This window comes from Sphingomonas sp. T1 (assembly GCF_902506585.1).
GTDB lineage: Bacteria > Pseudomonadota > Alphaproteobacteria > Sphingomonadales > Sphingomonadaceae > Sphingomonas > Sphingomonas aerolata.
Genome location: NZ_LR733875.1, coordinates 344,454 through 402,124 on the forward strand (window position 1 = coordinate 344,454; position 57,671 = coordinate 402,124).

At 66.9% G+C, this 57,671-nt stretch carries 48 protein-coding genes, 1 tRNA gene and 1 riboswitch (2 of these 50 cut by a window edge); of the genes, 21 read left to right on the forward strand and 28 right to left on the reverse strand.

The window, feature by feature from the left end; translation table 11 throughout:
- Both GV027_RS01475 and GV027_RS01480 read left to right on the forward strand, forming a co-directional pair.
- On the forward strand, positions 1-773 hold the 3' end of the coding sequence (locus GV027_RS01475; protein WP_031439245.1) for a TonB-dependent receptor domain-containing protein. Its footprint begins 2,296 nt before the window's first position; the window shows 773 of its 3,069 coding nt (coding positions 2,297-3,069); its start codon lies beyond the left edge, outside the window; the stop codon is at positions 771-773.
- Between the two features lie 156 nt (positions 774-929).
- Positions 930-1,014 (forward strand) — tRNA-Leu (locus tag GV027_RS01480).
- 53 nt (positions 1,015-1,067) lie between these two features.
- On the opposite strand, the gene GV027_RS01485 is transcribed toward GV027_RS01480, so the two are convergent.
- From GV027_RS01485 to GV027_RS01540, 12 genes are all read right to left on the reverse strand, one after another.
- Positions 1,068-2,099, reverse strand: a complete 1,032-nt coding sequence (locus GV027_RS01485; protein WP_236558996.1) for a sulfate/molybdate ABC transporter ATP-binding protein — start codon at positions 2,097-2,099, stop codon at positions 1,068-1,070.
- On the reverse strand, positions 2,096-2,935 hold the full coding sequence (gene cysW / locus GV027_RS01490) for a sulfate ABC transporter permease subunit CysW (protein ID WP_159510731.1): 840 nt from the start codon (positions 2,933-2,935) through the stop codon (positions 2,096-2,098). Before cysW ends, GV027_RS01485 begins: the two co-directional genes overlap by 4 nt.
- Positions 2,932-3,798 (reverse strand): sulfate ABC transporter permease subunit CysT, encoded by an 867-nt coding sequence (gene cysT / locus GV027_RS01495; RefSeq protein ID WP_159510732.1) that lies wholly within the window; start codon positions 3,796-3,798, stop codon positions 2,932-2,934. The genes cysW and cysT overlap by 4 nt, the downstream gene beginning before the upstream one ends.
- Positions 3,799-3,828: 30 nt before the next feature.
- Positions 3,829-4,854: a sulfate ABC transporter substrate-binding protein gene (locus GV027_RS01500; protein ID WP_159510733.1), complete on the reverse strand. Its 1,026-nt coding sequence runs from the start codon at positions 4,852-4,854 to the stop codon at positions 3,829-3,831.
- 96 nt (positions 4,855-4,950) lie between these two features.
- On the reverse strand, positions 4,951-6,012 hold the full coding sequence (locus GV027_RS01505) for a lipocalin-like domain-containing protein (RefSeq protein ID WP_159510734.1): 1,062 nt from the start codon (positions 6,010-6,012) through the stop codon (positions 4,951-4,953).
- Complete coding sequence (locus tag GV027_RS01510; RefSeq protein WP_159510735.1) at positions 6,012-8,522, reverse strand: FtsX-like permease family protein; 2,511 nt, start codon at positions 8,520-8,522, stop codon at positions 6,012-6,014. Before GV027_RS01510 ends, GV027_RS01505 begins: the two co-directional genes overlap by 1 nt.
- The gene (locus GV027_RS01515) at positions 8,519-9,196 is read right to left on the reverse strand and encodes an ABC transporter ATP-binding protein (protein WP_159510736.1); all 678 of its coding nucleotides are present in this window, start codon (positions 9,194-9,196) and stop codon (positions 8,519-8,521) included. Before GV027_RS01515 ends, GV027_RS01510 begins: the two co-directional genes overlap by 4 nt.
- A gap of 399 nt (positions 9,197-9,595) precedes the next feature.
- Positions 9,596-11,191 carry an isocitrate lyase gene (locus tag GV027_RS01520; protein ID WP_159510737.1) on the reverse strand — a complete coding sequence of 532 codons (1,596 nt, stop codon included), beginning with the start codon at positions 11,189-11,191 and terminating at the stop codon, positions 9,596-9,598.
- Between the two features lie 144 nt (positions 11,192-11,335).
- On the reverse strand, positions 11,336-12,628 hold the full coding sequence (locus GV027_RS01525) for a dicarboxylate/amino acid:cation symporter (RefSeq protein WP_159510738.1): 1,293 nt from the start codon (positions 12,626-12,628) through the stop codon (positions 11,336-11,338).
- Positions 12,629-12,738: 110 nt separating this feature from the next.
- Entirely contained in the window at positions 12,739-12,966 is a 228-nt protein-coding gene (locus tag GV027_RS01530; RefSeq protein WP_051916613.1) for a hypothetical protein, read from the reverse strand.
- A gap of 94 nt (positions 12,967-13,060) precedes the next feature.
- Complete coding sequence (locus tag GV027_RS01535; protein WP_159510739.1) at positions 13,061-14,050, reverse strand: cell wall hydrolase; 990 nt, start codon at positions 14,048-14,050, stop codon at positions 13,061-13,063.
- A 60-nt stretch (positions 14,051-14,110) separates the two neighbouring features.
- Positions 14,111-15,745, reverse strand: coding sequence for an NAD(P)/FAD-dependent oxidoreductase (locus tag GV027_RS01540; protein ID WP_159510740.1), 1,635 nt, complete (start codon positions 15,743-15,745; stop codon positions 14,111-14,113).
- 155 nt (positions 15,746-15,900) lie between these two features.
- On the opposite strand from GV027_RS01540, the gene GV027_RS01545 reads away from it, so the two are divergent.
- Complete coding sequence (locus tag GV027_RS01545) at positions 15,901-19,224, forward strand: hybrid sensor histidine kinase/response regulator (RefSeq protein WP_159510741.1); 3,324 nt, start codon at positions 15,901-15,903, stop codon at positions 19,222-19,224.
- A gap of 18 nt (positions 19,225-19,242) precedes the next feature.
- Here GV027_RS01545 and GV027_RS01550 read toward each other — a convergent pair whose 3' ends face one another.
- From GV027_RS01550 to acs, 3 genes are all read right to left on the reverse strand, one after another.
- On the reverse strand, positions 19,243-20,031 hold the full coding sequence (locus GV027_RS01550) for a hypothetical protein (protein ID WP_107045886.1): 789 nt from the start codon (positions 20,029-20,031) through the stop codon (positions 19,243-19,245).
- Between the two features lie 82 nt (positions 20,032-20,113).
- Entirely contained in the window at positions 20,114-20,740 is a 627-nt protein-coding gene (locus GV027_RS01555; RefSeq protein WP_107933169.1) for a response regulator transcription factor, read from the reverse strand.
- The gene (acs, locus tag GV027_RS01560; protein ID WP_107933171.1) at positions 20,737-22,692 is read right to left on the reverse strand and encodes an acetate--CoA ligase; all 1,956 of its coding nucleotides are present in this window, start codon (positions 22,690-22,692) and stop codon (positions 20,737-20,739) included. The genes GV027_RS01555 and acs overlap by 4 nt, the downstream gene beginning before the upstream one ends.
- 147 nt (positions 22,693-22,839) lie before the next feature.
- Between acs and GV027_RS01565 the strand changes: the two genes are divergently transcribed.
- Both GV027_RS01565 and GV027_RS01570 read left to right on the forward strand, forming a co-directional pair.
- Positions 22,840-24,267, forward strand: a complete 1,428-nt coding sequence (locus GV027_RS01565; protein ID WP_159510742.1) for a DcaP family trimeric outer membrane transporter — start codon at positions 22,840-22,842, stop codon at positions 24,265-24,267.
- Between the two features lie 49 nt (positions 24,268-24,316).
- The gene (locus GV027_RS01570) at positions 24,317-25,984 is read left to right on the forward strand and encodes an MFS transporter (RefSeq protein WP_159510743.1); all 1,668 of its coding nucleotides are present in this window, start codon (positions 24,317-24,319) and stop codon (positions 25,982-25,984) included.
- Between the two features lie 54 nt (positions 25,985-26,038).
- On the opposite strand, the gene poxB is transcribed toward GV027_RS01570, so the two are convergent.
- Positions 26,039-27,787 carry a ubiquinone-dependent pyruvate dehydrogenase gene (gene poxB, locus GV027_RS01575; protein WP_159510744.1) on the reverse strand — a complete coding sequence of 583 codons (1,749 nt, stop codon included), beginning with the start codon at positions 27,785-27,787 and terminating at the stop codon, positions 26,039-26,041.
- Positions 27,788-28,143: 356 nt separating this feature from the next.
- Between poxB and GV027_RS01580 the strand changes: the two genes are divergently transcribed.
- Positions 28,144-30,705, forward strand: a complete 2,562-nt coding sequence (locus GV027_RS01580) for a TonB-dependent receptor plug domain-containing protein (RefSeq protein WP_159510745.1) — start codon at positions 28,144-28,146, stop codon at positions 30,703-30,705.
- 48 nt (positions 30,706-30,753) lie between these two features.
- On the opposite strand, the gene GV027_RS01585 is transcribed toward GV027_RS01580, so the two are convergent.
- Complete coding sequence (locus GV027_RS01585) at positions 30,754-32,040, reverse strand: glycoside hydrolase family 130 protein (RefSeq protein ID WP_159512671.1); 1,287 nt, start codon at positions 32,038-32,040, stop codon at positions 30,754-30,756.
- 272 nt (positions 32,041-32,312) lie between these two features.
- Between GV027_RS01585 and GV027_RS01590 the strand changes: the two genes are divergently transcribed.
- The 3 genes from GV027_RS01590 to GV027_RS01600 are packed head-to-tail and all read left to right on the forward strand — an operon-like array spanning position 32,313 to position 34,454.
- The gene (locus GV027_RS01590; RefSeq protein ID WP_159510746.1) at positions 32,313-32,573 is read left to right on the forward strand and encodes an iron transporter; all 261 of its coding nucleotides are present in this window, start codon (positions 32,313-32,315) and stop codon (positions 32,571-32,573) included.
- Positions 32,570-34,123, forward strand: coding sequence for a PepSY-associated TM helix domain-containing protein (locus tag GV027_RS01595; protein WP_159510747.1), 1,554 nt, complete (start codon positions 32,570-32,572; stop codon positions 34,121-34,123). The genes GV027_RS01590 and GV027_RS01595 overlap by 4 nt, the downstream gene beginning before the upstream one ends.
- On the forward strand, positions 34,116-34,454 hold the full coding sequence (locus GV027_RS01600; protein WP_159510748.1) for a hypothetical protein: 339 nt from the start codon (positions 34,116-34,118) through the stop codon (positions 34,452-34,454). The genes GV027_RS01595 and GV027_RS01600 overlap by 8 nt, the downstream gene beginning before the upstream one ends.
- 85 nt (positions 34,455-34,539) lie before the next feature.
- Here GV027_RS01600 and GV027_RS01605 read toward each other — a convergent pair whose 3' ends face one another.
- Positions 34,540-35,160, reverse strand: coding sequence for a hypothetical protein (locus GV027_RS01605; RefSeq protein ID WP_159510749.1), 621 nt, complete (start codon positions 35,158-35,160; stop codon positions 34,540-34,542).
- 110 nt (positions 35,161-35,270) lie between these two features.
- On the opposite strand from GV027_RS01605, the gene GV027_RS01610 reads away from it, so the two are divergent.
- On the forward strand, positions 35,271-35,939 hold the full coding sequence (locus tag GV027_RS01610; RefSeq protein WP_159510750.1) for a response regulator: 669 nt from the start codon (positions 35,271-35,273) through the stop codon (positions 35,937-35,939).
- Positions 35,936-37,252 carry a sensor histidine kinase gene (locus GV027_RS01615; protein WP_236558997.1) on the forward strand — a complete coding sequence of 439 codons (1,317 nt, stop codon included), beginning with the start codon at positions 35,936-35,938 and terminating at the stop codon, positions 37,250-37,252. The genes GV027_RS01610 and GV027_RS01615 overlap by 4 nt, the downstream gene beginning before the upstream one ends.
- Here the strand turns inward: GV027_RS01615 and GV027_RS01620 are convergent.
- The 9 genes from GV027_RS01620 to GV027_RS01660 form a co-directional block, all read right to left on the reverse strand.
- A complete protein-coding gene (locus GV027_RS01620) occupies positions 37,249-38,091 on the reverse strand; it encodes a glycosyltransferase family 2 protein (RefSeq protein WP_159510751.1) in 843 nt (280 codons plus the stop codon). The genes GV027_RS01615 and GV027_RS01620 overlap by 4 nt on opposite strands.
- Positions 38,088-38,666 (reverse strand): SAM-dependent methyltransferase, encoded by a 579-nt coding sequence (locus GV027_RS01625; protein WP_159510752.1) that lies wholly within the window; start codon positions 38,664-38,666, stop codon positions 38,088-38,090. Before GV027_RS01625 ends, GV027_RS01620 begins: the two co-directional genes overlap by 4 nt.
- Positions 38,650-39,342, reverse strand: a complete 693-nt coding sequence (locus tag GV027_RS01630) for a PIG-L deacetylase family protein (protein ID WP_236558998.1) — start codon at positions 39,340-39,342, stop codon at positions 38,650-38,652. The genes GV027_RS01625 and GV027_RS01630 overlap by 17 nt, the downstream gene beginning before the upstream one ends.
- The gene (locus GV027_RS01635) at positions 39,339-40,442 is read right to left on the reverse strand and encodes an acyl-CoA dehydrogenase family protein (protein WP_159510754.1); all 1,104 of its coding nucleotides are present in this window, start codon (positions 40,440-40,442) and stop codon (positions 39,339-39,341) included. The genes GV027_RS01630 and GV027_RS01635 overlap by 4 nt, the downstream gene beginning before the upstream one ends.
- Positions 40,439-41,362 (reverse strand): glycosyltransferase, encoded by a 924-nt coding sequence (locus tag GV027_RS01640; RefSeq protein WP_159510755.1) that lies wholly within the window; start codon positions 41,360-41,362, stop codon positions 40,439-40,441. Before GV027_RS01640 ends, GV027_RS01635 begins: the two co-directional genes overlap by 4 nt.
- A complete protein-coding gene (locus GV027_RS01645) occupies positions 41,359-42,471 on the reverse strand; it encodes a glycosyltransferase family 4 protein (protein ID WP_159510756.1) in 1,113 nt (370 codons plus the stop codon). Before GV027_RS01645 ends, GV027_RS01640 begins: the two co-directional genes overlap by 4 nt.
- Before the next feature lie 114 nt (positions 42,472-42,585).
- Positions 42,586-43,227: a maleylacetoacetate isomerase gene (gene maiA / locus GV027_RS01650; RefSeq protein ID WP_159510757.1), complete on the reverse strand. Its 642-nt coding sequence runs from the start codon at positions 43,225-43,227 to the stop codon at positions 42,586-42,588.
- A complete protein-coding gene (gene hmgA / locus GV027_RS01655) occupies positions 43,224-44,522 on the reverse strand; it encodes a homogentisate 1,2-dioxygenase (protein WP_159510758.1) in 1,299 nt (432 codons plus the stop codon). The genes maiA and hmgA overlap by 4 nt, the downstream gene beginning before the upstream one ends.
- A gap of 87 nt (positions 44,523-44,609) precedes the next feature.
- Positions 44,610-46,736, reverse strand: a complete 2,127-nt coding sequence (locus tag GV027_RS01660; protein ID WP_236558999.1) for a malate synthase G — start codon at positions 46,734-46,736, stop codon at positions 44,610-44,612.
- 92 nt (positions 46,737-46,828) lie between these two features.
- Here GV027_RS01660 and GV027_RS01665 point away from each other — a divergent pair, with 92 nt between their 5' ends.
- Positions 46,829-47,716, forward strand: coding sequence for a LysR family transcriptional regulator (locus GV027_RS01665; RefSeq protein WP_159510759.1), 888 nt, complete (start codon positions 46,829-46,831; stop codon positions 47,714-47,716).
- On the opposite strand, the gene GV027_RS01670 is transcribed toward GV027_RS01665, so the two are convergent.
- A complete protein-coding gene (locus GV027_RS01670) occupies positions 47,671-48,168 on the reverse strand; it encodes a MarR family winged helix-turn-helix transcriptional regulator (RefSeq protein WP_159510760.1) in 498 nt (165 codons plus the stop codon). The two genes, GV027_RS01665 and GV027_RS01670, sit on opposite strands and share 46 nt — an antisense overlap.
- Positions 48,169-48,256: 88 nt before the next feature.
- Between GV027_RS01670 and hppD the strand changes: the two genes are divergently transcribed.
- From hppD to GV027_RS01715, 9 genes are all read left to right on the forward strand, one after another.
- Positions 48,257-49,327: a 4-hydroxyphenylpyruvate dioxygenase gene (hppD, locus tag GV027_RS01675; RefSeq protein WP_159510761.1), complete on the forward strand. Its 1,071-nt coding sequence runs from the start codon at positions 48,257-48,259 to the stop codon at positions 49,325-49,327.
- 16 nt (positions 49,328-49,343) lie between these two features.
- Positions 49,344-49,832, forward strand: a complete 489-nt coding sequence (locus tag GV027_RS01680) for a Rieske (2Fe-2S) protein (protein ID WP_159512674.1) — start codon at positions 49,344-49,346, stop codon at positions 49,830-49,832.
- A gap of 10 nt (positions 49,833-49,842) precedes the next feature.
- Entirely contained in the window at positions 49,843-51,009 is a 1,167-nt protein-coding gene (locus GV027_RS01685) for an isovaleryl-CoA dehydrogenase (protein WP_159510762.1), read from the forward strand.
- Between the two features lie 31 nt (positions 51,010-51,040).
- The gene (locus tag GV027_RS01690) at positions 51,041-52,642 is read left to right on the forward strand and encodes a carboxyl transferase domain-containing protein (RefSeq protein ID WP_159510763.1); all 1,602 of its coding nucleotides are present in this window, start codon (positions 51,041-51,043) and stop codon (positions 52,640-52,642) included.
- 4 nt (positions 52,643-52,646) lie between these two features.
- Complete coding sequence (locus tag GV027_RS01695) at positions 52,647-53,132, forward strand: nuclear transport factor 2 family protein (RefSeq protein WP_159510764.1); 486 nt, start codon at positions 52,647-52,649, stop codon at positions 53,130-53,132.
- On the forward strand, positions 53,129-54,964 hold the full coding sequence (locus tag GV027_RS01700; RefSeq protein WP_159510765.1) for an acetyl/propionyl/methylcrotonyl-CoA carboxylase subunit alpha: 1,836 nt from the start codon (positions 53,129-53,131) through the stop codon (positions 54,962-54,964). The genes GV027_RS01695 and GV027_RS01700 overlap by 4 nt, the downstream gene beginning before the upstream one ends.
- Entirely contained in the window at positions 54,964-55,416 is a 453-nt protein-coding gene (locus GV027_RS01705; protein WP_159510766.1) for a MaoC family dehydratase, read from the forward strand. The genes GV027_RS01700 and GV027_RS01705 overlap by 1 nt, the downstream gene beginning before the upstream one ends.
- Positions 55,413-56,237 (forward strand): HpcH/HpaI aldolase/citrate lyase family protein, encoded by an 825-nt coding sequence (locus GV027_RS01710; protein ID WP_159510767.1) that lies wholly within the window; start codon positions 55,413-55,415, stop codon positions 56,235-56,237. Before GV027_RS01705 ends, GV027_RS01710 begins: the two co-directional genes overlap by 4 nt.
- Positions 56,238-56,295: 58 nt before the next feature.
- Positions 56,296-56,528, forward strand: a riboswitch (cobalamin riboswitch).
- A gap of 182 nt (positions 56,529-56,710) precedes the next feature.
- Positions 56,711-57,671: the 5' end (the start) of a TonB-dependent receptor plug domain-containing protein gene (locus GV027_RS01715; protein ID WP_159510768.1), read on the forward strand. Its footprint extends 998 nt past the window's final position; 961 of the gene's 1,959 nt are visible here — the first part of the coding sequence; the start codon lies at positions 56,711-56,713; its stop codon lies off the right edge, out of view.

Here is a 57,671-nt window from a genome sequence, read left to right on the forward strand (position 1 = left end):
TTCCCGGGCTGGTCTTCTCGGTCGATCGCTACAAGATCAAGATCGACGACTCGCTCGGCTATAACGACTTCAGCTATTACACCGATGGCTGTCAGCGTTCGAACGGCGACGCGTTCTTCTGTCAGGGCATCGTCCGCAATCCCGGCACTGGCACGCTCTACTCGAACGCGGCCAGCAACCCGACGACCGGCTTCATCCGCCAGGGCACGACCAACTTCTACAAGTCGATCGCCCGCGGCTATGACTTCCAAGCGCAGTACACGCTCGATCTTGCCAGCGTCGGCAAGATCGACTGGAACTTCAACGGCTCGCTGACGACTTTTGCTGGTGGTCAGGACTCGCCGGTCCAGCCGACCCGCAACTGCGCAGGCTATTACGGCAATGGCTGCGGTCAGCTGATCCCGAAATGGTCGCACGGCCTGCGCGCGACCTATACGACGGTCGACAAGGGGTTCAGCGCGTCGTTCAACTGGCGCTATGTCGGTTCGCTGACGAATGCGGACAATTCGGGTGATCCGGCGATCGGCGGCACGCCCGAGCGTGAGCGGACCAGCTATTTCCGCGTCTCGCCGAAAAGCTATTTCGATCTCGCGCTCAACTTCGCGATCGATAAGGCGTTCTCGCTGCGCCTGATCGCGAACAACCTGCTCGACAAGAGCGCGCCGATCGTCCCCGATTCCTACAATGTCGCGCTGGCACGGACCAACACCATCCCGCAGCGCTACGACTCGCTTGGTCGCAACCTGGCGGTTGGTGCTACCGTCCGGTTCTGATCCCGTACCCCCCCACCTCAAGGCCCGCCGGAAACGGTGGGCCTTTTTTTATGCGCGCGTTCGGCGATGGAGAGGCGGGTTCGTGCTTGCGGGCGTGGATCGCATGGTCTAGCGAAACCGCCGCTGCCCGGGGCTTGAAGCCTGCAGGGTGGCCGTGCGGGTGTGGTGGAATTGGTAGACGCGCTGGACTCAAAATCCTGTTCCGAAAGGAGTGCCGGTTCGACCCCGGCCACCCGCACCACCTTTACTGTTTAAGAGCCCGGGCGACCGAAACCAGTCGGCCCGGCTCCACGGCTACGAAGCCGGAAAAATCTGAACATCGTCGAAGCGAAGCCCCGCACGAGCGCCACGCTCGGGCAAGGGACCGCTCGTGTCGATCTCGACGGCGATGTCGTCGACACGCGCCTCGACGCGCCACGTACCACCCCGCTTGTGCACGGCGCCGACGACGATTGGCAGTGCACCGGGAGTGTCATCCCCCAATAGCGCCTCGTGCGGGCGGAAATGCAGTTCGGCCGGGCCGTTGGCGAGCGCCTTCGGAGAAACGTCGAGCGCCTGCCCTCGATGCAGGACGCGGCCATCGGCGACCGTCACCGGGATGCGGTTGGTCTCGCCGACGAATTCGGAGACGAACGGCGTGGCAGGCATGTCATAGACTTCGCGCGGGGTCCCGATCTGTTCGATGACACCGCGGTTCATGATGACGACGCGGTCGGCAAGCTCGAGCGCCTCCTCCTGATCATGCGTGACGAACACCGAGGTCAGGCCGAGCCGGTCGTGCAGTTCGCGCAGCCACCGGCGCAGGTCCTTGCGGACCTTGGCATCGAGCGCGCCAAAGGGTTCGTCGAGCAGCAGCAGGCGGGGCTCGACCGCGAGCGCCCGCGCCAGCGCGACACGCTGGCGCTGACCGCCCGAGAGCTGTGCAGGATAGCGATGGCCCAGATCGGGCAGCTGGATCAGGTCGAGCAGCTCGGCGACGCGCGCACGGATGTCTGCCTTGGCCGGACGATCGCGGCGGGCACGCACGGTCAGGCCGAACGCGATGTTGTCGGCGACCGTCATGTGACGGAACAGCGCGTAGTTCTGGAACACGAAGCCGATCTGGCGTTCGGCCGCAGGCGTCCCGGTCATGTCGGCACCGTCGAACAGGACATGGCCGCTATCGGGGAAGTCGAGCCCCGCGATCATGCGGAGCAGCGTCGTCTTGCCCGAGCCGGACGGCCCCAGCAGCGCGAGGAACTCGCCGGGACGCGCTTCCAGGCTGACGTCGTTCAGCGCGGCGAACTGGCCGAACCGCTTCGATACGGCGTCGATGACGATACTCAATGCGCACTCCTTGCCTGATGATAGCCGAACCGCCATTCGAGCAGGCTCTTCAACACGAGCGTGACGAGCGCGAGCGATGCGAGCAGCGATGCCACCGCAAACGCACCGACGAAGTCATATTCGTTGTACAGGATCTCGACGTGGAGCGGCATGGTGTTGGTCAGGCCGCGGATATGGCCCGACACCACCGACACCGCGCCGAATTCGCCCATCGCACGCGCGTTGCAGAGCAGCACGCCGTAAAGCAGGCCCCAGCGGATATTGGGCAGGGTGACATGCCAGAAGGTCTGCCACCCCGACGCGCCGAGCGACACTGCGGCCTCTTCGTCGTCGCGACCCTGCTCGGCCATCAGCGGGATGATCTCGCGCGCGACGAACGGAAAGGTGACGAACACGGTGGCGAGCACGATGCCCGGCACCGCGAAGATGACCTTCCAGTTGTGCGCGATCAGCCACGGCCCGAACCAGCCCTGAGCGCCGAACATCAGCACGAAGATCAGGCCGGCGACGACGGGCGACACCGAGAAGGGCAGGTCGATGAGCGAGATCAGCAGGCTTTTCCCACGGAAGTCGAACTTGGTGATCGCCCAGGACGCGACGACGCCGAACACGCAGTTGAGCGGCACCGAAATCGCCGCGACCAGCAGGGTCAGCCGGATCGCCGCACGCGCGTCGGGCTGGCCGATTGCGTCGACGAACATCGGCCAGCCCTTGGCAAAGGCCTGAACGAACACGACGACGAGCGGCAGCGCGAGGAAAAGCGCGAGGAAGATGAGACCGACGCCGATCAGGATACGCCGGGCGACGGGGCTTTCGCTGGACGCGGCGCGGGTCATTTCGCGCTCCGCTTCGCACGCCACGCCTGGAGCAGATTGACCAGCAGCAGCATCGAGAAGGAGGCGACCAGCATGACGCACGCGATCGCGGTCGCGCCGGGATAGTCGAACTGTTCGAGCTGGGTGACGATCAGCAACGGGGCGATCTCCGACTTGTACGGCATGTTGCCCGCGATGAAGATGACCGAGCCATATTCGCCGACGCCGCGCGCAAAGGCGAGCGCGAAGCCGGTCAGGAGCGCGGGTGCAATGGCGGGCAGGATGACCCGGCTGAACGTCTGCCACCGGGTTGCCCCGAGCGTCGCTGCTGCTTCCTCGACATCGGCGCCGAGATCGGCGAGGACGGGCTGGACCGAGCGCACGATGAACGGCAGGCCGATGAAGATGAGCGCGACGACGACGCCGAGCGGGGTGTAGGCGACGCGGATGCCGAGCGGTGCCAGCAGCGACCCGATCCAGCCGTTTTCGGCATAGAGCGACACCAGCGCGATGCCCGCGACCGCGGTCGGCAGCGCGAAGGGCAGGTCGACCGCGGCGTCGACGAATTTCTTGCCCGGAAATTCGTAGCGCGCGAGGATCCAGGCGATCAGCAGGCCGAACACCGCGTTGACCGACGCGGCGAGCAGCGCGGTACCGAAGCTGAGCTTGTAGGCCGACAGCGCGCGCGCCGAGAGCCCGACTGCGACGAACCCGTCCCAGCCAAGCCCCGCCGCGCGCAGGAAGATCGTCGACAGCGGGATGAGCACGATCAGGCAGAGCCAGACGATTGTCAGCCCCATCGTCAGCCCGAACCCGGGAATGACCGACCGTCGCGCGCGGCGAACGCGGTCGGGCCTGGCGCCGAGGCGCGCGACGTCAGCCATTGGTGGGGATCCGGACGATCGCATTCCCGATCAGCGCTTCGGACCCGAATAGATCCGGTCGAACACGCCGCCGTCTGCAAAGAAGCGGGCCTGCGCGACCTTCCACCCGCCGAAATCGCGGATGGTGCGCATCTCGATCTTCGGGAACAGCGTCGCATAGCGCGCCAGCACCGCAGGATCGCGGGGGCGATAATAGTTCTTGGCGACGATGTCTTGGCCCTCGGGCGTGTAGAGGAACCGGAGATAGGCCTCAGCGACCTTCTCGGTACCGTGCGCCTTGGCATTGGCGTCGACGACCGCGACCGATGGCTCGGCGAGCACCGAGATCGACGGCACGACGATGTCGAACTTGCCGCTGCCGAGTTCCTTTTCGGACAGGAACGCCTCGTTCTCCCAGGCGATCAGCACGTCGCCGAGCCCGCGCTCGACGAAGGTCGTGGTGGCGCCGCGTGCGCCCGAATCGAGGACCGGGACATGGCCGTAGAGCTGCGAGACATAGTCCTGCGCGGCGGCGTCGGATCCGCCTCCAGCCTTCTTCCCATAGGCCCAGGCCGCGAGGAAGTTCCAGCGTGCGCCGCCGCTGGTCTTGGGGTTGGGCGTGATCACCTGGACGCCGGGTTTGACCAGATCGCTCCAGTCGCGAATCTGCTTGGGATTGCCCTTGCGGACCAGGAACACGATCGTCGACGTATAGGGCGCGCTGTTGCCGGGCAGCCGCGTTTCCCAATTGGCCGGCAGCAGCTTCGCACGCTCGGCGATCGCATCGACGTCATAGGCGAGCGCCAGCGTGACGACGTCGGCGCCCAGGCCGTCGATCACCGCGCGCGACTGCTTGCCCGATCCGCCATGGCTCATGTTGAACCGCACCGTCTGGCCGGTGTCCTGCTTCCACTTGGCGGCGAACGCGGTGTTCACGGCTTTGTAGAGTTCGCGGGTCGGATCGTAGCTGACGTTGAGCAACTCGACCGATCCGTCCTTGCTTGTGCTCGAGGGCGACGAGCAGCCCGCGACGATCGCAGCAAGCGCCAGGCCGATATGCGTGCGGTTCAGTCTCATCCAGTCCCTCCGGTTCGCGTAATCCCTATCGCGTCGGTAGTGGTGGGGAATAGCCGCAAAGCTTGGCCATGCCAAAGCCTGGGTATCCGGCAGGCGTCACATCTGCAGCGGATCGGCATAGCCGGTGAGCTCGAGATAGCCGCTGCCGCCCGCGGTGCGGACCGCACCTTCCCAGTAGACGGGCATGCCGCTGCGCCGCGCGTCGAGCTCCTGATCGGCGAACAACGGATCGAGGCGGAAGCGGCGGACCCCTTCGGGGAGGCGGACGGTGAGGCGTTGCGTCACGGGGTAGAGCGCCCCCGTGCGCGGCGAGCGCCACTGGCGGAGCGGATCGAACCGGACGTCGGCGGGCGCGAACCGGACGACTCGGCCATCCGCGCGGCGCAGCGACCCACCCGCCCAGAGCGGCTTCCCGTCGCGGCCACGTATGCGGAACGCCATCAGCGCCCCCCCGTCGTCGAGATTGAGCCCGGTCCAGTCCCAGCCGACCGCGCCGCCGCCCAGATAGTCGGACGACCATTCCCGGTCGAGCCACGCCTGTCCGGTGACGCGTTGCGGTGTGCCGTGCCGCACCAGCTGCCCCGCCACCGCGAGATGCGGGATCGAGTAGTAATAGCTCGCCTGTTCGGGCTTCGGGCCCTTCTGGCTGTAACCCGCCTTGCCCTGGAGCAGGGGCGGCTGGCGCGGTGTCAGCGTCAGCGTCAGCGCGAAATCGCCGGTGGTGACGGTGGTTGTGAACCGGCCGTCGGGTCGCCTGCGGATTTGCCAGTCCTTGAGCGTGACGTCGGTATCGCCGATGCGCGCCTGGGCCAGGCCGAACCCCGCCCGTGCCGCCCGCTCCCCGTGCAGCAGATGGCCGAGCTTCGGGTCGGAGAGCGCTGCGTGCGCGAACAGGATCTGCTTGGGGGCGAAGCGGCTGGGGTTCGCCGCGTCGGTGCCGGGGGTGGTTCTAAAGAAGGTGATCTGGAACCCGAGATTGCGTCCGTCCTGCGTCTTCAGCAGACCGGTGACATACCACCATTCGGTGCGGAATGCCGGATGCGCGCCGTGTTCGCGCGGGAAGGTGAAGGAGCCGCCGGGACGGACCACGGGATAGCCGGTCGCGGCCGGCGTTGCGGCGGTCAGCGCCAGCGCCGCGAACGTCAACACGGGGCGCATCACCAGTCCTCCCTGACCATGCGGACCGCATCGGCGGCGATCGCGCGCCGGCCGGCGAGCACCGCGGTACCCGCCGCCGCAACGATCAGCGCAAGTGCTACTCCGCCGACGCTGCCCCAGGGGATGCGCGTCGCCATGGTCCAGTTGAACGACTGCGGATTGATCACATGGACGAGCACCTGCGCCATCACCCCGCCGAGCGTGATCCCGGCGATACCCCCGACGAGACCGAGCAACGCCCCCTCGGTCGCCAGCATCGCGACGATCTGCCGCTTTGCGACGCCGATATGGCGGAGCATGCCGAATTCACGCGTGCGGGCGATCGTCTGCGCGGACATGGTCGCGGCGACGCCCGCCAGCCCGACGAGGATCGCGACCCCCTCGAGCAGATAGGTGACGGCGAAGCTGCGATCGAAGAGTTCGAGCGCATAACGGCGCAGGGTGGCCGGGCGCGCGATCGCGACGAGGCTGGTCAGCGCCGGGGGCGCCGCCGCGGTCAGCGCGCGCTCGACAGTGCGCGGATCCGCGCCGCGGGCAAGCGTGATCGCCGCCTCGGTCCGCGTGCGGTCGCCGGTTGCGCGCGTATAGTCGGTGTCGCGGACGATGATCGCGCCCTGCTGGCGGGCATAGTCGCGCCAGATCCCTGCGACGACGTACCGGCCGGCGATCGGCAGCGTGACGCTGTCTCCGACCGTCCAGCCATAGAGCCGCGCGGCGGGCTCCGAGATCCAGATCGGAGCGGTGCCGGCGGGGCGGGCGCGTCCGCTTTCGAGCAGCACGAGGCTCGGGTCTGGGCCATCGGTCTCAACCGGGCGCGCGATCAGCGAGACGGGCGGCCGGTCCGGCGCGAGCGTCAGCGGGATCTGCCGGCTATAGGCGATCGCTGCGATGCCGGGTACGGCGCGCAACCGGGCCTGCGCCGTGGGATCGAGCCCGGTGCCACCCTCGACCCGGAGATAGAGATCGTCCGAGAGGACCTGACTCAGCCATTCGTCGACCGCGCCGCGAAAGCTGGTGACCATCACCGCCATCGCGATCATCAGCGCGGTGCTCGCGACGATCCCGCACAGCGCGGTGGCGGCCTGGGCGGGGGCACCGTGGAGGTGACGGATGGCAAGGTCGACGGGGACGGACCGCCCGGCACCGCGACTGAGCGGCGCGAGCAGCGTGCGAGCGAGCCAGGGCATGCCGGCGATGCCGCCTGCGAGAATCAGCGCCATGCTCGCAAACCCGAACAGGGGCAGGCCGCCGATCGCCGGGAGCAGCGCCGCGCCACCGCCGAGCAGGATCAGGATGGCGGCAGGGCGGACGGGCATGGGGGTCCGGGGGTCGATGACGTCGCCGGCGTTGCGCAGCGCGGCGGCGGGGGCGGCACGGGCGGCGATCCGCGCCGGCAGCACGCTGCCCGCGACCGCGGCCAGCAGGCCGAGCGCGAAGAAGCCGATCGCGGCGGCGGGCGCGAAGGCCAGCCGGACGCGGCCATCGGCGAAATAGCCTGCGCCAAGGTCAGCGCCGAACCGGGCGAGCGCGGCATAGGCCAGCGCATAGCCGAGCAGCAGACCGAGCGCGGCGCCGATCACGCCGATCGCCAGCCCCTCCAGCGCGACGGTCGCGACGATCCCGTTGCGCGGCAGGCCCAGCGTGCGGACGAGCGCAAAGGCCCGCAACCGGCGTGCCACCGACAGCGACTGCGCGGAAAAGACGAGGAACCCGCCGGTCAGCAATGCGACCAGCGCGAGCATGTCGAGATTGACGCGATAAGCGCGTGACAGCGCGTCGCTGCGGGTCGCATCACTCGCGTCGCTGCCGATCGTCGCATCGCGCGGGAGGATGGTGGCGAGGCGTGGCGGGGCGGCGCCGTCCTGCTGCTTCACGTCGATCCGGTCGAGGCGGCCGAGCCGGTCGAAGCGCCACTGCGCCGCGGCGATGTCGATCACGCCGATCGCCTCGCCCTCGGCTACGCCCGGCAACCGGCCGGCGACGCGCATCGTGGCGGTTCGTCCGTTCGCGGTGACGACGAGCATCGCGCCGGGACGGGCATTCACGTTGCGCATCGCCGCGGCGGACAGATAGAGCGCGGCGTCGTCGAACGCCGCGTCGCCCCGCCGGTCGATCCCGGCGGGGGCGACGCCGACCAGCGACGGCGTGACCTGTGCCGCGCGGATCACGTCGAGGCCGAGCAGGGTGACTGGGCGTTTCCCGATCGTGGCGCGCAGGATGACGACCGGGCTCGCGTCCGCGACTCCGGCCGCGGTCGCGACCCTCGGATAGAGCGCCTCGTCGAAGCCGAGCGGGCTGGTCGCGTTGACCTGAAGATCCGCGCTGCCCTTGACCGTGCGCAATGCGCCTTCGAACGACGACAGCGCCGATCCGTTGACGAGGTGGACCGCGAAGCCGAGTGCGACACCGATGGCGATCGCGATCGCGGTGAGGGCGAGCCGCGCGGGATGCGCGCGCCACTCGCCACCGATCATCCAGCCCAGCGCGAGCCGCGCCGACAGGATGCTCATCGCGCGCGTTCCAGCCCGCTTGCGGTCAGCGTCAGAACGTCGTCGGCGATCCCGGCCGCCGCCGCCGAATGGGTGACGATGATCGCGGCGACGCCCTGTTCGCGGACCGCGTCGGAAAACAGCGTCAGGATCTTCGCGGCGGTGTCGGGGTCGAGATTGCCCGTCGGCTCGTCGGCGAGGATCAGCGCGGGACGATGGACGAGCGCGCGCGCGATCGCGACGCGCTGCAATTCGCCGCCCGAAAGATCGCGGGCATAGCCGTCGCCGCGCGTGCCGAGCCCGACCCGGGCGAGCATCGCCTGCGCCTGGTCGGCGATCGCGCGACGGTCGGTCGACACGAGCGCGAGCGGAAGCGCGACGTTCTGGCGAAGGGTCAGATAGGGCAGGACGTGAAAGGCCTGGAACACGAACCCGATCCGCGTCGCGCGCAACCGCGTCAGCGCGGCCTCGTCGAGCGTGTCGAGGATCGTGTCCTCGATCGCGACATGCCCTGCATCGGGCGCATCGAGCCCGGTGAGGATGTTGAGCAGCGTCGATTTGCCGACGCCACTTTCGCCGACGATCGCGATCAGCTGGCCGGCGCGAGCGGTGAGGTCGAGCCCGCGGAAGAGCTGGCGGCCGCCGGGGACCGACTTTTCGAGCGCGGTGACGCGAAGCAGGGCGCGGTCTTGCATCTGGGGCTCATGCCACGGCGCGCGGCCGGGGGACAGCGTGGCGGTGTTGCCATGGGTTGTCTTGGGGGCGGGTTTTTGTGGTGGCGTGGCTGCGAAGGGGTGAGCTTTGGGTTGGCCGATACCGCGTGCCTCCGCGGCGCCCTCAATAGCGCCTCCCCGGCGGAGGCCGGGGTCCAGTTGGAGAGGTGGGAGTAACGAAGGGCGACGCCTGCCATAACCGTCCCCCAACTGGGCCCCGGCCTTCGCCGGGGAGGTGTCTTCTGGGTAGGCATGCGCGTCTTTACTGGGCGTTGGAACAGGCCAGCGCCGCGGCAAAGCCGCGGCGTCGGACGGGGCTTTTGGCCCCGCCGGCCGGGCCTGACGCGGGTCCGCGCCGGAGCTTGCGCTCCGGCTTGGGCGTCAGGCCGCGAACTGGTTCATCGTGTTGTGGACGCCGCCGGCCTTCAGCGCCGCCTCGCCCGCGAAATACTCCTTGTGATCGTCGCCGAGATCGGAGCCCGACATGTTCTGGTGCTTCACACAGGCGATACCCTCGCGGATTTCCTTGCGCTGGACGCCCTTCACATAGCCGAGCATCCCTGCATCGCCGAAATACTCCTTGGCGAGATTGTCGGTCGAGAGCGCCGCGGTGTGATAGGTCGGTAGCGTGATCAGGTGATGGAAGATGCCGGCGCGCTTTGCCGAATCCGCCTGGAAGGTGCGGATGCGCTCGTCCGCCTCGTCGCCGAGCGGGGTGCCGTCATAGTCGACACTCATCAGGCGCGTCCGGTCATAGGCCGACACGTCGCGACCCGCATCGGTCCACGCGTCGAACACCTGCTGGCGGAAGTTTAGCGTCCAGTTGAAGCTGGGCGAGTTGTTATAGACGAGCTTCGCATTTGGCACGACCTCGCGGATGCGGTCGACCATGCCGGCAATCTGTTCGATGTGCGGCTTCTCGGTCTCGATCCAGAGCAGGTCGGCGCCGTTCTGCAGGCTCGCGATGCAGTCCATCACACAGCGATCCTCGCCGCTGCCGGCGCGGAACTGGAACAGGTTCGAGGGCAGGCGCTTCGGGCGGAGCAGCTTGCCGTCGCGGTTGAGGATGACGTCGCCATTCTGCGCGGTCGCGGGGTCGATCTCCTCGCAATCGAGATAGGAGTTATACTGGTCACCGAGATCGCCGGGCGTCTTGCTGACCGCGATCTGCTTGGTGAGGCCAGCGCCGAGCGAGTCGGTGCGCGTGACGATGATGCCGTCCTCGACGCCGAGCTCGAGGAACGCGTAGCGGCAGGCACGGACCTTCGCGAGAAAGTCCTCGTGCGGGACGGTGACCTTGCCGTCCTGATGCCCGCACTGCTTCTCGTCGCTGACCTGGTTCTCGATCTGGAGCGCGCAGGCGCCCGCTTCGATCATCTTGCGCGCGAGCAGGTATGTCGCCTCGGCATTGCCGAAGCCCGCGTCGATATCGGCGATGACGGGGACGACGTGCGTCTGGTGGTTCTCGATCGCGTTGAGCAGGCGCTTCTCCTCGATCGCGTTGCCCGCCGCGCGTGCCGTATCGACGTCGCGGAACAGCATGCCAAGCTCGCGCGCATCGGCTTGGCGCAGGAAGGTGTAAAGTTCCTCGATCAGCGCAGGGACGCTCGTCTTCTCGTGCATCGACTGGTCGGGAAGGGGGCCGAATTCGCTGCGGAGCGCGGCGACCATCCAGCCCGAGAGGTATAGGTAGCGCCGGTCCGTCGTGCCGAAATGCTTCTTGATGCTGATCATCTTCTGCTGCGCGATGAATCCGTGCCAGCAGCCGAGCGATTGCGTGTAGTTTGATGGATCGGCGTCATAGGCAGCCATGTCGCGGCGCATGATCCCCGCGGTGTAGCGGGCGATGTCGAGACCCGAGCGGAAGCGGTTCTGCGCGCGCATCCGGGCGACCGATTCGGCGGAAATTCCGTCCCAGGTGCCGTTCCGCGCGGCGATCAGCTGGTCGATCTGGGTAAGGTCGGTCTGGAAGGTCATGCTGCATCCTCGTTCCGCGTTTGATGACGGATCGGTACACAACATGACAACGAATCGCCCGGGTCTAGGGGGTGGCTACAGCGTCGCGCTGTCAAACTCCTGCGCGCGCCTAAGTCTTGTTGTCACGTTTGTGACAGCACGCAGTTATGCCGTCGCGGCCTTTGCCGCGCCGGCGTCGTGCAGTGCCGGGTCGAGCAGGCCCTGCCGCTTGGCGACGATCGTCGGGACGAGCGCCTGCCCGGCGACGTTGACCGCGGTGCGGCCCATGTCGAGGATCGGGTCGATCGCCAGCAGCAGGCCGGCGCCCTCGAGCGGGAGGCCGAGCGTCGACAGCGTGAGCGTCAGCATGACGACCGCGCCGGTCAGCCCTGCGGTGGCGGAGGACCCTAGCACCGACACGAGCACGATCAGCACATAGTCGGCGGCATGCAGCGGGATGCCGTAATATTGCGCGACGAAGATCGCCGAGACCGCGGGGTAGATCGCGGCGCACCCGTCCATCTTGGTCGTGGCGGCGAGCGGCACGGCGAAGGCGGCATAGGTGCGGGGGACGCCGAGGCCGCGTTCGACGACATCCTCGGTCACCGGCAGCGCGGCGATCGACGAGCGCGACACGAAGCCGAGCTGAATCGCGGGCCAGGCAGCGGCGAAGAACCGCCGCGGGCTGAGCCCGTTGGCAAGCAGGAGCAGCGGGTAGACCACGAACAGTACGATCGCGAGCCCGGCATAGACCGCGATGCTGAACGCGCCGAGCGCCGAGAGCGACTGCCAGCCATAGCGGACGATCGCGTTGCCGAGCAGTGCACCCGTACCGATCGGCGTCAACCGTATCACCCAGCGCAGGATGCGGCGGAAAAGCGCGAGCGCCGATGCGTTGAAGGCAAGGAACGGCGCGCCCGCATCGCCGATCCGGACCGCGGCGATCCCGATCGTGATCGCGATGACGATGATCTGCAGGACGTTGAACGACAGCGCGGTCCGCGCGGTCTCGTCGGTCAGCTTGGTCGACGCCTCGAGCCCGAGGATATTGGCAGGGACGAGCCCGCGCAGGAAGTCGAGCCACGACCCGGCGGTCGTCGGCGCGACCGCGCTGGCGGCACTGACCCCCGCGGTCACGCCGGGCTGGATCACCAGCGCAAGGACGATGCCGATCGACACCGCGATCAGCGCGGTGATCGCGAACCAGGCGAGCGTGCTGATGACCAACCGGCGTGCATTGTCGAGATCGCGCAGCGCGGCGATCGACGCGATGATCGCCGTGAAGACGAGCGGGACGACAAGCGTCTTGAGCAACTGCACGAAGATCTCGCCGACGATGCGCAGCGTCTCAGCAAGGCCCGATCCCGCGCCGGTCCCGCGCGCGACGAAGCCGAGCGCGAGCCCGGCGATCATCCCGATCAGAACCTGTAATCCGAACGATCGCCGTAATGTCTGCATGGCCGCTGTCCCGTATGAACCGGACGAAATACAGCTTCTGCATGGTGCGGTGCAACGAAGACGCTGTCCGTGCCGGGATAGCCGAGCTTGTCGGTCGCGCGGCGTGCCAATCAGCGTATGATCGGGAATTCCTCGCGAAACCGGTCGACGAGTGTCTCGATCCGGTCGATATCCTCGGCGCTGCCCGAGGGCGTGACCGACCAGTTGCAATGCGCGTGCGTGTCGGTCGAATAGACCCGGACCTCGCCGACCGCCATGCGCCAGCGACGCCGGTCGCCGAGATGGTCGCGGGTCAGAACGGTCACGAGCCGATCGCGCAATTCGCTGGCGGTCAGCATCGCGGTGCGAAGCGGGTAACGGGGCAGGGCAGGTGGAGCAGCATGGCACGGGCGTTACCGCGCCCGTCGCGTCGTGGCACCCCCCAAAGGGCTATCAGGTCGGATCGCTTTCCTCTGAAATCGAAACGACCGGCAGCGGGGCGCCGCCGCCAAGCACCGGGCCGGCATGTGCCGAACCGATATGAATGCGGACACCCGACGCCAGATGCACGCGTGGTGTTGCGGCGGAGGACTCAGATGGTGTCGACAGCGCAGTCTCCACCCCCGGCATGGTCCGGCCGCGATGGACGGTGACGCCGGATCCCGCCGTACCGAGTTCGGTGGAGGCGGACGGGGACGCGGCGAGGATCGTATCGGGCGCCGCAACGTGGGTCGGTTCGACGCCTGCATAGGTCTGGCGGAAGCTCAGCGCGCGCTCCATCGCGCCGCGCCAGCGATAGAAGATGTGCGCACCGACCGCGCCGACCCGGCTGAGGCTTGGCGCCCACCAAGGCAGGATCGAAGCGGCGTGGTAGGAGGTCGAGGCGCCGACCGGCGCGAAGACGCTGCCGTCGAACGCGGCGCGCGCGACCGATGCCGCCCTTGCCCAGGCGGCACCGTCGCGGGGGTGGTTCATCGAGCCGTCGCAGGTGAAGCTGAACTGGCAGCCGGTGCGCCGGGTCGACCCCTGATAGACGACGCCGCAGACGCTGTGCGGAAAGGCGCGATCGCGCACGCGGTTGAGCACGACCTGTGCGACGGCGCGCTGGCCATCGGTCGGTTCGGAGCGTGCCTCATAATAGACCGCGGCGGTCAGGCAGGCGATTGCGCGCTGGCGGTCGTCGTCACTTTGCGCGGCGCCGGGAAAAGCGGGCGCGGCGGCGAGGGTGCGCGGGGGGTCGTCGGTGGAGGCGGCAGAGCCGGCAAAGGCGCGGTCGAGTGGTTCGGCGGGCGCCTCGAGCGCGAGCCCGGCGAGCAGGCTGCGCGCTTCTGCTGCGTCGCGGACCGGGACGCCGGCCGTCGGTGCAGCCACGCGCGTCGACGGGGGAACGCACGAGGTACTGGCGGCGATCGCGGCGAAACCGAGCACTGTTCTCTTGAGCATGGGGTAGATCGCGCGTCGTGACAGGAAGCCTGCGCGTACCACCCGGATGTTAGATAGTGGTTAAGCCCCCGGCGTGGCACCGACGAGGCTCAGCCCGACCGCCTCGGCGACCTTGATGCCGTCGACGCCGGCCGACAGGATCCCGCCCGCATAGCCCGCGCCCTCGCCGGCGGGGAACAGGCCGATCGTGTTGAGGCTCTGAAAATCGTCGCCGCGCGTGATCCGCACGGGAGACGAGGTACGCGTCTCGACGCCGGTGAGAACCGCATCGGGGTGGTCATAGCCGGGAATGTCGCGACCAAATACCGGCAGCGCCTCGCGCATCGCGGTGACCGCGAATTCGGGAAGGCATTCGGCGAGGTCGGTGAGGTGGACGCCGGGGCGGTAGGACGGGATGACAGTGCCGAGTGCGCTCGACGGGCGGCCGGCGAGGAAATCGCCGAGGCGCTGCGCGGGGGCCTTATAATTCGAGCCGCCCGCGACATAGGCGCGCGACTCCCAGTGGCGCTGCAATTCGATGCCCGCCAGTGGATTGCCGGGATAGTCACGCGCAGGGTCGATGCCGACGACGAGTCCCGAATTCGCGTTGCGCTCGTTGCGCGAATATTGGCTCATGCCGTTGGTGGCGACGCGGCCTTCCTCGGACGTCGCCGCGACGACGGTACCGCCCGGGCACATGCAGAAGCTGTAGACGGTGCGCCCGTTCGTGCAGTGATGCGACAGGCTGTACGCGGCAGCGCCGAGATCAGGGTGGCCGGCACAAGGGCCGAACCGCGCCTCGTCGATCCAGGATTGCGGATGTTCGATGCGCACGCCGATCGAGAAGGGCTTCGCCTCCAGGAATACGCCGCGATCGTGCAGCATGTGGAAGGTGTCGCGCGCGCTGTGCCCCACCGCGAGCACGACATGATCCGCCTCGAGATAGTCGCCGGTATGCAGGTGAAGCCCGCGGATGCGCCGCGTGCCGTCCGCATCGACCGCGATGTCGAGATCGTCGACGCGGTGCTGGAACCGATATTCGCCGCCGAGCGACTCGATCGTCGCGCGCATCGCCTCGACCATCGTCACCAGCCGGAACGTGCCGATATGCGGATGCGCCTCGGTCAGGATCTCGGGGGGAGCGCCGGCCTTGACGAACTCGGTGATGACCTTGCGGCCGAGATGGCGGGGATCCTTGATCTGGCTCCACAGTTTGCCGTCGGAGAAGGTGCCCGCGCCGCCCTCGCCGAACTGGACGTTGGACTCGGGGTTGAGGACGCTGCGGCGCCACAGACCCCAGGTGTCCTTGGTCCGCTCGCGGACCAGCTTGCCGCGGTCGAGGATGATCGGGCGGAACCCCATCTGCGCGAGGATAAGTCCGGCGAACAGGCCGCACGGCCCTGTCCCCACGACGACCGGGCGACGCGCGCCCGGCGTCTCGGGTGCCTTGGCGACGTGGCGGTAGCCGGTATCGGGGGTCGTGTTGACGTGACGGTCCTTGCGGAACCGGGCGAGGATCGTCGCCTCGTTCTTCGCGGTGACGTCGATCGAATAGACGAGCTGGATGTCCATCTTGTCGCGCGCGTCGTGCGCGCGCCGGGCGACGGTGTAGCGGATCAACTCGCGGGGGGTGATGCGCAGCCGCTTGCAGACCGCGGCGGGGATCGCTTCGTCGGCATGGTTGAGCGGTAGCTTGAGTTCGGTGATGCGGAGCATGAGGCCCTGTAACGCGGGCCGCGGGGTTTCGCCATGAGCTGTGGTACCGAAGCGCAGACCGTGCAGGCCTTGCCCTGGGACGGCCCGGGCTGCACGGTATCGGCATCCGGGAACAAGGGAGCTAGCCGATCAACAGCGCCGTCGTCATCGCCGCGATGCTTGCTTATGGCACCGCATTGTTCGGGATCGCCTGGGTCGTCGATCGGCGCGGGCTTTCGCCGCGCATGGCGCGGATCGCCTATCCCTTGTCGCTGGCCGTCTACTGCAGCAGTTGGACGTTCTTCGGCGGCGTCGGCACCGCGGCGACGCGCGGCTGGGATTATCTGTCGATCTACCTCGGCCCGGCGCTGGTGTTCCTGCTCGCGCCGGGGTTCCTGACCAAGCTCGTCCGGCTGGCGCGCGACGAAGGGTCAAGCTCGATCGCCGACTTCATCTCGGCGCGTTATGGTCGCAGCCGGAGTACCGCGGCGATCGTCGCGGGGACTGCGCTGGTCGCGTCGATCCCCTATATCGCGCTGCAGCTGCGATCGGTGACGCTCAGCTTCGGCGCGCTGGTCGGGATCGGCGGATCGGTGCTGGTCGGGCCGCTCGTCGCGCTGCTGCTGGCGACGTTCGCGATCAGCTTCGGCGCGCGACGCTATGAAGTGGCGGGGGGCAATACCGGCGTGGTCGCGGCGATCGCGGCGGAGTCGCTGATCAAGCTGCTCTGCTTCGTGGCGCTCGGCGGATTCGCGCTGACGCTGCTTGCGACGATGCCGGCCGCGCGGATCACGCCGCCGCTGACCGGGTTCGTCGAGGGCTTCGCGCCCGGCGCGCTGACCCCCGATTTCTTCGTCCGCACGCTGTTATCCGCCTGCGCGATCCTGTGCCTGCCGCGTCAATTCTATGTCGGGATCCTCGAAGCGAGCGGCCCGGCGGCGGTGCGGCGCGCGCGCTGGCCGTTCATCGCCTATCTCGCGGTGATCTCGGTGATGGTCCTGCCGCTCGTGCTGGCGGGGCTGGCGGTGTTGCCCGCCGATACGCGACCCGACCTCTATGTGCTGGCGGTCCCGCTGGCGCTCGACAACGATCCGATGGCATTGCTCGCGTTCATCGGCGGGTTTTCCGCCGCGACCGCGATGGTCGTCGCAGAGACGATCGCGCTGTCGACGATGGCGACCAACGACCTGCTGGCCCCATTGCTGCTGCGGCGGCAGACCGATGGCGGGGAGGGCGATCTGGGGCGGCGGCTGCTGCGTGTCCGGCGCGTGATCATCGCCGCGATCGTCGCCGCTGCTTTGTGGTACGGCACGAGCATTGGCGACGAGCTGTCGCTTGCATCGATCGGGCTGATCGCGTTCGCCGGCGTCGCGCAGTTCGCGCCAGCGCTGATCGCCACCGTCGGCTGGGGCTTCGCCGATACCCGGGCGGCACGCGGCGGCTTGATCGGCGGCGTCGTCGTCTGGGCCTATTGCCTGTTGATGCCATCGGTATTGGGTGGTTTCGGCGCCAGTCTTGCGAAAGCCAGCGGGGGACTGCTCGACCCCGATGCGCTGATGCGGGTCGCGCTTGGATCGCCACTGGTCAACGGCACGGTCTGGAGCCTGGGCGTGAATATCGCGCTGATGGCGGGGCTGCACCTGTACGCGGCGCGGCGGCGGGTCTTCGGGGGGCGGCACAGCGTGCTGGATCACGTCACGACCTTTGGCGAACTCAAGATCCTGGTCGCGCGCTTCGTCGGCGATGCCGAAGCCGCAGAGGGGCTGGACCCGCTGTCACGCGATGCGGGCGCGCCGATCGACGGACGCGCCGCCCGTCAGGCGGAACGGCTGATCGCGGGCGTGATCGGCGCACCCTCGGCGCGGCTCATCGTGACGTCGAGCCTGGCGGGTTCGGCGATGGAAGTAGGCGACGTCGTCCGGCTGCTCGACCAGCGGGGGCGCAGCCTGCGCTTCTCACGGTCCCTGCTGTCGGCAACGCTCGAGACGATCGACCCGGGCGTCAGCGTGATCGACGCCAATCTGAGGCTCGTCGCGTGGAATCCGCGCTATGTCGAGATGTTCGACTATCCCGAAGACTATGTGATCGCCGGACGGCCGATCGCTGATCTGATCCGCTACAATGCCGAGCGCGGCGAATGCGGCCCGGGCGGCGTCGAAGCGCATGTGTCGCGCAGGCTCGCGCATCTCGAACGCGGCCTTCCGCACAGTTTCGAGCGGCTTCGACCGTCGGGGCGGTGGATCAAGACAGTAGGTCAGGCAATGCCGGGCGGCGGCTATGTCCAGAGCTTCACCGACATCACCGCGGAGAAGACCGCGCAGGCGGAATTGGAGGCCCGGGTCGAGGCGCGGACGCATGATCTGGCCCAAACGAATACGATGCTCGACGAGGCGCGGCGGCATGCCGAGACCGCGACGCGCGACAAGACCCGGTTCCTTGCCGCGGCAAGCCATGACCTGCTCCAGCCGCTTCATGCCGCCCGGTTGTTCTGCGCCGCACTCGACGAGGGCAAGGCGCCGCACCAGGCCGACCTAGTCCGCGCGATCGATGGCGCGATCGGGTCGGCGGATACGCTGCTGCGGGCCTTGCTCGACGTGTCGCGGCTTGACGCGGGCGGGGTCGTGCCGAAGATCGAGCAGTTCGTGCTCGGGGACCTGATCGAGGAACTGGCCGCCGAGTTCCGGCCGCTTGCCGGCGAACGCGCGTTGATCCTCGCCTCGCACCCGGGGACGCACATCGTCGCCACCGACCGATCGCTGCTGCGCTCGATCCTGCAGAACTTCCTGTCGAATGCGGTGCGTTATACCCCGTCGGGGCGGATCTGGATCGGCGCGCGGCGGCGCGGCGGTGACGTCCTGGTCGAGGTGCGGGACAGCGGGCCGGGCATCGCGGCGGGTGACCGTGAACGGATCTTTGCCGAGTTCGAGCGGGTGGAGAGCAAGGGCAGCGCGGGCGGCGGTGTCGGGCTGGGGCTGGCGATCGTCCAGCGGATCGCGCAACTGCTCGACCTGCGGATCGAATTGCGGTCGCAGCCGGGTGCGGGGTCGACCTTCGCCGTTCGCGTTCCGCTGGCGGCGCATGCGACGCTGCCCGATCGTGCCAGGACGGCCCCGGTCCTGCGCGACCTGCCGCCGGGGCTGCGCGTCCTGTGCCTCGACAATGATGCCGCCATTCTCGCCGCGCTCGACGCGGCGCTCCGGTCGCGGCGCTGCGTCCCGCTGCTGGCGGCGACGATCGAGGAGGCGATGACGCTGGCGGCGGACGAGGAGCCCGACGTCGCACTGATCGATTTCCATCTCGAGGTGGCGCAGGACGGACTGGACGTTGCCGAACGCTTGTCGGCGATGGCGCCGGCGCCCGCGATCGCGCTGGTGACCGCGGACCGCAGCGCGGCGGACGATCCGCGCTGTGCGGGGATCACCGTGCTGAACAAGCCGGTGGTGCCAGGCGAGCTATGGGCATTCCTCGAACGCGCATCCGCGGCCGCGGCGGCGGTATGAGGCGCTAACTCCGCGTGATTATTTGGCCGGGGCGCTCGTGAAGTCGATCTTGATGCGGACCCAGGCGCCGATCATCTTCTTGCCGCCGACCCGGGGCGGCAGCACGCGGAACTGCCATGCGGCCTGCCGCATTGCGCGGGCCAGCCCCGAGCCGACCGGGGATTCGCCGAGCGACCGGCAATTCTCGACCCTGTAATTCTCCGCGGTCCGGCAGGCGATCAGTGCCCAGCTGCCCGGGGGTGCGCCATTGGGAACATAGCCCGCAAGTTCGGCATGGCTCGGTTCGGTATACCATTCGGCATTGTAGAGCCGCTCGCCACTTGGACCTTCGCCCGGGCCGTAGGCAGAGCCGCTGTCCTTGCCAGCGCCCGCGCCATCGGTGTCGGAGCCGCCCGCCTGGCGATCGCCCGGGTGCGACGGGATCTTGGATATGTCCGCCGAATCGAACAACTCCATGCCGCCCGCCAGCATCTTGGGGAAGGCCGGGGCAGGGGTGACGGGGCGCGGGTCCGACGCCGGCGCGGTCGATGGCGGGCGGGGCGATCTGGGCGAGGCGCCGCCGGCGACCTTCTTCGCCTTTTCGATCACCGGGCGTTGCGGGGTCTCGGGTTTCGTCTCGCGGTCGGGTAACAGGCGGAAGCTGCTGGGCGGTGGCGTCGGCTCGGGCTTGGTCGGCGTTGGCGCGAGCCGCAGCAGCAGGAGAATGACGACGACATGCGCGGCGATCGCCAGCAGGAATGAACGCGCGCGCCGCCAGAGCGGCTGGCGCGATCGGTTCGACGCGGACAGGTAGGACGTCGAAGCCATTGATGGTCGCCTAGACCGCGCAAGGTGGTGTCGCAAGACGTCGATTGCCGTGCGGCTCGTCTCGCAAGTGGGAGGCGGTCGGCTAGTCGGCGAAGCGAATGTCGAGCGCGCGCGCGGCAAGCACCGCCTGGGTGCGGTTCTGGACGCCGAGCTTGCGCAGGATCGCGGTCATGTGGCCCTTTACGGTCGCCTCCGAAACGCCGAGGTCGAACGCGATCTGCTTGTTGAGTCGCCCCGCGAGAACGCCGAGCAATACTTTTAATTCGGTCGGGGTCAGGCTGGCGACGCGATTGGAGATGTCATCGGCCGGCAGGGCGGCGACGGGGGCATCGCGGTCGCCCGCCAGCGCGCGCGCGACCGCATTTTCGAGCGTGGCGAGATCGGCGGTCTTCGACACGAAGCCGACCGCGCCATAGGCGCGCGCGCGCGGCGCGGCCTCCGCCTCGTCGGCAGACGAGATGACGACGATCGGCGTGTCGGGACGCTCGGCATGCAGCAGGGCGACACCCGCAAAGCCCTCCGACCCCGGCATCCGCAGGTCGAGCAGGACGAGATCGAGGCGGGCGGCGCCCCGCGCCGCCTCGATCGCCTCGCCGAGCTGCCCCGCCTCGAGGATCGTCGCATCGGGGGCCGCGCGACCAACCGCCAGCTTCAGCGCCTGGCGGAAAAGCGGATGGTCGTCGGCGATCAGGATCGTGCGCGCGGTCATGCGAAGGCGGCGGTGGCCTTTTCGCGACCCGTGATCAGCGCGTCGACGACCGTCGGATCGGCGAGCGTCGAGGTATCGCCCAGACCGTCGAGCTGGTTCTCGGCGATCTTGCGCAGGATCCGGCGCATGATCTTGCCCGAGCGCGTCTTGGGCAGGCCGCGGGCGAACTGCAGGACGTCGGGCGTTGCGATCGGACCGATCTCGCGGCGGACCCATTGGACGAGTTCCTTGCGCAGCTCCTCGCTGGGTTCGGCATTCGCGTTGAGCATGACATAGGCATAGATGCCCTGGCCCTTCACGTCGTGCGGCATGCCGACGACCGCGGCTTCGGCGACCTTCGAATGCGCGACCAGCGCGCTCTCGACCTCGGCGGTGCCCATGCGGTGGCCGCTGACGTTGATCACGTCGTCGACGCGGCCGGTGATCCAGTAATACCCATCCGCGTCGCGGCGGCAGCCGTCACCGGTGAAATACTTGCCCGGATAGGTCGAGAAATAGGTCTGGAAGAAGCGCGCATGATCGTTCCACACGGTCCGCATCTGCCCTGGCCAGCTGTCGGCGATCACGAGATTGCCCTCGACCGCGCCGTCCAGCACCTTGCCGTCGGCATCGACCAGTTCGGGCACCACGCCGAACAACGGCTTTGTCGCGCTGCCGGGCTTGAGCGCGGTCGCGCCGGGGAGCGGGCTGATCATGTGCCCGCCGGTCTCGGTCTGCCACCAGGTGTCGACGATCGGGCAGCGGCCTTCGCCGACGACATTGTGATACCAGTTCCAGGCCTCGGGGTTGATCGGCTCGCCGACCGACCCGAGCAGCCGGAGCGACTTGCGGCTGGTCCGCGTGACCCAGTCGTCGCCCTCGCGCATCAGCGCACGCAGCGCGGTGGGTGCTGTGTAGAGCGTGCTGACCTGATATTTGTCGACGATCTGCCAGAAGCGGCTGTGGTCGGGGTAATTAGGAACGCCCTCGAACATCACCGTCGTCGCGCCGTTCGCGAGTGCGCCATACAGCGTATAGGTGTGGCCGGTGACCCAGCCGACATCCGCCGCGCACCAGAACACGTCGCCCGCGCGGTAATCGAAGACATATTCATGCGTCATCGACGCCCAGACGAGATAGCCGCCGGTGGTGTGGAGCACGCCCTTGGGCTGGCCGGTCGATCCGCTGGTGTAGAGGATGAACAACGGATCCTCGGCGTTCATTGGCTCGGGCGCGCAGTCGGTCGACTGGTTTGCGACGCACTCGTGATACCAGCAATCGCGGCCCTCGGTCATCGCGATGTCGCCGCCGGTGCGGCGGACGACGATGACCGTCTCGACGCCGAGATCGCCCTGATCGAGCGCGGCATCGACATTGGCCTTCAGCGGAATCGTCTTGCCGCCGCGCAGCCCTTCGTCCGCGGTGATGACGACGCGGCTGTCGCAATCGTGGATCCGGTTGCACAGGCTGTCGGGGGAGAAGCCGCCGAACACAACCGAATGGATCGCGCCGATCCGCGCACAGGCGAGCATCGCGAACGCGGCTTCGGGGATCATCGGCAGATAGATCGTGACGCGGTCCCCCTTCGCGACGCCGCGCGCCTTCAGCGCATTGGCGAGCCGGGACACTTCGTCGCGCAGCTCGGCGTAGCTGATCGTGCGCGAGTCGGCGGGGTCGTCGCCTTCCCACAGGATCGCGGTCGCGTCTGGGCGTGTATCGGCGTGGCGATCGACGCAATTGGCGGCGACGTTGAGCTGACCGTCCTCGAACCAGCGGATGCGGAAATCGGCCTCGTCGAACGACGTGTCCTTGATCTTGGTCGGGGGAACGATCCAGTCGAGCCGCTGCGCCTCTTTCGCCCAGAAGGCATCGGGATCAGTCGCGGCCTCGGCATACATCCGGTCATAGGCGGCGGCATCGATCCGTGCGTCCTTGGCCCATGCTGCGGGAACGGGATAGCTGGCCTCGGTCATCACACTCTCCTTTTGCCGCCGTTCTAGACGGTCGCGCGGTACGCGGCACCCCCAACCAAAGTCAGGGATGATCCCGCCCGGCCGATCCGCCATCGTCGCGTTGCTTGCATCTACGCGTCAGACCGGTGGAGCAACCAGGAGGTTGGGATGAAACGATCGGTATTCACGACGTTGCTGCTTGGCACGGCCCTTGTCGGGCTGACGCCGGGCGCCGCCTTTGGCCAGACCGCGCGAGAGGCGGAACTCGAAGCACGGCTCAAGGCGCTCGAAGCCGCGGTCCAGGACCTTCGCGGCGAGCTGACCGCAGCGCGTGCAACCGCCGCCGCGGCCCCGACTCTGTCCCCACAGACCGCCGTCGCTGCGTCGCAGGTGACGGCGCCGGCCGCGTCGCCCGGCGGATCGCCCGGCGCGACCAATGTGGCCCAGGCCAAGGCTGTCGCGACAAATTCGGCACCGACCGACGGTTTTCGCATGGGGAACACGACGGTCAAGCTGGGCGGCTTCGTTCGCCTCAACGCCATTGCCAGCCGCTACAGCGGTGGCGAGGTAGCGGTCGGGGGGCTGGGCAAGGAGTTCTTCCTGCCGCAGCAGATTCCGGTCGGCGGCGGGTTCTCCAGCCAGGACCTGCTGCTCTCCGCGCGCCAGACCCGCCTGCAGTTCAGCACTGCGACCCCGATGAACGGTACCGAAATAAAGACGCTGGTGGAGTTCGATTTCGCGCTCGCGACGGCGCCGGTCGGTGCCCAGCGCGCGACCAACCCTTACACGCCCACTTTCCGCCGTGGCTTCATCGAATATGGCAATCTGCTGGTCGGGCAGGAATGGTCGACCTTCCAGAACATCGCGGTGCTGCCCGAGACGACCGATTTCGTCGGCCCGCTGGACGGCACGGTGTTCAACCGCCAGGCGCTGATCCGCTACTCCATCCCCTTGCGAACCGGGCTGACGTTGCAGGTCGCGGTCGAGAATCCCGAAACGGAAACGGCGCTGCCCGCCAATGCGGCGCTGGTCGACACGGATGACGACCGCCTGCCCGACGTGGTGGCACGGCTGAACTGGAAGTCGACACTGGGCGATTTCGCACTGGCCGGCATCGCGCGCGAATTGCGCACCGATACGCTGGGCCGCGGCGATACCGCCTTTGGCTGGGGCGTTTCCGGGTCCGGCAAGATCCCGATCGGCAAGCGTCACGACCTGCGCTTCATGGCGACCTACGGGCAGGGCATCGGCCGGTATCTGGGATTGGGATATGTCCCCGACGCGATCTACGGCGGCACCGCGACGCAGCTCGAGCGGATCGACAATTTCGCGGGCTTCGCGGCACTGCGTATCGGCTGGACCGATGCGATCCACTCGACGCTGATGGGCAGCTACCAATCGGCCGATTATCCGGCCGGCGTGATCGTCACGGGGCTGGCCAATGCCAAGTCCTATGGCGGTGCTGCCAACCTGTTCTGGTCGCCCGGCAAGGGCTTCGACATCGGCGTGGAATATCGCCACGCCGTCCGCGAACTGGTCTCGGGTGACACCGGTGCGCTCGACCGCATGGAATTCGCCTTCAAATACGGGTTCTGATCGCCCGACGCTCTAAAAATCCCACCGCTCCACTTGAGAGGATACCGCCATGGCAACGACAACAGGGGACGCATCGCCCCTTGGTCACGTGAAGCAGAGCCAGCCACTGATCATCATCGCGTCGTCGCTCGGCGCGGTGTTCGAATGGTATGACTTCTATCTGTACGGGCTGCTCGCGACGATCATCACCGCGCAGTTCTTCTCGGGCGTCAACGAGACGACCGGGTTCATCTTCGCGCTCGCGGCGTTCGCGGCCGGGTTCGCGGTGCGGCCGTTCGGTGCGCTGGTGTTCGGGCGGATCGGCGATGTCGTCGGGCGCAAGAACACCTTCCTCGTGACCATGGCGATCATGGGCCTGTCGACCTTCCTCGTCGGTCTGCTCCCGAGCTATGCCTCGGTCGGCGTCGCCGCGCCGATCGCGCTGGTCGTGCTCCGGCTTCTGCAGGGCCTTGCGCTCGGCGGTGAATATGGTGGCGCTGCGACCTATGTCGCTGAGCATGCGCCCGACAAGAAGCGCGGGCTGTTCACCAGCTTCATCCAGACCACGGCGTCGCTCGGTCTGTTCGCAGCCCTGCTGATCGTCATCGGTGTGCGCACGCTCGTCGGCGAGGAGGCGTTCGCGGCCTGGGGATGGCGCATCCCGTTCATCGTCTCGATCGCGCTGCTCGCAGTGTCACTCTGGATCCGGATGCAGCTCGAAGAGAGCCCGGTGTTCCAGAAGATGAAGGAGGAGGGCAAAACCTCCAAGGCACCGCTGACCGAGGCGTTCGCCAAATGGGGCAACCTCAAGATCGTGCTGATCGCGCTGTTCGGTGCGGTCGTGGGGCAGGGCGTCGTGTTCTACACCAGCCAGTTCTACGCGCTGTTCTTCCTCGAAAAGAATCTCCGTGTCGACGGGCCGACGACGAACATTCTTATCGCAATCGCGCTGCTGATCGCGACGCCGGCGTTCATCTTTTTCGGCTGGCTGTCGGACAAGGTCGGGCGGAAATGGATCATCCTGACCGGCTGTGCGCTCGCCGCACTGACCTATATGCCGCTGTTCCACGCGCTGTCGAAGGCAGCCAACCCGGCGCTCTATGCCGCGCAGCTGTCGTCGCCAGTCAGCGTCGTCGCCAACCCCAATGAATGCTCGGTGCAGTTCGATCCGGTCGGCAAGAACAAGTTCGACAGCAGCTCGTGCGACATCGCTAAGTCGTATCTGGCCAAGGCGGGCATTTCCTACACCAACGTCGTCGCACCGGCCGGCACGGTCGCCCAGATCCATATCGGCGGCGCAACCATTCCGGTCGTCAATCCGGCGATCATAACAGGGGCCGATCGTACTGCAGCGATCAAGGCGTTCGGGGCCGAGGTGAAGACCGCACTGACCGCGGTCGGCTATCCTGAAAAGGCGGACCCGGCGCAGATCAACAAGCCGATGGTCGTCGCGATCCTCGTCCTGCTCGTGCTGTACGTGACGATGGTCTATGGCCCGATCGCCGCGCTGCTCGTCGAGCTGTTCCCGACGCGGATCCGCTACACGTCGATGTCGCTGCCCTATCATATCGGCAATGGCTGGTTCGGCGGCTTCCTGCCAACCGCGGCGTTCGCGATGGTCGCGGCGACCGGCGACATCTATTACGGGCTCTGGTACCCGATCCTGGCCTGTGCGGTCACCGCATTGGTCGGTCTGGTCTTCCTGCCCGAGACGTTCCGCCGCTCGCTGCACGGCTAAACGGTAGTATCGAGCAGTCCCGGGGTGCGGCAGCCGCCGCACCCCGGATCTGTTTCAGAACAGTGTCTTGAACAGTCCGGCATTGGTCTTGCCGAGCTCGACGATCGAATCCCCACGGCCACTCATCACCGCTTTCGCCATGTAGAGCGTGAAACCCTTCATCTGTTCGAGCGTGATCTTGGGCGGCATCGACAATTCGGTGCGCGCGGTGACGGCATCGAGCAGCGCGGGGCCCGGATGCGCGAGCACCTCGCGGACGCCCGCCTCGACCTCGCCAGGGTCGGTGACGCGGACACCATGCAGACCGATCGCGCGCGCCATCGCGGCGAAATCGGGATTGTCGAGCGCGACGCCGGTCTCGATCATCCCCGCCGCCTTCATCTCCATTTCGACAAAGCCGAGCGTGCCGTTGTTGAAGACGATGATCTTCACCGGCAGGCCGAGCTGCCGAACGGTCAGCAATTCGCCCATCAGCATCGCCAGGCCGCCATCGCCCGACAGGCTGACGATCTGCCGGCCGGGATAGGCGGCCTGCGCGCCGATCGCCTGAGGCAGGGCGTTTGCCATCGAGCCATGGTTGAACGACCCGATCAGCCGCCGGCGGCCGTTCATTTCCAGGTAGCGTGCCGCCCAGACAGTCGGGGTGCCGACGTCGCATGCGAAGACGGCGTCGTCGCTTGCGAGCTCGCTGACGACTCGCGCGACATGCTGCGGGTGGATCACGCCGCTGCCCGGGGTGCCGGTCGCGAGCTCGTCCAGGCCTTTGCGCGACTTGGCGTAATCCTCGCGTGCGTCGCGCAGGAAGGCGCCGTCGCGCTCGCGTGTCAGCAGTGGCAGGACATGGTCGATCGTCGCGCCGACGTCGCCGACCAGCCCGAGATCGATCGCGGTGCGGCGGCCGAGATTTTCGGGCCGCAGGTCGATCTGCGCCACCTTCGCCTTTTCCGGATAGAATTGGCGATAAGGGAAGTCGGTCCCGAGCATCAGCAGCGTGTCGCACGCCATCATCGCGTCATAACCGGACGAGAAGCCGATCAGCCCGGTCATGCCGACATCATAGGGATTATCATATTCGACGAATTCCTTGCCGCCGAGTGCATGGACGACCGGTGCCTGGAGCACGCCGGCAAGCGCGACGAGTTGCGCATGCGCCCCCCGACAGCCGCGACCTGCGAGGATCGTCACCTTGCCGGCGTCGTTCAACAGCGCGGCAAGGCGGGCGAGCGAGTCCTGATCGGGGATGATCGTGGCCGCTTCGGGCAGCAACGCGGTGCGGGATCGGGCGATAAGGCCCGTGGTCGTGCGCAACGCGACATCACCCGGCATTGCGACGACTGCGACGCCACGATGGCCGACCGCGGCACGGATCGCTGTGTCGAGCGTGCGCGGCATCTGATCGGCATCGGAGATCGTCTCGCAATAGACGCTGCATTCACGGAACAGCGCCTCGGGACGGGTTTCCTGGAAATAATTGGAGCCGATTTCCGCGCTCGGTATCTGCGCCGCAATCGCCAGTACGGGCACGCGGGTCCGGTTGCAGTCGTACAGCCCGTTGATCAGATGCAGGTTGCCCGGCCCGCAGGAACCGGCGCAGACCGCGAGCTTGCCGGTGAGTTGCGCTTCGGCGCCGGCCGCGAAGGCTGCCGCTTCCTCGTTGCGAACGTGCACCCATTCGATCGTTCCGCGCCGCCTGAGCGCTTCGGTGAGGCCGTTCAGGCTGTCGCCGACCACGCCATAGATGCGCTCGACACCGGCAAGCTCGAGCGTCTCGACGAACAGGTCGGCGATCAGGGTCTTGGGCATCGGGCGTCTCCGGGTCTCGAAAGGGGGGAAGGTCGAGGCCTCAACGCGTCCCGGCAACAAGTGACGCGGCGGAATCGCGGAATTGACCCTGGGAGCGGTATGACCGGATCGTTGCAGAAATGTAACAAGTCCGAATTTTCGGTCCGAAAACGCGTGCGGACACGATCTCGTTACCCTGAATCGGTTGCATTCAAAATTTGGAGACACGAGCATGCGCAACGGATCCCGGCAACATCCCGGGCCCATGACAAAGGATTGATTTCGGCACGGCGAGTATTGCGTGAGCAAACGACGTAAATCGTCGATACACTTGGGGGAAGGATCCGAAAAGGCGCTCACCATTCGGGGGTAGCCTAATGAAGATCGCTCATCATATCTCGCGTCACGCCTTGATCGTCGCCCTTGCCGCTGGAGGGCATGTTTCCGCCAGTGCCCAAGAGCTTGCCCAGACGACAAACCCCGCCACGGCGGGATCGGCCAGCCCGCCGACAAGTGATACGCCCGACGGCATCCCCGACGACATCATCGTGACGGGGACGCGTGCGACCGGCATTACTGCTGCCGAAAGCGCGGCGCCGATCAAGGTGCTTGATGCCGACATGATGAGCCATGTCGGCCAGCCCAATCTGAACCAGATCCTGACGCAGCTGGTCCCGTCCTTCACCGCGCAGGCATTTGGCGGCGACACCGCGAACCTGACGCTGTCGGCGCGGTTGCGCGGACTGAGCCCCAACCACACACTCGTGCTCGTCAATGGCAAGCGCCGGCATGGCACCGCCAACCTCGCGGTGCTCGGCGGGCCCTATCAGGGTGCGGCGACCGCGGATCTCGACCTGATCTCCCCCTCGTCGATCAAGCGGATCGAAGTTCTGGAAGACGGCGCGGCGGCGCAATATGGCTCGGATGCGATCGCCGGGGTGATCAACATCATCCTCAAGGACGGCGATACGGGCGGCGATGGCTATGCGACCGTGGGCGAGAATTACCAGACGGGCGGACGGACCTATGCCGGGACGCTGCATCTCGCGACCAAGATCGGCGAGGACGGGTTCCTCAACGTGACCGCATTTCACCGCTATCACGACTTCACGCAGGTCGGCGGGCTCGACCGGCGGGTGACGGACGGTGATGGCAAGCTGCTCACCGGCACGACGTCGCCGGCGTTAAGTCCCCTGCAGCAGCAACTCTACCCGAATATTTCCGGATTTCCGTACGTCAATCGGATCAACGGTGATGCGCAATCCCGCCTCACCAACCTGCAATTTAACAGCGCCTACGACTTCGGCGCGGCGGAGGTGTACAGTTTCGGCACCTATTCGAAGCGGATCGCCAGCGCGTACGAAAACCTGCGTGTACCGACGCGGGTCTCGCGGACGGTCGGCGGGGTCACGACCTATTTCGATCCTGACGGCGACAGCCCGGTCAACGGCTTTTCGCCGCGCGAGAAGATCCGCGAGGACGACATGGCGTTTACCGGCGGGGTTCGCGGGCTGCTGAGCGGCTTCAACTACGACCTGTCGACCAGTTTCGGGCAGGACAAGAACCTGATCTACACCGTCGATTCCGCCAACGCCTCGCTCTACGCGGATACCGGATTTACGCCGACGAGCTTCTATAACGGCTTCTTCAAGGCGACCGAGTTCACCGCGAACGCCGATGTCACCCGCGAGATCGCGGTTGGCATGGCTGCCCCGCTGAACCTCGCATTCGGCGCGGAGTATCGGAAGAACGTGTACGAGATCGGCTCGGGCGATGCCGCATCGATCTACAAGGAGGGCGGGCAATCCTATCCCGGGTTCCGGCCATCCGATGCGGGCGTGAACGGCCGCAACAGCCAGGCGGCCTATGTCGATGTCGCGATGATGCCGATCGACGGGCTGAAGGTCGATGTTGCCGGACGCTATGAACATTATTCCGATTTCGGCAGCAAGTTCATCTACAAGGGGACGAGCCGCTACGACTTTTCGGACGCGTTCGCGCTTCGCGGTACGGTCTCGACCGGGTTCCGGGCGCCGACGCTCGCGGAATCCTATTATTCCGCGACCAATGTCTCGCCGACGTCCGCGTTCGTGCAGCTGCCGGCCAATTCCGCCGCGGCCAAGCTTCTGGGGTTTGCCAATCTGAAACCGGAGAAATCGACCAATTTCAGCCTTGGGACCGTGCTGCGCCCGGCACCACGCCTGACGATCACGATCGACGCCTATCAGGTCAAGATCCGCGACCGCATCCTCGGGACCGGCTCTCTGTACGGCAGCGGTGGTGCGACGAACTTCCCGATCGTGACCGCGGCCATTCGGGCGAACGGCAACATCCTCGACCCGACCGTCAATCAGACCGGGATCAACATCTTCACCAACGGCGCGGACACGCGGACGCGCGGCATCGATCTGGTGGCGAGCTACGTCACCGATCTTGCCGACTATGGCAAAGTGAACTGGATGCTGTCGGGCAATTATAACGAGACCAAGGCGCTCAGACTGAATGCGGCGCCTGCGACGCTCGGCGGCATCCCGCTCTTCGACGATGAGGCGATCAGCTATCTCGAGACGGCGTCACCCAAGACCAAGGTGATCGGTTCGATCGTCTATGCGCTGGACAAGTTCGGTGCGACGCTGCGCGGGACCGTCTACGGCAAGACGACGGCGTATCTGACCCCGGATGGCGGCGAATATTACAAGCAGACGGTCGGGTCGGCGTTCATCGGCGACGTCGAACTCAACTACGATCTGACCGCCGCACTCAAGCTGTCGGTCGGTGCCAACAACCTATTCAACAAGCGGCCGCCGACCGTCGGGCTGGTGCCGGGCTCGACCAACTCGCTGGTCAACGACGCCAATGTCCTCGACGGGCCGCTGACGTTCAGTCCCTACGGCATCAACGGCGGCTATTATTACGCGCGCTTCAATATCACCTTCTGACGAGATCGGGCGCGGCGCTCGGCGGCCGCGCCCGAACCTGCCTGCACGTCAGGCGGGGGCCATGACCGACAGGATATCATCGACCTGTGCGGTGGCGAACGCGGTATATTCGTCGCCGATCGCATAAGGCAGCAGGATGCGGCGCCCCTGCAACAGCCCGCCGCAGCTATAGGTGACGTTCGGCACATAGCCGCCACGCTGCTCCGCGCTCGGGAACAGGAGTGGGGAGGGCGTGCGCGCCAGCACGCGGCTGGGGTCCGCCTTGTCGAGCAGGCACGCGCCGATGCAATAGCCGCGGACCATGCCGACGCCGTGGGTGAAGACCAGCCAGCCCTCGTCGATCTCGATCGGGGATCCGCAATTGCCAAGCTGCACGAATTCCCACGGATATTTCGGTGCCATGATCGGCGTCCCGCGCTCCCAGGTGTAAAGATCGTCCGAGCGGAGCAGCCAGATCGTCTCGCTGTCCTGCCGTCCGAGCATCACGAACTGGCCATCGATCCGGCGCGGGAACAGCGCCATGCCCTTGTAGCCGGTCATGGCGCCGGCGAGGGGGCGCATTTCGAAGGTCCGCATGTCGACGCCGCGGAGCATTTCCTGCTGAACCTTGCGTCCGTCGAACGCGGTATAGGTCCCGATGATGCTGCGAACGCCGTCATGATCGGTGAAATTGACGAGGCGCAGATCCTCTACCCCCTGGCGCTGGCTGGGCAGCACGGGAAAGATGACCGTTTCCGACGCATCCTGGCTGTCGTCGCACAATAGCCGGACCCAGCCATCCTGGTTGCGGTCGATTCGTGGCGGCACACCATGCGGGCTTGCCGGATCGATCACGAGGCGATCGTCGGGGCCCCATTCGCCAGTCCGGAACGTGACCGAGGAAATATGTCCTTCGCCGATGCCGCGCAACGACAGCACGAACTTGACGCCGCCCGTGGCCGATGCGGGTTCGTCGTCGATCCGCGCGATGCTCGGATTGAACAGGGCCGCCGACTCGAACGCATATTCCTGACTGAAATAGGCTCCCAGCAGCAGGGCCTCGTCGGCGTCGACGTCGCCGATATCAAGCTCGTCTTGAACCTCGGCAAAGCGGCGGCGGAAGACGTCATCGGCATTGCGATGCCGCTCCTCCATCGGTTTTGCGAGCAGTTCGACCATGCGTTTGCGCAGCGCGGGGTCGAGTGCCATCACCCGCTGCGCCACCGTTTGCGCGCGCGATGGACGGTCGGCCGCAAATGCCTCGGGGTAGCTGAAGCTGAACGGGCGGATCACCGTTCGCGAAGGATCGGGCTTGAGTTCGATCTCAAGCTTCTTGAAGACGTTGGCAGCTTCCATGCGCGGACCTTTCATCGGGCGGCGTCCTGCATGCGCACACCCTTGCCCCGTTCAGCGATGGACCCCGCGTTTATATCCATGGATCGCATCGCCGCGGCGGATTTCCTTGCGACCTGCTGCTCGCGACCCTGACCGGATATCGTGCAATAACTTTGCTATTGATAACCACTCGCAAAATTCTGTAGGGCATGACCATGCAGGGCATCCCGCAGCGCACGCCGGATCTAAGGCGAACGGCAACGTCGCGGCGGCGTCGGTTGCGACCTGCGGTCGTGCCGATGATTGCTCGGATCGGGACCGCGCTGGTCGGCGGCTATGTTCTTGCCTCCGCGGTCGCCACGCTGATCGCACGCGTGCTGCCGGTGGACCGCGCCGAGGCGACCAGCTGGGGAATGATCCTCTCGTTCCTGGTCTACGCAATCGCCGTGCTCTGGAGCTTTCACGAGCCACGCGTGATGCGCGTCATGCTCGGCATCTGGGGCGGCAGCGTGGCGATCGGTCTGGCACTGGCCTTGCTCGGCGTCCGCCCATGACGGCTGCGTTGCCGCTGCGGCAGAGCATGGCGTGGATCCATGGGTGGCTGGGACTGCTCGCGGGATGGCTGTTGTTCGCGATGTTCCTGACGGGGACGGCAAGCTATTTCCGGCCCGAAATCACCCAGTGGATGCAACCCGAAATCCGCGCGAGCACAGTGTCGCCCGCGCAGGCCGCGCAAGGCGCGATGACCTATCTGCAGCGGATCGGCGCGGGGGACGACGTCCAGTGGTTCCTCTACCTTCCCGATGCCCGCTCGGCAGTGACGCGTGTGTTCGAGCAGCGGAGTCCGACGTCGACGGCACCGCCACGTCCCGCCGAACTCACGCTCGATCCCCGCAGCGGGGAACCGGTCCGTGCCCGCGAAACGCGGGGCGGCGAGCATTTCTATCGGTTCCACTTCCAGCTTCAGCTGCCCTATCCCTGGGGGCGCTGGCTGGCCGGACTGTGTGCGATGGTGATGCTGGCGGCGATCGTGTCGGGGGTGATCACGCACAAGCGGATCTTTGCCGATTTCTTCACGCTGCGCTGGAACAAGGGACAACGCAGCTGGCTCGATGCGCATAACGTCTCGGCGGTGCTCGCGCTGCCCTATCATGCGATGATCACCTATACCGGGCTGATCACGCTCGTGGCGATGTACATGCCGTGGCCGGCGATGGTGAACTACAAGACGCCGCTCGATTACGGGGCGGTCGCATTCGGCATTCCGACCGAGCGCGCGGCGACCGGGATTGCCGCGCCGCTGCTGCCGATCGGGCCGATGATCGAGAAGGCCGAAGCGGTGCTCGGCGCACCTGCGACCCGGGTCGTGGTGCGCCATCCTAATGATCGTGCGGCAACGGTGACCGTCTATCGTCATGCCGGCGTGTCGATCAATGCGCGGCTGCCATCGGTGACCTATTCGGGAAGCACTGGGCAAATGCTCGAGCGATCGGGCGGCACCGGCCCCGCGCTGATGACCGCGGGGGTGATGCTCGGTCTGCACGTCGCGAGCTATGCGGGTACCGGGCTGCGCTGGGCCTATTGCCTGCTTGGCCTGACCGGCGCTGCGATGGTCGGTACGGGCCTGTTGCTCTGGACGACCAAGCGGCGGCGGCCGGGCGCGGCGCCGTTTCCGGGGCTGACGCTTGTCGAGCGCTTGAACATCGCGGTGATTGCCGGGCTGCCGGTCGGGATGGCGGCGTATCTCCTGGCGAACCGGTTGATTCCTGTCGATGCGGCCGGGCGTGCGGATGGCGAAGTCGCCGCGATGTTCTGGGTCTGGGGCGCGGTCGCAGTCGCGCAGCTGGCCCGATCGCCGCGGCGCGCCTGGATCGAAGGGTTCGGGATCGGTGCCATCGCCTTTGCCGCAATTCCGGTCATCAATGCCGTCACGACCCCGCGCGGTCTGCCGGCCTCATTGCGTGGCGACGACCCGGTATTTGCCGGGTTCGACCTGACCATGCTCGCGATCGCCACCGTGCTGGGGATGGCAGCATGGCGTGTCGCGCATCTTCGTCCGGCCCCCCCGGTACGACGTCCTGCCCGTGGAGTGGTTCATGCTTGAAACGATCATCGTCACACTGGCGGGCTGGATGCTGCTCGCGGCCTCCGCGTTTCGCTATCGCCGGGATCTCGGGATCACCGCACCCGGGACGATCCGGCTGTTGCGGATCGCCGCCGCCGCCGCGCTGACGCTGGCGTTCCTGCGGTGCGGGGCGCCGGTCAGCGGCGAACGCGTCGTGCGGTTTCTGGGTGGCGGCTCGATCGCGGCGGTCATCATGGTCGGCACGCTGTCGGTCGCGCCGATGTTCATGCTCCGACCCGTTGTCCTGATCCTCGGCATGGCGCGTGCCCTACGACCTTCGAAAGACGAACACCGTACCGCTTCGGCCTGACGGCGAAAGTGGTACGGAGGGGGCCAGTCGTTCGCGATCGGCCTGAGGCCTCGATCCGCCACCGTCGTGGCGGATCGCAACCATCCTAGCGGTTGACCGCCGCAGCCGGTGCGCGGGGTGACGTTTGGGCGGTGGGTGTGCCGACGGATGCCGGTGGCGGCGTGATACCGGTTCCGGATGGGGCGCAGCCGGGAACCGCGGACGGCGTCGTTGTACCGGGAGGGACCAAGTTCGCGCCGCCCGGTGGCGGGGGCGGCGGACCATCGCGGCCGGGCGCACCGGGACCACCGGGGCCGCGAGGGCCACCGGGGCCATGCGGCGGCGGCCCGCCCGCGACGATCCGCCCATTCGGATCGACCAGATAGGAGGCGCGCAGCTGTCCGTTGTCGTAGCGCCCCTGTACCGTCATCGTCGCGTCGGCGGTAACGCCATTACCGTTGCGGCCGGCATCGATCATCGTCCGCCCGGTCGCGTCCTGAAGGACGAAGCGGTCACCGAAGATCTCGACCACACGGCCCTTCACCGTCACCACGCCGCTCGTGCCCGACAGTCGGGCGATCGCGGTCGGCGTGGTGGGTGCCATCTCGATGCCGGGCCGCGTCAGCGATACGGCGCTGGCGCCGCCTGCGACGCCGACTGCGAGCAGGGCGGCAGCGGCGAGCTTCATCCGCGTTCCGCGGTTCAGTGTGTCCATCAAACGGGGCATTCATCGTCTCCTCTTCGTGTCGATGACCGGCTTCTAGGCGCCGCATCCCCACGGCCCGCTGAACTTCCCCGTTCAGTTTGGGTTTAGCGTTCACAGCTAGCGAGGTCGTCATGCGTATATTGCTCGTCGAGGACGATCCCGATCTCGGCCCCGCGCTGGCCAAGGCCTTGCGAGGCGAGAATTGCGCGGTCGATCTTGCCGCAAACGGCGTCGATGCGGGGCATCTGGGCGACACCGAGGCCTATGACGCCGCCGTGCTGGATCTTGGCCTGCCGGGCCGAGACGGCGTCACGATCCTGCGGGACTGGCGCGCGGCGGGGCGCGACCTTCCCGTGCTGATCCTCACCGCGCGTGACGGATGGTCGGACAAGGTGGCGGGGTTCAAGGCGGGGGCCGACGACTTCATGACCAAGCCGTTCCGCGTCGAGGAACTCGTCATGCGGCTGCGTGCGCTGGTGCGCCGGGCGGCGGGGCATGGCGCCACACGACTCGAATGCGGTCCGCTCGCGTTCGAGACGCAGACCGGCCAGTTCGAGCTCGACGGATTGCCGGTCAAACTGACTGCGCTCGAATGGCGGGTGCTCTCGGCGCTGATGCTGTCGAAAGACGCGGTGATCGAGCGGCTGGCCCTGATGGAGCGTGTCTATGAGGGCGATGCGGATGTCGACTCGAACAGCCTCGAGGTGATCGTAGGTCGGCTGCGCAAGAAGATCGGTGCGTCGCTGATCGATACCGTGCGTGGCCGGGGCTACCGGCTCGCGACGCCGATACCCCGATGAGGCTGATCCCGCGGTCGATCCATGGGCGGATGCTCGGCCTTTCACTGCTCGCCACCCTCGTTGCACTTTTGGTCGCGGGTGCGGCGATCGCCGGCGTGCTGCAGCGGTTCGTGACCCAGGGGCTCGACCAGCGGCTCGATGCCGAATTGTCGCTGCTTGCCGGTGCGGTCGATGGCGATGGGCGGATCGACCGGGCGCGACTGACGCGGCTTCGTGGCCTGCTCGATGCCGGCCCCGGCTGGCAATGGCAGATCAGCGGTCCGGTACAGACCGTAAGTTCCGCCGAGTTTCCGGCGCTGCGGACGCCCGGCCCGGCACCGCGAGAGGCGCTGCACAGAGAAGGGGAGGAGCGTCCGCAGCCGCTGGAGGGACGCGACGGGGTCCATGCGCGACGGATTTCGATCGCGACCGACGCGGGACCAGTGGTGCTGACCGCGGCGGCACCGCGCGATGTCGTCGCCCGACCGATCCAGGCGGCGGTGGTGCCGTTGCTTGCGACGCTCGGCATCCTTGGCATCCTGCTGGGCGTTGCGACGCTGGTGCAGGTGCGGATCGGGTTGCGACCGCTGCGCGCGTTGCACGACGGCGTTGCTGCGATGCGCAGGGGGGCCGCCGGTGTGTCCGAAACGCAGCCTGACGAGCTTCGTCCGCTCGCGATCGAACTTAACGCACTGGCGCGGGACAACGCGGCGGCGCTCGCAACCGCGCGCGCGTCGGCGGCCAATCTGGCGCATGCGCTGAAAACCCCGGTCGCGACGCTTGCACTGACGGTGCGTGACGATCCCGCCCAGGCGGCGCAGCTTGCCCGGATCGACGCAACGATCCGGCATCATCTTGCTCGGGCACGCAACATCGCCGGCGGTCATGCGAGCCGCACCGCACTCGCTCCCGCGATCGCCGATCTGGTATCGACCATTCGGCGGCTGAGGATGGAGCGCAGCATCGTGATCGATGCGGCGATCGACCCGGCGCTGCGCGTTGCGGTCGATGCTGCGGATTTTGACGAGCTGGCGGGAAATCTGATCGACAATGCCGCGCGGCATGCGCGAACGACGGTGCGTGTCGCCGCGATGTTCGATCAGGGCATGATCCGGCTCAGCGTCGTCGACGATGGCCCGGGCATCGCGCTGGCGGACCGTCAGCGGGCGACCGATGCTGGCGTGCGGCTCGACGAACGTGAGGACGGCCATGGGTTCGGACTGGCGATCGCGCGCGAGCTCGCGGCGCTGTATGGCGGCGTGCTGGTCCTCGACGATGCCCCAGGCGGTGGGCTCTCGGCTTCGGTCACATTGCCGATCGGTACCGCGGTCTAGGACTGGCCGGAATGCGCGGCGATCAGGTCCGCGGCGTTTGGACGGCGCAGGATGCAGATGCCGTCATCGCGATAGTCGATCAGCCCCATCGCGACAAAGGCGTCGAGCCAGCCCTGCATCGGCCACCAGCCCCAGCGCGCATGGAATACCGTTGCGTTGCGGACGATGTCGTCGAGATGCTGGACGGGCGGATCATAGCTGTCGTGATACTGATGACAGGCGATCGCCCCGCCGACGAAGATCAGCGGGGTTTGTGCATGCTCGGCGCGAAAGCCGAAGTCGGTGTCCTCCGCGCCATAGCCGACGAACGCCTCGTCAAAGCCACCCAGCATGTCGAACCGTGATCGGCGGATCGCGAACGCCAGCGACCAGAACAGGCCGGGATTGGTTTCGCGCCGCGTGCCCGTTGCGGGAAAGCTGCGCACCGGATGTGGCCGCCCGGTTGCCAGCAGGACCTCTTCGTTCCATGTCGAACGCGCGTCGTCGGGTCCGAGATAGCGGATATCCGCGCAGAGCAACGCATCGTCCGCATCGAGTACCGCACCCATCCTGCCAAGGCACTGCGCCATCGGGATACAGTCTACGTCGAGGAACAGCAGATGTGCAGACGTCGCGTGCCGTGCTGCAAGGTTGCGCGCGGCGGCAAGCGCGAGAGTGCCGGTCTGGAGCCGATGGACGTGGACGGGGAAGGGCGCCTCCGGCTGCGCGACCGGGTCGCTGCTCATGTCGACGATGATCAGTTCGGCGGGGGCGATCGCGCTCCGTCGTAGTCCCTCGACCAGCTGTATCAGATGGTGTTCGCGGTCCTTGACGAGGGTCAGGACGGAGAGCGGCGTCATCGCAGGGACCACAGGTCGAGGCGGTACGCGTCTTTTCGTTCGGCGCGCTCGACCGCGACGCCGCCGAGCCGATCCCGTAGCTTGGTGACGGCTGCGTCGCCGGTCTGTGGATAGTCGGTATCGCCTGTCCAATGCACGAGTATGATCCGGCAATCGGGCGTAGCGCTGGCGTGGATCGCGGCGGCTGCGCGCTCGATATCCGCGTCGTCCCAGTAATAGACGACCTCCGACAGCACGACGAGATCGAACGCGCCGTCGGGTGACTCGGCCGGGAAGCTACAGCGGGTGATCGTGACATTGGGCAATGCGGCGCAGCGCGATCGGGCAAGCTCGACCGCGCGCAGGCTGATGTCGATCGAGGTCAGGGTATCGCACAAAGGCGCAAGCCGAGCGGTCAGCACGCCGTGGGCGCAGCCGATCTCCAAGGCCGAACGATAGCGCCGATCGTCGATAGCGGCGATCGTCGCATCGAACTTTGCGGCCTCATACGGGCTCGAGGCGAGCGACCAGGGATCGTCGTCGCCGGTGAAGACGTCGTCGAAATAGCGCGCGTTGAGGCTATGTTCGGGTCGCATGTCGGTTCGCCAGATAGAGGAGATCGGTGCCCGGCATGCGCTGCTGCGCGCGGGGCAGACGAAAGCCGTCGCCCATCAATCCGGTCAACTGGCTGCGGTGCGCGCGGAGCGCGGCGCTGCGCCGGCCGGTCGGCATCGCCGCGGTGCGGACGACGCGCTTCCCTTCGGGGCGTTCGCCCCAGACGGCATATTCGAAAACCGCGACCGGCCTGCGCGCCGCGTGCGCGGCATGCACCGCAAGCGTGAAGCACGCGGCATGATCGCAATGCGGCTCGCCTGCCGCGGTAGTCGCGATCGCGTCGACCGCGTGCCGGCGCAACAGGGTCGCCAATTGCCGGACAGACCGACGGAACGCGGCGCTTCCAGGGCGGCGCGGGTTTGCATCGTGCCAGTCGAGAAACCGCGGGACGATCCGCCGTTCGCCGGTCAACAGCGCGACGGCATGTCGTGCTTCACTGCGCCGTCGCCGGATAAGCGCGCTACGATCCGCCGGCGTCGGGCAGGGATGCGAACCCGATCCGTCGGTTAGGATCATCACACCGGCAAGGCGATTGCGCGCCGCCGTATCGGCGATCAATGCCCCCGTGCCGAGCGTTTCATCATCGGCGTGCGGCGCGAGCACCAGCCACCGCGCGCTGCGCCAGGGACTTCGGCTCAGTGCAGTCGCGGGGGTCACCACAAGCGGTCGCCGGCGCCCCAGACGTCGCGGTCGAGCCAGGCAAGCGCCGCCTGATCGCGCGCATGATCGGGGCCTGCCTGACGCAGATAGAGGCTGAGGTCGCGGCTGATCTTGTCCGCACGCTCACCATCAAACGCGCTGCGCGTACCGAGAAGCCGCGCGGTGGCTTCCATGACGTCGAGCGCGGCACGTTCGACGACCCCGCGCGTCATCTGGACGAAGATAGTGGCGTCGGCCTCCTCACGCGCGGCACGTCCCGCAGCCTCGCGGATCCACAGATAGGCGGTGCGCGCGGCAACGACCGCCTCGGCGAAGCGCGCACGCTGGACGGGATCGCCGCGTGCAGTGTCGGACAAGGCGCGCCGGGTCTCGGTCAGCAGCCCCTCCATGCCGCCAAGCTGAACCGCCAGGAACCGCCATGCGCCCGCGGTGAACCGGGGTTCGCGGTCATAGTCGCCCGGTGCGCCCAGCGTCTGCATGACGCCGGCGGGATAGCCCGAACATTCGTAGCGACCACTCATGCTCGCGCGCATGCCGCGCACGCGCCAGCGGGACGCGTCTGTACGCACGGGATCATCGGCCGGGATGACGACGATCGGACGCTGGCCCGCCGCCGGACGCGCGGTGACGATCGCGTAATCGATACCGCCGGCGCCGCTTGCGAAGTGCTTGGCCCCATCGAGCACAGGGCCGTCAGGACCGTCGGTTACCGCGACGCCGGGCGGAGGCTCGGTCGCCCAGACGCCGAACCAGGCGCCGCGGTCGAGTTCGGTATCGAGCCAAGCGAGCTGATCCGCCGATGCATACCAGTCGAACAGCGCGAGCGCGTTGACATGGCCCTCAAACAGCCGCCCGACGCTAAGGTCACCGCGTCCGACCGTCCGCAGCGCATCGAGCAGCTCATCCGGTGCACCATTGGCTTGCCCACCAAGCTCCCGCGGGGCGAACCGCCGGTGCAGGCCGTGGCGGACCAGAACCGCCATGCTGTCCGCGGGAAACATCGGGGCGGCATCATAACGCTCGCCGCAGGACGCGAGCGTCTCGACGAGGTCGAGGGACGGCGTCGCGGCGGCTGGCCGTGCAGTCGGGCCACTCATCGGTCGAGCCCCAGCGGCATGTCGCAGCGCATTGGCGGGAGCAGGGGTTCATCGCGCGCGACCCCGGCCTCACCGCCCGGCTGGTCGCGTCGCATCCGTCGCCACGCCGCGCGTGCGCGCCACTGATCGAACGACGGCAGAAAAGTGGGCTCGCCGCGCGCCACGCGGACGGACAGCGCCTGCATATGGTCCGCCATGCCCCCGGTCGCGCGACCGATGGTGCGCGCTGACACACGGGTCCACACGCTCAGTGGATGGCCAAGGCGACCACCCGCCGCAACCGCCGCCTCGACCAGTGCGCGGTCTTCCCCCGCGGGGATTGCGGGAACGCCGCCTGCCGCACGGTAGAGCGGGGCAAGAATTGCCAGGCTCGCGCCGGTATGATCGCCGTGACGGGGCGCCGGATCCCAGCGGCACGGATCAATGTCGTCCTCGATCGCGCGAACACAGGCCCAGTAGCGGTCGAGCTTGACCTGCATCGCGTTCATGTCCGCCGCGAGCGGTTCGGCATCGTCGACGACGATCCGGCCGCCGACGATATCGAGCCCCGCGTCGATCGCGCGCAGCATCGCCGAGATCCAGTCGGACGGCGGCCGGGTATCGGCATCGGTGGAAATTAGAACGCCGCGATCCGGATCGATGCGTGCCAAGCCGGCGTCCATCGCCAGGCGTCGCGCGGTGCCGGCATGCGCGCGCTCGGGCGGAATATCGTGGCAGGCCACGGCGAGATGCAGTCGCTCGCCCCAGGCTGCCTGTGCCCGGGCCACCGCGGCGACGCTGTCATCGACGGTGTTGTTGATCAAGATCGAGACGCGGATCGGTCCATCCACGTCCTGTCGCGCGAGGGCGTCGAGCAGAATTGGCAGGCGGTCTGCCTCGTCACGCGCGGGCACGCATACGCAAAAGCGGGCGTCCGTCATGCCGCCCCCGCCAATGTGATCGGATAGTCAGACGCGCGGCCCCGTGCGGCGTGGCGTGTCGGCTGGATCATCTCTTCGTACAAATCCTCATAGCGGTCGATCATGACGTCGGCGTCGCAGATCGCCTCGGCACGCAGCCGGCAGGCGCGGCGGTCGAGCAGCACCGCCCGCCGCGCGGCATCCGCGAGCGATGCGACATCGTCCGCGCGTGCGAGCGTGCCACAGGACTCGTCGAGGAGCGCCGGAATCGCGCCGCGCGCAAAGGCGGCGACGGGCGTCCCGGACGCGAGGGCTTCGGCGACCACCAGCCCGAACGGCTCCTCCCAGCGGGGCGTGCAGAGGAACGCACTCGCGCCGCCGACGAGCGCGCCGAGTGCCGCATGCTCGAGATGCCCGACATGCGTGACGTCGGCGCCGAGCCGCGGCAGGATCTCGGCTGCATAGTAATACGGATCGGAGATCGGTCCGGCGATGCGGAGCGGATAGCCTGCCACCCTCGCCGCGTCGATCGCCAGATGAAGGCCCTTTTCGGCGACGATCCGCCCATACCAGACGAGATAGCGGTCGGGACTTGCGGCAGGTTGGAAGGGGAAGCTCGCAAGGTCGATACCGTTCGGGATCGTCCGGTCGATCGGCGTCACGTGGCTCCACAGACCACGGATCGTATCAGATACGGCAACGAACCGCATCGATGGTGACTTGCAGAGGCGGATGCCGCTTTCCAGCCAGCAGAACGGGGGTGTGTGCAACGTCGTGACCATCGGCGTATCGAGGGTTTCCGCCATCGAGACGGGAAGATAGTGGAGCGAGTTGTTGTGGATGACGTCGAACCGTCGATTTCTCAGCATGCTCATCAGCCGCAGATAGGCATGGTGTTCGCGGAAGAACGTCACGTCCTGCGCTTCGGCGGTGCCGGTTTCGAGAAGCGAGGTTTCGTCGCAGATCGCCTCGAGCCCCATTGCCGGATCGGATTTCATCGATGCGAATACTGTGACCGCATGTCCACGTCGGCGTAACGCGGTCGCCAACAGGTGCGTATGCATCTCGAGGCCACCGGCAAAAGGCTCGCGGATGGCATATTTGAGATGCGCAATAATCGCGATTCGCATTCCGACCCCTTCACCAGCGATCACGATCTAGGTCGCGTCGATTCGGTGAGAAACGCATCAATTCGGCTTTTATGTCCGCTACTCGGACCGGGTTTGTGCTAATCTATATCAATACTATAGCGGGTCACGGTCAGACTGCATGTCGGGATGTGCAGCGGCGAAGGCCGGCAGGGTCGCGGCGTTCGCGGCGGCGGTGGCCAGACAGGGGTAGCGTGAGAGATCGACGGCGAAGCGTTCGGCCGCATAGACCTGCGGCACGAGATAGCAGTCGGCCAGCGTCGGCGTGGCGCCAAAGGCATAGCCGCCGCCATAGCGAGCGATCTGTGGCTCGATCGCATCGAATCCCGCGGTCATCCACCGCGCGATCCAGGCCGATACCTGATCGGGCGTCGCGGCGAAATCTGTCCTGAGTGCATCAAGGATCCGCAGGTTGTTGACCGGATGAATGTCGCACCCGATCGTCGCCGCGATGCTGCGCACGATAGCGGCCTCGGTCGGATCGGCGGGCAATAGCGCCGCCGCCGGATAGGTCGCGTTGAGCCATTCGAGGATGGCCGGCGACTGCGTCAGGATCGTGCCGTCGCCGATCTCGAGCGCAGGTAACAGCCCTTGCGGGTTGAGTGCGAGATAGCGCGCGTCACGCTGCGCGCCGGTCCTGAGATCGTGCGTGCATTGCTCATAGGCGCACTGCTTCAGGTTCAGCGCGATCCGCACACGGTACGAGGTTGTCGACCGCCAATAGCCGTGCAGGATCATGCCGGCAGCACCGCCTTGGGGAAATCAGCCCAGACAGCGTCATAGTCGAGCTGGGCATGCTCCAGCGCATGCGGCGTCGGTCGGTAGGGCCAGCAGCTCTCGACCATGAAGGCCATGGTCCCGTCGATCTTGTGCGGCTTGAGATCGGCGTTGGTTGCGGCGGTCCAGCTGTCGAGATCGGGGCCGTGGCCTGCCATCAGATTGTGCAGGCTCAGACCGCCGGGCGTGAAGCCGGCCGCCTTGGCGTCATAGGCGCCGTGGATCAGACCCATCGCCTCGGACATGACGTTTCGGTGGAACCAGGGCGGGCGGAACGTGTCCTCGGCGACCATCCAGCGCGGCGGGAAGACGACGAAATCGGCGTTCGCGCGGCCGGGTACGTCGGAGGGCGAGGTCAGGACGGTGAAGATCGACGGATCGGGATGGTCGAAGCTCACCGTGTTGATCGTGTTGAACCGCGCGAGATCATAGCGCCACGGCGCCAGATTGCCGTGCCACGCCACGACGTCGAGCGGACTGTGCTCCAGCGTCGTGCACCACAGCGATCCCATGAATTTCTGGATTACCTCGAACCGCGTGTCGCGATCCTCGAACCAGGCGACCGGCGTTTCGAAATCGCGCGGATTGGCCAGCCCGTTGGCGCCGACCGGACCGAGGTCAGGGAGCCGGAACAGCGCACCGTGGTTTTCCGCGACATAGCCCGTCGCGTGGCCATCGGGCAGCAGCGCGCGGAACCGGACACCGCGCGGGACCAGCGCGATCTGACCGGGTGCGACCGTGATCCGGCCGAGCTCGGTCAGAAGTTCGAGCCGGCCGGACTGCGGAATGAACAGCAGTTCGCCATCGGCATCGACAAAGACCCGCGCCGTCATGTCGCGATTGGCGGCATAGAGATGCACCGCGACGCCCTCCAGATCCGCAGGATCGCGGGTGGCGAGCATCGTCGTCATGCCGTCGATCAGGTCGGTTCCCGCTGGCGGCGGCGCGCTCGGGTCCCAGCGCAGACGGTTGGGCGCCAGCGGACCGTCCTGCGCGCCCGCCGTGAAACGTGCGGCGCCGTCATATCGGACATAGGGCGGATGTTCGGCGGTCGGGCGCATGCGGTATAGCCAGCTCCGCCGGTTCTCGTGACGCGGTGCGGTGAAGGCCGTGCCCGATAGCTGTTCGGTGTACAGCCCGAAGGGAGGTCGTTGCGGCGCATTGCGCCCGACGGGCAGCGCGCCTGCGACGGCCTCGGTCGCGACATGGTTGCCGAAACCCGAAATATAGCCGGTGTCGGCCGGGTCGTTGGCCATCGTAACACTCTCCTCGCGCACCCCTGTTCGACGTGCCGCGGTGGCCGGGGGTTTCGCTCCGAACGATGGCCCCCGGCTAATATGGTGTCAACTGTTACCAGTTTGTGCCGCTTTCGCCTCCTGCCGGAAGCGGTGGAGCAGGGGTTCGGTATAGCCATTGGGCTGATCAAGGCCCTCGAAGACGAGCGCGCGGGCGGCGCGATAGGCAAGGCTGGTTGCTTCGTGCCCTGCCATCGGCCGATAGTGCTGATCGGACGCATTCTGCGCATCGACCTTGGCCGCCATCTTCACAAAGGCGGCATCGACCTCGGCGGGCGTTGCGATGCCGTGGAGCATCCAGTTCGCCATATGTTGCGAGCTGATCCGCAGGGTCGCGCGATCTTCCATCAGGCCGATGTCATGAATGTCCGGCACCTTCGAGCAGCCGACGCCCTGATCGATCCAGCGCACGACATAGCCGAGAATGCCCTGCGCATTGTTCTCGAGCTCGTCGCGGATCTCGTCGGGGGACCAGTTATGGCCGTGTGCCAGCGGGATCGTCAGAAGCTTCTCGAGCGGCGTGACGGGCTCGCTCTGTCGTGCCGCCTGCCGCGCGAAGACGTCGACGCGGTGGTAATGCGTCGCGTGGAGCGTCGCCGCAGTGGGTGAGGGGACCCATGCGGTGTTGGCGCCGGTCATCGGGTGGGCGATCTTCTGGTCGAGCATGTCGGCCATGCGATCGGGCGCGGCCCACATGCCTTTGCCGATCTGAGCGCGACCGCTGAGGCCACAGGCGAGGCCGATCTGGACATTGCGATCCTCATAGGCGGCGATCCAGGCGCTGGCCTTCATCTCGCTCTTGCGGATCATCGGTCCGGCGCGCATCGCGGTGTGCATCTCGTCACCCGTGCGATCGAGGAACCCCGTGTTGATGAACACGATGCGGTCCTTCACCGCGGCGATACAGGCGGCCAGATTGGCCGAAGTGCGGCGTTCCTCGTCCATCACGCCGACCTTGATCGTGTGGCGGTCGAGGCCGAGCAGATCCTCGACCGCGTCGAACAGCCGATTGGTGAAGCCCGCTTCGTCGGGGCCGTGCATCTTCGGCTTGACGATGTAGATCGAACCCTGGCGGCTGTTCCGGAAGCGACCGGTGCCGTTCAGATCGTGCAGCGCGATCAGCGCGGTCACGATCCCGTCGAGAATGCCCTCGGGCGCCTCTGTCCCATCGGGCAGATGGATCGCGGGCGTGGTCATCAGATGGCCGACATTGCGGACGAACAACAAGCTTCGTCCCGGCAGGACGATCTCCGACCCGTCCTGCGCGATGTAGCGCCGGTCGTCCTCCAGCGACCGGGTCAGCGTCCGGCCTCCCTTGTCGAACTGCGCCTCCAGATCGCCCTTCATCAGGCCCAGCCAATTGGCATAGGCCGCAACCTTGTCGTCGGCGTCGACCGCGGCAACCGAATCCTCGAGGTCGACGATCGTCGTGAGCGCGGATTCGAGCCGGACATCGGCAAGTCCGGCGGGGTCGGACGCGCCGATCGGATGGTCGCGATCGATGACAAGTTCGATATGCAGGCCATTGTGGCGCAACAGAACCGTGCTGCCGGCATGGCCGCGGAGCTGATCCGGTTGTGCCAGCACGGGCGGGCTGCCGTCCCAATCGGTCCATGAGCCCGACGCAAGCGGCACGCTGGAATCAAGGAACGCCTTGGCCCAGGCGATAACCTGCGCACCGCGGTCCGGATCATAACCCCGACCGGACGGCGTTCCGGGGATCACGTCGGTGCCATAGAGCGCGTCGTACAGGCTGCCCCAGCGTGCGTTTGCGGCGTTGAGAACGAACCGGGCATTGAGGATCGGCACGACCAGCTGCGGGCCTGCCAGCCGTGCCACCTCGTCATCGACGCGGGTCGAGGTCGCCACAAACGGCGCAGGCTCCTCAACGAGATAACCGATCTCACGGAGGAAGCGCGCCTGGGCATCCGGATCGACGGGGCGGCCGCCAAGCGTCCCGTACCAGGCGTCGATCTTCGCTTGCAGCGCGTCGCGGTGGGCAAGCAGCGCGCGATTTTCAGGTGCGAAGCGGGCGTAGATGTCGGCCATTCCGGACCAGAAGGCGGACGGGTCGACCCCCGTGCCGGGCAGCGCCTGGTCATCGAGGAACCGTGCCAGCGGTGCGGCTACACGCAGCCCCGCCTTGTCGATCATGCCGTCTGACGTCGCGGTCATCGCTCTCTCCCTATCTGACGATCATCCTATACGACCGCCAGGCTGTTCGGTAGACGATCAAGTGTTGAAGCTGTCGATCACTGGGGGAATGAATGGATCCGGATGCAGCCTTGTTTGTCGACGTCGTCGCGGCGGGAAGCCTGAGCGGAGCTGCCCGCTTGCGCGGCATCTCTCCGGCGATGGTATCGAAACGGATCGTCCGGCTAGAGACGCGGCTCGGCGTGCGCCTGCTCAATCGTACGACACGGCGGCTCGAGCCGACGGCGCGAGGCGAGCGGTATCACGCGGACATGGTCGCGATCCTTGCCGCGATCCGGGAGGCCGAGGGGCGGGTCGGCGACCGCGCCGCCGGGCCGAGCGGTCCGCTCCGCGTCAGCGCGCCGACGTCGTTCGGGCGCTTGCATATCGCGCCGAGGCTCAAGCCCTTTCTCGATGCACATCCCGACATTGCGCTAGAACTGAACCTGTCGGACGGCTTTTCGGACCTGCTCGGCGAGGGTATCGACCTCGCAATCCGGATCGCGCCGACGGTCGAGCCAGGTTTTGACGCGCACCGGCTGGGCGACAGCCGCCGGGTCCTGTGCGCCGCACCCGCCTATCTCGAAATGGCGGGAATTCCCGGCAGCGCGGCGGCGCTGGGTGACCATCGGCTGCTCGCGGCGCGCGGGCAGATGCCGTGGCGGCTGACGGGGTCTGACGGCGATTTCACGATCGATGCCGCGAGCCACGTGCGCACGAATTCGAGCGAGGTCGTGAGAGAACTCGCGCTGTCGGGCGTGGGGATCGCGCTGCGGTCGCTGTGGGACGTCAGCAGTGATCTGGCGGCGGGGCGGCTCGTTCGCGTCCTGCCGGCGATCGAGGGGAGCGCGGATGTGGGGATCTTCGCGCTGCACCCGCGCGGCGCAGTGCCGTCGTCGGTTGTCGCACTGCTCGACTATTTACGGACGCTGTGGACACCGTCACCGCCCTGGGCCGGCTGATCGAGCGCGCTGGTCACCGCGTCGATCCGACGGAGCATCGCCGTGAACGCGGCGACTTCGGCCGGATCGAACTGGGCAAAGATCCGCGCCTCCAGATCGCGCGCCTTGGGTGCGACCGCAGCGTAAAGCGTGCGGCCGGCATCGCTGAGCATCAACAGGTGCGAGCGACGGTCGCTGGCATTGGCGCGCCGTTCGAGAAGGCCGCGCTCGACCAACGCAATGGCCGCGCGGCTTACCGTAACCTTGTCCATGCGCGTACGATGACCGATCTCCGCCTGCGTGATTCCGCCGGTTTCAGCGATGACGGCGATCAGCCGCCATTCGGGGATCGAGAGGCCGAACAGCGACTCATAGCTGCGCGCGATCGTGTCGCTGACGAGGTTCGAGGTGAACGACAGCCGGAACGGGATGAAGTCGTCGAGCAGCAGTGGGCGGTCGGATGAAGCGGTCATGGCCCGGGATAGTATCAGTTGACACGATCTGCGTAAACGCGCAGTTGGTATCCAACGATACTATAAAGCTGTGAGAGGCTGTCGCATCATGGAGCATATGGACGTCAACCCGATGGGGTTGGATGGTTTCGAGTTCTGCGAGTTCACATCGCCCGATCCGGCGGCGATGGGCAAACAGTTCGAGCAATTGGGTTTCGTGCCCGCGTCCCGGCATCCGACCAAGGCAGTGACCCGCTACAAACAGGGTCGCATTAACCTTTTGCTCAACGCTGAACCGACGGGGCAGGCCGCGACGTTCCGCGCCGACCATGGTCCTTCGGCGAACGGCATGGCGTTCCGTGTTGCGGACGCCAAGGCGGCCTTCGACGCTGCGCTGGCACGGGGCGCGAAGACGGCCGATGCGTCGCTCGGTGCGCTGGGCGACGAGAGCTACGCGCTGGAGGGGGTCGGCGGATCGCTGCTCTATCTTGTTGACCGTCATGGCGGCGCTGGCAGCCTGTACGATGCCTGGGATCAAATCCCGGGCGCGGCGGAGGCCGAGGCGGAGAATTCGGTCGGTCTCGATCTGCTCGACCATCTCACGCACAACGTAAAACGCGGCCAGATGCGGACCTGGTCGACCTTTTACGGCCAGATTTTCGGGTTCGAAGAGCAAAAATATTTCGACATCAAGGGCAAGGCGACGGGCCTGTTCAGCCAGGCGATGATCGCGCCCGATCGCGCGATCCGGATCCCGCTGAACGAGAGCCAGGACGACCACAGCCAGATCGAGGAGTTCATCCGCGATTATAATGGCGAAGGCATCCAGCATCTCGCGCTGACCACCGACGATATCTACACGACGGTCGAGAAACTGCGCGCGCGCGGCGTGCGGCTGCAGGACACGATCGAGACCTATTACGAACTGGTCGACAAGCGCGTGCCGAACCATGGCGAGGATCTCGAGCGGCTGCGGCGCAACCGGATCCTGCTCGACGGCAATGTCGGTGAGGAGGGGCTGCTCCTCCAGATCTTCACCGAACCGCTGTTCGGGCCGATCTTTTTCGAGGTCATCCAGCGCAAGGGTAATGAGGGGTTCGGCAACGGCAACTTCCAGGCGCTGTACGAATCGATCGAACTCGACCAGATCCGGCGTGGGGTGATCACGGTCGACGCGTGACGACGTCATGACGGACATGCAGGGCGAGCCTAGCGACGGCAATGTCGTGAGCGATACTCCGTCGTCGGTGCGGCTGTTCGCCACGCCGGCCGGGATTGCGCTCGGGTCGATCGAGGCGATCGCACCCGGCCAGTCGAGAGGCTATGTCGTGCAGATGCGCGCGGGGCGGTTCCACGGTTTTGCGGTTCGGCGCGGTGACGGGGTCGTCGGCTATGTCGACCGCTGCCCGCACGCCGGACTGCCACTGGCGCGCACCCTCGACGACTATCTGAGCCCGAATGGCGACCTGATCGTCTGTGGGTGGCATTCCGCACTGTTCAGGATCGACGATGGCCGCTGCGTCGGCGGTCCCTGCATGGGGCAAGCGCTTGCGGTCTGGCCGATCACGGTCGTAGACGGCGTGATCACGACGCTTGGTGCGACAGCTGCGGTCTCTGACCCCCCTGAGCATCGGGCGAGAACGGTGAAGAGAGCAGCCCGGCAAGCCACGGGAATAATACGGTAAGGAGAGTTTCGTGACGCCAGATTTCGACTTCGCGCTGGGCGAAGCCGCGGACATGATCCGCGACACGACGCAGCGTTTTGCGAAGGAGAAGATCACTCCGCTGGCTGCGAAGATCGATGCGGAGGATTGGTTTCCCCGCGAGCTCTGGCCGGCAATGGGCGAGCTGGGGCTTCACGGCATCACCGTCGAGGAAGAGTATGGCGGGCTCGGGCTCGGCTATCTCGAGCATGTCGTTGCGGTCGAGGAAGTATCGCGCGCATCGGCGTCGATCGGCTTGAGCTATGGCGCGCATTCCAACTTGTGCGTCAATCAGATCCGCCGCTGGGGCAATGCCGAGCAAAAGGCGAAATATCTGCCCAAGCTGGTGTCGGGCGAGCATGTCGGAAGCCTCGCGATGTCCGAAGCCGGGGCGGGATCCGACGTCGTGTCGATGAAGTTGAAGGCGGTGAAGACCGAGAGTGGCTATGTGCTGAACGGCACCAAGTTCTGGATCACCAACGCGGCCTATGCCGATACGCTCGTCGTCTATGCGAAGACGGGGGAGGGATCGAAGGGGATCACCGCCTTCCTGATCGAGAAGGACATGCCGGGATTCGCGATCGGGCAGAAGATCGACAAGATGGGCATGCGGGGATCCCCGACCGCCGAGCTTGTCTTCACCGATTGCCACGTGCCGTTCGACGCGGTGATGGGCCCGGAGAATGGCGGCGTCGGCGTGCTGATGTCGGGCCTCGACTATGAGCGCGCGGTGCTCGCGGGCATTCAGCTCGGCATCATGCAGGCCTGTCTCGACGTGGTCATCCCCTATGTCCGCGAACGCAGGCAGTTCGGGACCGCGATCGGGCAGTTCCAGCTGATCCAGGCGAAGGTCGCGGACATGTATGTCGCGTTGAGTTCTGCACGTGCCTATGTCTATGCCGTCGCGCGGTCCTGCGATGCGGGCAAGACGACGCGGTTCGACGCGGCGGGCGCGATCCTGCTGGCGAGCGAGAGCGCGGTGAAGGTCTCGCTGGAATCGATCCAGGCTCTGGGTGGTGCGGGCTATACCAAGGACTGGCCGGTCGAGCGCTTCATGCGCGACGCCAAGCTGCTCGATATCGGCGCGGGGACGAACGAGATTCGCCGGATGCTGATCGGACGCGAACTGATCGGTGCCGCGCCCAAGGTGATGCAATGAGCGTGCGGATCAGGTCGCGGCGGGGTGAACGGTGAGCGGTCCCGTCCTCGATACGAAGCTGTCGGTCGACGCCGAGACGTTCCAGGCGAATGCGGCGCACAACCGCGCACTCGCCCAGCGCCTGCGTGACGACGTTGCGCGCGTAGCGCTCGGCGGGGACGCCCGGTCGCGCGACCGCCACGTTGCGCGTGGCAAGCTGCTTCCACGCGACCGGGTCGAGCGCTTGCTCGATCCGGGTTCGCCCTTTCTCGAGATCGGTCAGCTCGTCGCTAATGGCCTGTATGACGATGCGGTGCCCGGCGCGGGGGTGATTGCGGGGATCGGCCGCGTTGCCGGGCGGCAGTGCATGATCCTGTGCAACGACGCGACGGTAAAGGGGGGGACCTATTTCCCGCTGACCGTCAAGAAACACCTGCGAGCGCAGGAAATCGCACAGGAAAACCGCCTGCCCTGCATCTATCTCGTCGATAGTGGCGGGGCGAACCTGCCCCATCAGGCGGAGGTGTTTCCCGATCGCGAGCATTTCGGCCGGATCTTCTACAATCAGGCGCAGATGTCGGCGCTGGGGATACCGCAGATCGCGTGTGTGATGGGGAGCTGCACTGCGGGCGGCGCCTATGTCCCGGCCATGTCCGACGAGACGATCATCGTCCGCGGGCAGGGCACGATCTTTCTTGCTGGGCCGCCGCTGGTCAAGGCGGCGACGGGCGAGGTGATTTCCGCGGAGGACCTCGGCGGCGCGGACACGCATGGACGGCGGTCGGGCGTCGTCGATCATGTCGCGGAATCGGACGACCACGCGCTGACGATCGTTCGCGACATCGTCTCGACCTTGCCGCCACAGGTCCCTGTCACGGTGAACCGGCAACCGGCGCGCGCCCCGAAATACGACGCCGAGGGGCTTTACGGTGTCGTGCCGTCCGATGTGCGGGCACCGTATGACGTACACGAAGTGATCGCACGGCTGGTCGATGGCAGCGAATTCCATGCGTTCAAGGCGCTCTATGGTACCTCGCTGGTGTGCGGGTTCGCACATATCCACGGGCTCCCCGTCGCGATCCTTGCCAACAACGGCGTCCTGTTCAGCGAAAGCGCACAGAAGGGCGCGCATTTCATCGAGCTCGCCTGCCAGCGCAAGGTACCGCTGCTGTTCCTCCAGAACATCTCGGGTTTCATGGTCGGCGGGAAGTATGAGGCGGAAGGCATTGCCAAACATGGTGCAAAGCTCGTGACGGCAGTCGCGACCGCGACCGTGCCGAAGATCACGGTGCTGATCGGCGGCAGTTTCGGCGCCGGCAATTACGGCATGTGCGGACGCGCCTACTCGCCGCGCTTCCTGTTCAGCTGGCCGAACAGCCGGATCAGCGTGATGGGCGGCGAACAGGCGGCCTCGGTCCTCGCCACCGTTCACCGCGACGCGGACGACTGGACGGCGGAGGAAGCCGAAGCGTTCAAGGCGCCGGTTCGTCAGAAATATGAGGACGAGGGGAATCCCTGGTACGCGACCGCGCGGCTGTGGGACGACGGAATCATCGATCCCGCGCAGACCCGCGACGTTCTCGGCCTCGCGCTCGCCGCGACGCTCAACGCTCCCATCGCCGAACGCCCCGCGTTCGGTGTATTCAGGATGTAAGCCGATGATCCTGCTATCGTTTCTGCTGGCCGCGGGTCAAATCACACCGGTCCAGCCGATCGTCAAAGGGACCGGCCTGCCGCCAGCCGTGGTGACCGAGGAGGCCGGCGTCATGGTGCCGATCGACGCGATGTTCGCCGCGTTGGCCGCCCGCGATGGCCAGGCACTGCTCGCACAGGTGCGTCCAGAGGGTGGCGCTACGGCAGTAGAAGAAAAGCCCGACGGCACGCGCACCATCCGCCGGACCGCCTGGTCCGACTTCGCCGCCGGTCTGAAGCCCGGGCCGGAGCGATATGCGGAACGCCTGACGGATCCCGCCGTGGATATCGATGGCGATATCGCGATGGTATGGTCGCCCTATGTCTTCACCATCGACGGCCGGGTGGCGCATTGCGGGACCGACCATTTCGACATGGTGCGCGAAGCGGGCCGGTGGAAGATCCTCAACATCACCTGGTCGAAGCGGACCAACGGATGCCCCGCGCAATGATCGAATCACTGCTCATCGCCAATCGTGGCGAGATCGCCTGCCGCATCATCCGCACAGCTCGGGCGTTGGGAATCCGCACGATCGCGGTCTATTCCGATGCCGATGCGGGCGCGCTGCATGTCCGGCACGCTGACGAGGCGGTGCATATCGGTGCGAGCCCGGCGCGCGAGAGCTATCTGGTCGGAGAACGGATCATCGCCGCCGCGCTCGCCACCGGCGCCGAGGCAATTCATCCGGGGTACGGGTTCCTGTCCGAGAATGCGGACTTCGCGCAGGCCGTGCTCGACGCAGGGATCCTGTGGGTTGGCCCCGATCCCGACAGCATCCGCGCGATGGGGCTGAAGGATGCCGCGAAGCAGCGGATGATGGCGGCCGGCGTCCCGGTGACACCGGGCTATCTGGGGGAAGACCAGTCGCCCGATCGGCTCCAGCGCGAGGCGGATGCCATCGGCTACCCCGTCCTGATCAAGGCCGTTGCGGGCGGCGGCGGCAAGGGTATGCGCCGCGTCGACGCGTCCGCCGACTTTGCCGACGCGCTCGCTTCGTGCCAGCGCGAAGCTTCCGCATCCTTCGGCAATACCGACGTGCTGATCGAGAAATATATCCTGTCACCGCGGCATATCGAAGTGCAGGTGTTCGGCGATCGGCAAGGCAACGTCGTCCATCTGTTCGAACGTGACTGTTCGTTGCAGCGCCGGCATCAGAAGGTGATCGAGGAGGCCCCGGCGCCCGGCATGGATGATACGACGCGCGCGGCGATCTGCGCGGCGGCGGTGCGCGCGGCACAGGCCGTGAACTATGTCGGCGCGGGTACGATCGAGTTCATCGCCGATGCGAGCGAAGGCCTGCGCGCCGATCGGATCTGGTTCATGGAAATGAACACCCGGTTGCAGGTCGAGCATCCCGTCACCGAGGAAATCACCGGACAGGACCTTGTCGAGTGGCAGCTGCGGATTGCCAGCGGCGAGGCGTTGCCGCTGCAGCAGCATGATCTTGCGATCCGCGGCTGGGCGATCGAGGCCCGGCTCTATGCGGAGGATCCCGCCAAGGGTTTCCTGCCGTCGATCGGGCGGCTCGAGGCGTTCGATCTGGATGATGCGACGCGGGTCGATACGGGTGTCGAACAGGGGGCGGACATCTCGCCTTATTATGACCCGATGATCGCCAAGGTGATTGCCTGGGGCGACACGCGTGAAGCCGCGCGCGAGACGTTGGCGGAGGCGCTGGACAAGGCGGTCGTCTGGCCGGTCCGGTCGAATGCGGGGTTTCTCGTCCAGGCGCTCGACCATCCGGAATTTGTCGCGGGAACGCTCGATACCGGGCTGATAGCCCGCGAAGGTGCGGCGCTGATGCCCCCGGCGCAGCCCAGCGAGGAAGCGCTGATCGAGGCCGCGCGCGCGCTCGTACGCGTCGAACCGATGGCGGGCTTTCGCCTCAACGCGGCACCTTTGAAGACGGCGCGGTTCCTGCTCGACGACGACACCGTGACGATCGATCTCGACGGTCGCGGCGTCCATGAACCGGTCGATGCCGCCCTCGTTTCCGATGCCGGGCAGACCTGGCAGTTGCGGCCCTGGCGTGCGTCTGGCGCGGCGATGGGGGCGGCAGCTGATGGCGCGATCTTGTCACCGATGCCGGGACGGATCATCGCGGTCGACGTGGCTATCGGGGACCGTGTCGCAAAGGGGCAGAAGCTCGTGACGCTGGAGGCGATGAAGATGGAGCATTCGCTCATCGCGCCGTTCGACGGGACGGTCGCCGAACTGGCCGCGATCGAAGGCGGGCAGGTGAACGATGGCATGGTGCTCGCGCGTATCGAGAAGGATGACTGATGGCCGGCCGCTATTTCGACCAATGGGCGGTTGGCGACCGGATCGTCCATGAGATCCGCCGCACCGTCACGGAGACGGACAACCTCCTGTTTTCGACGATGACGCACAATACGCAGCCGCTGCACCTCGATGCGGAGGCGGCGAAGGCGAGCGAATTCGGCCAGATCCTCGTCAACGGCACCTTCACCTTCGCGCTGATGGTCGGATTGTCGGTGGGGGACACGACGCTCGGGACGCTCGTCGCCAATCTCGGTTATGACAAGCTCGTGCATCCGAAACCCGTCTTCATCGGCGACACGATGCGCGCCGAGACCGAGGTCGCCGAGCTTAAGCCCAGCCGGTCACGCCCGAACGCCGGGATCGTCACATTCATGCACCAGCTGATCAACCAGCGTGACGAGATCGTCTGTCGGTGCCTCCGCTCGGCACTGCTGCTGCGGACGCCGGCATGAGGTTGCGCTCGCTGCTGTTCGTGCCCGCAGACCGGCCCGAGCGTTTTGCGAAGGCCGCAGCGAGCGGGGCCGATGCCATCATCCTCGATCTGGAGGACTCGGTCGCGCTCTCCCGCAAGGCCGTTGCCCGCGAGGCGGTCCGGGCCGCGTTGCAGGACCACACCGACGTCGTGCGGATAGTCCGGATCAATCCCGTCGACTCCGGGTGGCTGGACGACGATCTCGCTGCCGCGAGGGGCGCCGATGCGATCATGCTGCCCAAGGCGACCGGACCCGCGACCGTCCTCGCGCTGGTCGAGGCTTATGGCGATGACTGTCCGCCGATCCTACCGATCGCGACCGAAGTGCCCGCCGCGATCTTCACACTGGGCGAATATGCGCGGGTCGGCGACCGGTTATGTGGCCTGACTTGGGGCGCCGAGGACCTGCCCGCGGCGATCGGCGCAGCGACCAGTCGGGAGGACGACGGGTCCTATACCGAACCCTATAAGCTCGTCCGATCGCTGCTGCTGTTCGGCGCGCATGCGGCGGACGTCGCGGCGATCGAGACGGTCTATCCCGCAATCGCGGACATTGACGGGTTGGCAGCCTATGCCGCGCGTGGCAGCCGCGACGGCTTTACCGGCATGATGGCGATCCACCCGTCGCAGGTCGCCACGATCAACGCCGCGTTCACGCCGGATGCGGCGACCATTGCACATGCGCACGCCGTCGTCGCTGCGTTTGCAGCGGCTCCCGAGGCGGGCGCGCTGCAGCTTGATGGGCGGATGATCGATGCGCCGCACTTACGTCAGGCGCGGGCGATCCTCGCGCGACTCTAGGCCCATTGGCGGCAGGAATTTTCTGCGCTACCGTCGCCCTGCGAAACCGGTGAAGGCCGGGGTCGCAGATCGCGTCGGTGCCCCTCGGGGCTTCAAAGGGAATGCGGTGCGGGAGGCGGTCCTCCTCATGCCGCGGCTGTCCCTGCAACTGTAAGCGGTGAGTGCGGTGCGCATGTCCCTTCATCATGGGGGGGCGACCACTAGGCCTGAGCGTAAGCGCAGGGCTCGGGAAGGTCGCGTACCGGGCGTCGACCCGCGAGCCAGGAGACCTGCCGGCGCTCGGTCGCTCTTGCCATGGTCCAGGGGATGACCGCGGCACGGTACTCCGTCTGAGCGACGAACCATGCGGCGGGGGCCGCATCGGCGCGCGTGGCGGGTGCGGTTCGGCGTACACCCCAAGCGTTGCGCCGGCTGTCCGTGGCATCGGACGGCAGGCCCCGGCCGGTCGCTCGTGACGCCGGGGGTATCGTTTCATGACCAGAGTTTTCGTTTCGCTTGCGGCGCTCGCGACCGCCACGGCCTTTGCATCGCCGACCGCGGCCGAGCCCGATCCGGTTACTGCGGCGACGGGCGAGGCGGCAGCGGGCGCCGCCGAGCTGGTGATCACCGCATCGCGATCGGGGGACGCGGTTCCCGCCGATCAGCTCGGAGCGTCGGTGACGGTGCTCGACGCCGCCACGCTCGACCAGCGGCAGACCCGGATCGTGTCCGACGTGCTGCGCGACGTCCCCGGACTGGCGGTCAGCCGGACCGGCGCGGTCGGGGGGACGACGCAGGTCCGGATCCGCGGATCGGAGGGCAATCACGTGCTCGTGCTGATCGACGGGATCGAAGTGTCCGATCCCTATCAGGGCGAATATGACTTCGGCACGCTGATTGCCGACGAGGCGGCACGGGTCGAGGTGCTGCGCGGCCAGCAATCGGCGCTGTACGGGTCCGACGCGATCGGCGGCGTCATCCAGTATCTCACGCTCAGCGGCGCGGAGGCCCCGGGCGTATCGCTGCGGGCCGAGGGGGGATCGTTCGGCACGTTTTCGGGCGGCGCCCGGGTCGCGGGCGTGGCGGGCAATCTCGATTACGCGCTATCGAGCTCGACCTACCTCACCGACGGCACGCCGACCGCACGGGGCGGATCGCGCGACATCGGAGCGAAGAGCGTCGGCGCGACGGGCAAGCTCAACTGGTCGCCGACCGACACGCTGAAGGTCACGGGCGTCGGGCGCTATAGCTATACCGATGCCGACAGCAACGACACGGCATTGAGCGGCCCGCAGTTCGGCACGATCGTCGATACGCCAGGCGCGCGCAGCACGGTCGAGGCCTATTACGGGCTCGTCCGGGCCGAGTTGGCGCTGGCGGATGGCCGCTGGACGAATGCGCTCAGCGGCCAGTTTGCCGATACGACACGCCGGGCGCTGGTCGACGATGCCTTGA

What these genes read in the sequence shown, in the direction of transcription:
- cysW (WP_159510731.1), bottom strand. Translation starts at nt 2,935, where the DNA reads ATGACCCGCGCCGCGTCCAGCGAAAGCCCCGTCGCCCGGCGTATCCTG.
- cysT (WP_159510732.1), bottom strand. Translation starts at nt 3,798, where the DNA reads ATGGCTGACGTCGCGCGCCTCGGCGCCAGGCCCGACCGCGTTCGCCGC.
- GV027_RS01500 (WP_159510733.1), bottom strand. Translation starts at nt 4,854, where the DNA reads ATGAGACTGAACCGCACGCATATCGGCCTGGCGCTTGCTGCGATCGTC.
- GV027_RS01505 (WP_159510734.1), bottom strand. Translation starts at nt 6,012, where the DNA reads ATGCGCCCCGTGTTGACGTTCGCGGCGCTGGCGCTGACCGCCGCAACG.
- GV027_RS01510 (WP_159510735.1), bottom strand. Translation starts at nt 8,522, where the DNA reads ATGAGCATCCTGTCGGCGCGGCTCGCGCTGGGCTGGATGATCGGTGGC.
- GV027_RS01515 (WP_159510736.1), bottom strand. Translation starts at nt 9,196, where the DNA reads ATGCAAGACCGCGCCCTGCTTCGCGTCACCGCGCTCGAAAAGTCGGTC.
- GV027_RS01520 (WP_159510737.1), bottom strand. Translation starts at nt 11,191, where the DNA reads ATGACCTTCCAGACCGACCTTACCCAGATCGACCAGCTGATCGCCGCG.
- GV027_RS01525 (WP_159510738.1), bottom strand. Translation starts at nt 12,628, where the DNA reads ATGCAGACATTACGGCGATCGTTCGGATTACAGGTTCTGATCGGGATG.
- GV027_RS01530 (WP_051916613.1), bottom strand. Translation starts at nt 12,966, where the DNA reads ATGCTGACCGCCAGCGAATTGCGCGATCGGCTCGTGACCGTTCTGACC.
- GV027_RS01535 (WP_159510739.1), bottom strand. Translation starts at nt 14,050, where the DNA reads ATGCTCAAGAGAACAGTGCTCGGTTTCGCCGCGATCGCCGCCAGTACC.
- GV027_RS01540 (WP_159510740.1), bottom strand. Translation starts at nt 15,745, where the DNA reads ATGCTCCGCATCACCGAACTCAAGCTACCGCTCAACCATGCCGACGAA.
- GV027_RS01545 (WP_159510741.1), top strand. Translation starts at nt 15,901, where the DNA reads ATGCTTGCTTATGGCACCGCATTGTTCGGGATCGCCTGGGTCGTCGAT.
- GV027_RS01550 (WP_107045886.1), bottom strand. Translation starts at nt 20,031, where the DNA reads ATGGCTTCGACGTCCTACCTGTCCGCGTCGAACCGATCGCGCCAGCCG.
- GV027_RS01555 (WP_107933169.1), bottom strand. Translation starts at nt 20,740, where the DNA reads ATGACCGCGCGCACGATCCTGATCGCCGACGACCATCCGCTTTTCCGC.
- acs (WP_107933171.1), bottom strand. Translation starts at nt 22,692, where the DNA reads ATGACCGAGGCCAGCTATCCCGTTCCCGCAGCATGGGCCAAGGACGCA.
- GV027_RS01565 (WP_159510742.1), top strand. Translation starts at nt 22,840, where the DNA reads ATGAAACGATCGGTATTCACGACGTTGCTGCTTGGCACGGCCCTTGTC.
- GV027_RS01570 (WP_159510743.1), top strand. Translation starts at nt 24,317, where the DNA reads ATGGCAACGACAACAGGGGACGCATCGCCCCTTGGTCACGTGAAGCAG.
- poxB (WP_159510744.1), bottom strand. Translation starts at nt 27,787, where the DNA reads ATGCCCAAGACCCTGATCGCCGACCTGTTCGTCGAGACGCTCGAGCTT.
- GV027_RS01580 (WP_159510745.1), top strand. Translation starts at nt 28,144, where the DNA reads ATGAAGATCGCTCATCATATCTCGCGTCACGCCTTGATCGTCGCCCTT.
- GV027_RS01585 (WP_159512671.1), bottom strand. Translation starts at nt 32,040, where the DNA reads ATGGAAGCTGCCAACGTCTTCAAGAAGCTTGAGATCGAACTCAAGCCC.
- GV027_RS01595 (WP_159510747.1), top strand. Translation starts at nt 32,570, where the DNA reads ATGACGGCTGCGTTGCCGCTGCGGCAGAGCATGGCGTGGATCCATGGG.
- GV027_RS01600 (WP_159510748.1), top strand. Translation starts at nt 34,116, where the DNA reads ATGCTTGAAACGATCATCGTCACACTGGCGGGCTGGATGCTGCTCGCG.
- GV027_RS01605 (WP_159510749.1), bottom strand. Translation starts at nt 35,160, where the DNA reads ATGCCCCGTTTGATGGACACACTGAACCGCGGAACGCGGATGAAGCTC.
- GV027_RS01610 (WP_159510750.1), top strand. Translation starts at nt 35,271, where the DNA reads ATGCGTATATTGCTCGTCGAGGACGATCCCGATCTCGGCCCCGCGCTG.
- GV027_RS01615 (WP_236558997.1), top strand. Translation starts at nt 35,936, where the DNA reads ATGAGGCTGATCCCGCGGTCGATCCATGGGCGGATGCTCGGCCTTTCA.
- GV027_RS01620 (WP_159510751.1), bottom strand. Translation starts at nt 38,091, where the DNA reads ATGACGCCGCTCTCCGTCCTGACCCTCGTCAAGGACCGCGAACACCAT.
- GV027_RS01625 (WP_159510752.1), bottom strand. Translation starts at nt 38,666, where the DNA reads ATGCGACCCGAACATAGCCTCAACGCGCGCTATTTCGACGACGTCTTC.
- GV027_RS01635 (WP_159510754.1), bottom strand. Translation starts at nt 40,442, where the DNA reads ATGAGTGGCCCGACTGCACGGCCAGCCGCCGCGACGCCGTCCCTCGAC.
- GV027_RS01640 (WP_159510755.1), bottom strand. Translation starts at nt 41,362, where the DNA reads ATGACGGACGCCCGCTTTTGCGTATGCGTGCCCGCGCGTGACGAGGCA.
- GV027_RS01645 (WP_159510756.1), bottom strand. Translation starts at nt 42,471, where the DNA reads ATGCGAATCGCGATTATTGCGCATCTCAAATATGCCATCCGCGAGCCT.
- maiA (WP_159510757.1), bottom strand. Translation starts at nt 43,227, where the DNA reads ATGATCCTGCACGGCTATTGGCGGTCGACAACCTCGTACCGTGTGCGG.
- hmgA (WP_159510758.1), bottom strand. Translation starts at nt 44,522, where the DNA reads ATGGCCAACGACCCGGCCGACACCGGCTATATTTCGGGTTTCGGCAAC.
- GV027_RS01660 (WP_236558999.1), bottom strand. Translation starts at nt 46,736, where the DNA reads ATGACCGCGACGTCAGACGGCATGATCGACAAGGCGGGGCTGCGTGTA.
- GV027_RS01665 (WP_159510759.1), top strand. Translation starts at nt 46,829, where the DNA reads ATGGATCCGGATGCAGCCTTGTTTGTCGACGTCGTCGCGGCGGGAAGC.
- GV027_RS01670 (WP_159510760.1), bottom strand. Translation starts at nt 48,168, where the DNA reads ATGACCGCTTCATCCGACCGCCCACTGCTGCTCGACGACTTCATCCCG.
- hppD (WP_159510761.1), top strand. Translation starts at nt 48,257, where the DNA reads ATGGAGCATATGGACGTCAACCCGATGGGGTTGGATGGTTTCGAGTTC.
- GV027_RS01680 (WP_159512674.1), top strand. Translation starts at nt 49,344, where the DNA reads ATGCAGGGCGAGCCTAGCGACGGCAATGTCGTGAGCGATACTCCGTCG.
- GV027_RS01695 (WP_159510764.1), top strand. Translation starts at nt 52,647, where the DNA reads ATGATCCTGCTATCGTTTCTGCTGGCCGCGGGTCAAATCACACCGGTC.
- GV027_RS01700 (WP_159510765.1), top strand. Translation starts at nt 53,129, where the DNA reads ATGATCGAATCACTGCTCATCGCCAATCGTGGCGAGATCGCCTGCCGC.
- GV027_RS01705 (WP_159510766.1), top strand. Translation starts at nt 54,964, where the DNA reads ATGGCCGGCCGCTATTTCGACCAATGGGCGGTTGGCGACCGGATCGTC.
- GV027_RS01710 (WP_159510767.1), top strand. Translation starts at nt 55,413, where the DNA reads ATGAGGTTGCGCTCGCTGCTGTTCGTGCCCGCAGACCGGCCCGAGCGT.